Consider the following 56,607-nt stretch of genomic DNA (forward strand, 5'->3'; position numbering starts at 1 on the left):
GGCTCGGGCGTTGGGTGTCGGGCGTTGGCGTTGGCGTTGGCGTTGGCGTTGGCGTCGGCGTCGGCGTCGGCGTCGGCGTCGGCGTCAGGCGTCAGGCGTCAGCCATCAGGCATCAGGCGTCAGGCGTCGGTGTCGGTGTCAAGCGTCAGGTGTCGCGATCGGCCGCCCCGGCCGTCGCCGCGCGAATATGCATTTCACGATTCGATGTTTGTCGGCCGGAACCCGATTCCGTAACCTGCCCGGCAGCCGCGCCGCACGCGCGCGGATCACCGAGGATATGCCGCCGATGAACCCGTCTCCCGCCACGGCACGCCGCCGCGTGCTGCAGCGTCTTGCCGCCCTCGCCGCCGCGCCGCTCGCCGGCGGCATCGCACTGCCAGCCCGCGCGGCCGGCGCCGACCTGTCGGGCGTCACGCTCGTGCTCGGCGACCAGGCCGGCGGCCTGCGCGCGCTGGCCGAAGCCGCACACGTGCTCGACGGCACGCCGTACCGGTTCCGCTGGGCCAACTTCCAGGGCGCCGCGCCGCTGTTCGAGGCGCAGCGCGCGGGCGCGATCGATCTCGCGCCGGCCGGCGACCTGCCCGTGCTGACGGCCGCGCTCGGCGATCCGTCGCTGCGGATCGTCGCAACGCGCGTCGGCTCGCCGGCGTCGCTCGGCATCGTCGTGCAGCCCGACTCGCCGGTCCGCACCGTCGCGGACCTGAAAGGGCAAACCGTCGTCGTGTCGTCCGCGCGCGGCAGCATCTCGCAATACCAGTTGTACGGCGCGCTGCGCGAGCACGGCTTCGCGCAGCGCGACCTCGACGTGCGTTTCGTGCTGCCCGTCGATGCGTTCGCCGCGTTCGAGGCCAGGCGGATCGGCATCTGGGCGACCTTCGACCCGTACTACGGGCATGCGGTGCGACGCGGCGCGCGCATTGTCCGCGACGGCAGCGGCATCAATTCGGGGCTCGCGTTTCTCACCTCGCCGGTCGACACGCTCGACGATCGCGCGAAACGCGCGGCGCTCGCGGACGTGCTCGCACGGCTGACCCGCGCGGGCCAATGGGCGCTCGCGCACCCGGCCGACTATGCGAGCGTCTATGCGTCGCTGACGCGCCTGCCGCCCGACGCGGCCGCCGACATCGCGCGCCGCGCCGCGCTCGCGCAACGCAGCCTCAGCGACGCCGACATCGACGTGCTGCAACGCGTCGCCGATCGCGCGGCGGCGGATGCGATCCTGCCGCGGCGCGTCGACGTCGCGTCGATCGCGATCCGGAATCTGTCTGCCGGATAGAAGGCAGGAAGCGCCAGGCGCCGCAACGCGACGAACCATGCTCAGCGCGGTTTCGACATGTCGAGATCCGGCACGTCGTCGCCGAAGGTCGACGCGACGAGCGTGCGCACCGCGGCGACCAGCAGCGTCGGCCCCGACTGGTTGAACGTGCAGCGCTCGCCGGCGGCCGGCACCGCGCGGTGCAGCACGGCCCGCCACGCGCCGTGCCCGCCGTCGCGCTCGAACGCGGCGAACGGCAGCCGCTCGACGATCGGGCCGCCGTCCGTCCACGAAGACGACGGCGCGAACGACACGCTCGCGCCGCCCGTCTCGCGGATCGCCCGGCATGCGCCGCCGGCGACGCACGGCGCGCCGAGGCCTTCGGCCAGCGCCACCCAGTAGTCCAACGCCGCGCCGGTCAGGTCCTGAACTTGCATTGCGATCTCCTTCGACATCGAAAACCTCGTCTCGGCGCCCACGCGCCCGCCCGGCCGGCCCGCGGCCGTCGACAAACCGTGGCTCGACGGTGAAAACAGCCCGCTGCACAACCCACGCATCGGTATTACGAATCGTCGATTTCTGCCTACAATGATCGTAACGCCTGTCGTCCGGCCTGCGATGGACGACAACCGAATCCATACGGTGCAGCGCAGGCCGGATCTCTCGGGGGGACGCATGCCCACGCACGCCAGAAAGCCGCTGGTCTCGCTCGTCGTGCCGTTTCACGACGAAGACGAAACGATCGATGCGTTCTTTGCCGAAACGCTGCCCGTCCTCGAGTCGGTCGACACGGTCCGCTTCGAGATCGTCTGCATCAACGACGGCAGCCGCGATCGCACGCTCGACCGACTGCTCGAGGTCATGGCCGGCGACCCGCGCGTGCGCGTCGTCGATCTCACGCGCCGCTTCGGCAAGGAGGCCGCGCTCACCGCCGGCCTCGACGAAGCGGCCGGCGCCGCGGTGATCCTGATCGACGCCGACCTGCAGGACCCACCCGCGTTGATTCCCGCGATGATCGAACGCTGGCTCGCGGGCGCCGAGGTCGTCGCCGCGAAGCGCACCGACCGCATGTGCGATCCGTTGATGCAGCGCTTGGCCGCCGCGCTCTACTACCGCGTGCACAACCGGCTCTCAGAAGTCGAGATGCCGGAGAACGTCGGCGATTTCCGGCTGATGGACCGTCAGGTCGTCGACACGCTGCGCGCGCTGCCCGAGCGGCGGCGTTTCATGAAAGGCCTGTTCGCGTGGGTCGGCTTTCGCATCGAGATCATCGAATACACGCGCGCGCCGCGCAGCGGCGGCCGTTCGAAATTCTCCGGGTGGCGGCGCTGGAACTTCGCGCTCGAAGGCATCACGAGCTTCAGCACGGTGCCGCTGCGCGTGTGGACCTACATCGGCCTCGCGTTCGCGATGCTCGCGCTCGTCTACGGCGCGTTCATCGTCGTGCGCACGCTGCTGTTCGGCAACCCGGTGCACGGCTACGCGTCGCTGATTTCCGTGGTGCTGTTCATCGGCGGCATCCAGCTGGTCGGCATCGGCGTGATCGGCGAATACCTCGGCCGCGTCTATCACGAGTCGAAGCAGCGCCCGGTCTATCTGGTGCGGTGGCGCTACCGCGCCGAGCGGGATGCCGCCGCGCATCCGGCGTCGAAGCTGCTGCAGTTCCCGGTCAAGCGCGCGCACGCGGCCCGCCGCCGGCCGGCGACACCCGCGGCCGCCGGCCACGCCGCCAGGAAAATCTCCGTCAAGTAACCAACCGGCACGCGTCGCATGGACATTCCCCGGCAATCGATGCGCTCGGCGGAGCGCCCCGTCCGCGCGTGGCTGACGCCGCGGCGCGTCGTCGCGTACAGCGCGTTCGTGCTCGTGTTCCACGCGCTGTTCCTGGCGATCTGGGCGTACGTCATCCGCTACACGCCGGGCGCCACCATCGCGAGCCCGGGTGCGGACTACTCGGTGTTCTGGTCGGCGTCGTACGTGATGCTGCACGGCGTGCCATGGCAGGCGTACGATTTCCCGACCTTCTCGCGGCTGGCGGCCTCGATGTTTCCGTATTTCCGCAGCGAAGGCCTCGTCGCGTGGCTGTACCCGCCCACCTACCTGCTGCTCGTGACGCCGTTCGCGCTGCTGCCCTTTGCGATCGGTTATCCGCTGTTCGTCGCGTTCGGCATCGTCGTGTTCGGGGTCGCCGCGTGGCGCGTGTCGGACCTCGGTGCGACGCCCGGCGTGCGGCGCGTCGGCGCATGCGCGCTGGTCGGCGCCCCGTGCGTGTTCGTCACCGCGATGCTCGGGCAGAACGCGTTCCTGACCGCTTCGTGCGCGGCGCTGGCCGTCTACTGGGCCGACCGGCGGCCGATGTGGGCCGGCCTCTGCATCGGCCTGCTGTCGGTCAAGCCGCAGATGGCGCTGCTGTTCCCGTTCGTGCTGGTCGCCGCGCGCGCGTGGCGCACGATCGCATGGGCCGCGCTCGCCACCGCCGCGTTAGGCGCGTTGAGCGTGCTGGTATGCGGCGTCGAGTCGCTGCGCCTGTTCGTCGCCAACACGGGGCTCGCGCGGGCGCTCATTCTCGAGCATGGCGTGATGTTCTGGTTCGCGTCGCCGACGCCGTTCGCGGCGTTCCGCCTCGCCGGCCTGCCGCTCGGCGCCGCGTATGCCGCGCACGCGGGCGTCGCGGCGATCGCGATCGCTGCCGCGTGCATCGCATGGGTGCGCTCGCGCGACACCCGCGTGCGCGCGGCGGTGCTGGCGGTCGCGACGCTCGCGGCGAACCCGTACGTGTGGCATTACGAGCTCGCGTGGCTCGGCATCGCGGTCGCGTGCATGCTGGCGATCGGCTGGCGCGACGGCTGGCTGCGCGGCGAGCAGGCCACGATCGCGCTGATGTGGGCGCTGCCGCTCTACGAATACCTGAACCCGGGGCTGCTGCTCCCGCAGATCGGCCCGGCCGTGACGCTCGCCGCCGTCCTCATGCTGCTGCGCCGTGCGCGGTCCGGCGCTCACAGCGCGAGCCGCGGCGGCACGTACACGCCGTAGTACGGCCCGACGCCGGTCGCGACGCCGGTCATCTTCACGCCGGCGACGAAGTGGCCCTGGATGTACTTGTACGTGCCGCCGAGCGACACGTCGATGTGGAACGCCGCGAACGCGACGATCGGCACGTAGGTGCTGGTCGACGTCTGCGTGACGACCGGCAGCACCACCGTCGTGCCGACCGGCACCGACGTGTAGAGCGTCGCCTTCACGCCGGTCGCGAGGTAGATGCTGTCGCCGATATTGAGCGTCGTCGGGTTGCCGGTCACCATCAGCCCGCCCATCGTCGTCGTGTCGGTCGCCGTCGACAGGAACGACGTCCACTGCCCGCCCATGCACAGCGTGCCGTAGGTCTGGCCGTTCGTGATCGAGAACTCGTACGGCAAGCCCGTCAGCGGATTGATCAGCGGCTGGTTGGTCACCGCGTTCCAGTACTGGTTGTACACGCACTGGTCGATCGCGACCGGAAACAGCCCGCCGGCCGCCACCCCGCCCGGCGCGGCCAGCACCGCCACCGCGGTCGCGCTGCCGGACGCGCCGGGAATCCCCAGCAGCCCGCCGAGCAGCAGCGGAATCGAGCCGCCGTTCACGCCCGGCGCGCGCGACACGGTGACCTGCACGGCCGGCACGTCGTACGAGCCGGGCGTAATGGTCGTCGCCTGCATGGCTGCGGGGCTGCGCGTCACGTTCCAGTAGCCGGTGCTCACCGTGCCGGTCGACAGCGCGGCGCCGGCCGCCGAGTTCTGCGCGATCACGCCGTTTGCCGCCGGCGCGGCCTGCGACCAGTTCAGCGCGCCGCCGCTCGGCGACATCATCGCGTCGGCGCCCGCGAGCGCGGCCGCGTCGGCGGCGTTCTGCAACTGGTTGCGTACCGTGGCCACCCACGCGATGTCGATCGCCAGCGCGCCGAACGACAGCAGCGGAATCAGGAACAGCAGGAAGAACAGCGCGACCGAGCCGCGCTGCCGCGCGGGGCCGGGAGCTCGCGTGTCGCCCGCGTCATTCATAGAGCATCACCGAGGTGGCCGAGACCGTCACCGGGCCGGTCAGCGCGCTGAACGCGGAACCCAGCACCAGCCCCGAATACGTGTAGGTCACCGTCACAGTCAGCGCGGTGCCCGCCGTCGTGCCGTTCGCCTGGGTCACGGTCACGGTCGGCGTCGTCGCGGTGCCGCCGGTGATCAGGCTGTTTTGCATGTAGTTCTGCGCGACGCCGGCGACCTGCGTCGTGGTCAGCATCGGCACGCGCAGCACGACGCCGGCGCGCGCGGCCTCGCGGCTCGCGTTCGTGATGACGGCCTTGTCGCACAGGATCAGGCTCGTGTCGATGATGCCGATCAGCACCATCAGCAGGAACGGCAGCATCATCACGAACTCGAGGGACACGACGCCGCGTGCGCGGCGGGCGAGCGTCGCCCCGCGAGTCATTTTGCGGCCCCCGCTCCCGGCGGCGCGACACCCCGCTCCGGCCCGCCGCCGGCGGGCCCGCGCGACGCGAGCCGCGCGCGCACCGCCTGGTAGAAGCGCAGGTTGTCGGCCACCGCCGACGCGGGCAGATCCGCGGACAGCAGCTTCTTCGCCGAATCGGTGTTGCCGAGCACGCCATACGCGAACGCGAGGTTCTGGCGCGCCTGCCACGGCGCATCGGGCAGCCCCGCGACGTCGAGCAGCACGTTCACGCCCTCGCGCGGCCGGTTGCTCAGCACGAGCGACAGCCCGAGGTCGATGCGCAGCCCCTGCGCGTCCGGGTGCGCGCGCAGCGCGTCGCGATACACGGCCTGCGCCTCCGCATGGCGCCCCTGCAGGTCGAGCACGGTGCCGAGCCCTTCCGCCGCGAGCGGATGGTTCGGCTGCGCGGCCAGCAGGTCGCGATAGCGCTGCGCGGCCTCGTCGAGCCGGCGCTGCCGCAACGCGACGCGCGCGAGCCCGAGCCGCGGGCCGAGCTCCGCGGGCGACTGCCGCTGCGCTTCCTCGTAGAGGATCCGCGCGCGCTCCAGGTCGCCGGCGCGATAGTTGACGTCGCCGAGCCCCAGCCGCGCCGCGAGCGAATCGGGATGCTTCGCGAGCACCTTCTCGTACAGCGTCGACGCGAGATCGACGTTGCCGCCGGCGAGCGCGCTGTCCGCGATGCGCAGTTCGGCCTGCGGGTCGTCGCTCTTGTGCGACAGCACCGGCCGGGGCTGGACGCCCGGCGCGCCGCAGCCGCCGGCCAGCAGCGGCAGCACGGCCGCGAACGCAAACGTGCGTACGATGGATCGTGTCATTTGAATATCTCGAGCAGGCGGATCGCCGCCGGGCCCGCTGCGATCAGGCAGACCGTCGGCAGGATGAACAGCATCATCGGCAACGTGATCTTCGGTGCGAGCTTCGCTGCCTTTTCCTCGAGCGCGACGACCTGCTCGGTGCGCTCGGTGCGCGACAGGGTTCGCAGCGCCTGCGTGATCGGCGTGCCGAACCGCTGCGACTGCGTGAGCGTCGTCGCGAGCGAGCGCGCCGACGCGAAATCGACACGCGTCGCGAAATGCGTGAGCGTCGCGGACACGTTGCCGCTCAGCGTGAGCTCGTCCGCGCACACCGTCAGCTCGTCGGCGAGCGGCGGGCAGATGCGCGCCAGTTCGTGCGCGACGCGCCGGATGCCCGAAGCGAGGCTGTTGCCGGCCATCGTGCAGATCACGAGCAGGTCGAGCGCGTCCGGAAAGCACGCGGCGATGATCCGCCGCCGCCGCCGGATCATCGCGCCGAGCACGTACTCGGGCACGATCACGCCGATCACGAACGCGGCGACCATCGCCAGCGCACGGATCACGAAGTATTCGCCGAAGCGCGGAATGAACGGGCTGAACACGATCGCGACGCCCGCGAACAGCACGCCGCAGCTCAGCTTGATGCCGATCATCGACGACACCGCGCGGCGGTCGCGAAAGCCCGCGCGCGCCAGTTGCAGGCCGAGCTTCACGCGCTGCATCGGGTCGAGCACCGGCAGCCGCTCGCCGAGCTGCGCGAGCCGCCGCGTCAGGCCCTGGCGAACCTCGTCCGGCTGCAGCCGCCCCGCCGCGAGCGACGGCGCGCGCTGCCCGGCCGCCAGCTGCACGCGCACGGCGATGCGCCGGCGCGTGCCGCCGCCGGGCATGCCGAGCGCCACGCCGACGCAGGCGAGCAACAGCAGCAGTTCGAGGCCGCGGGCGGCCAGCATCGACATCGTCATCGCGCGGTATCCAGTCTCGAGATCTTGCGGATCGACAGCAGCCCGACCGTCAGCAGCCCGGCGGCGATCGTCAGCATCGTGTTGCCGGCGTGCGTCGTGAACAGCAGCATCACATATGGGCGATTCACGAGGAACAGCGCGCCGATCATCACGAACGGCACCGCCGAAATGATCTTCGTCGTGATCCGCCCTTCGGCGGTCAGCGCGCGGGTCTTCAGGCGGATGTCGCGGCGCGTGCGGATGATGCTCGACAGTTCGTCGAGCGTCTCGCCGAGGCTGCCGCCGGTTTCGCGCTGCAGCAGCAGGTAGACGGTGAAGAACGAGAAGTCCGCGATCATCAGCCGGTCCGCCGCCTGCGTGAGCACGTCCTTGAGATCCGCGCCGACCCGCAGGCTGTCGCCCATCGTGCGGAACGTGGAGCGCACCGGCTCGGCCGCGCCGTCGCCGACCGTGCTGATCGCCTGCGTGACCGGAATGCCCGCGCGCACGGCCCGCACGATCAGGTCGATCGCGTCCGGGAACGCTTCGAGAAAACGGATCCGGAAGCGCTCGATCAGCGAACGGTAGCTGGCGCGCATCATGAACAGCGGCAGCCCGATGTAGATCAGCGGACGCAGGAAGCCCGGCGGCCCGATCAGCTTCACCGCGACGATCGCCGCGATCGCGCCGGCGATCGTGCTGGCGATCACGATCCGCATGCCGGCTTCGCCGCCCACCGCGCGCACGCGTGTCACGTAGCGCTGCAGCCACGTGCGCACGCGGCTTTGCCGGCGTTCGAGGTTGAACAGCGCAACGCCGGCCCCGTCGGCCGCGCCCCCGTCGCGGCCCGCGAGCAACGGCGACAGGTGCAGCATCCGCTCGCGAATGCGCTGCGCCGGCGTACGGCGCGCGCGATCGAACAGCGACGACAGCGCGAGCCCGATCCCGAGGATCACGACGAACGCGCCCGCCGCGAACAGGTCGGCGGCCCTCATTGCCGGAACACCTCGGCGAGCGCGTCCTCGACGCCGTAATACGCGGCGCGCGCCGCGAACGACGGCCGCAGCGACGACGCCTCGAACACGCCCTTGACCGAGTCGCGCGTCGTGTCGCCTTCCTGGCGGAACGCGAACAGATCCTGCGTGATGACCACCTCGCCCTCCATCCCGACGATCTCGGTGATCCGCGTGACGCGCCGCACGCCGTCGCGCATCCGCTCGACCTGCACGAACAGGTGCACGGCGCTCGCGATCTGGCGCCGGATCGACAGCAGCTGCAGGTTCGCGTTCGCCATCATGACCATGCTCTCGAGCCGGCTGATCGCGTCGCGCGGCGAGTTCGCATGGATCGTCGTCATCGAGCCGTCGTGGCCGGTGTTCATCGCCTGCAGCACGTCGAACGCCTCCGGGCCGCGAATCTCGCCGAGGATGATGCGGTCGGGCCGCATCCGCAGTGCGTTGCGCACGAGGTCGCGCTGCGAGATTCCGCCGAGCCCCTCGGTATTCTCCGGCCGCGTCTCGAGGCTGACGACGTGCGGCTGCAGCAGTTGCAGCTCGGCCGCGTCCTCGATCGTCACGATCCGTTCGTGCTGCTCGATGTGCTGCGACAGCGCGTTGAGCAGCGTCGTCTTGCCCGAGCCGGTGCCGCCCGAGATCACGATGTTCAGCCGGCACGAACACGCCACCTTCAGCACCTGCAGCATCGGATGCGAAATGTTGCCCTGATGCGCCATCCGCGCGAGCGTGATGTCGCGCTTCGCGAACTTGCGGATCGAGATCGACGGGCCGCGCATCGCGATCGGCGGCAGCACGACGTTCACGCGGCTGCCGTCGGCGAGACGCGCATCGACCATCGGGCTGCTCTCGTCGACGCGCCGGCCCACCGCCGCCGCGATCCGCTGCGCGACGCTCGTCACGTGCGCGTCGTCGCGAAACTTCAGCGACGTGAGCTCGAGCCGGCCCGCGCGCTCGACGTAGACCTGGTCGGGCCCGTTGACGAGGATGTCGGTGACCGTTTCGTCGGCGAGCAGCGGCTCGATCGGCCCGACGCCGAACATGTCGTTCAGGATCGCGTCGACGATCAGCACCTGCTCGCCGGCCGTGATCTTCAAGCGCTCGCGCTCGACCGTGTGCGCCGCCACCTGCTCGATGCCCACGCGCACTTCGTCGCGCGTCTTCATCAGCGCCGCCGACATGTTCATCGACGCGAACACCGCGGTGCGGATCGCGTCGAACTTGCCGGAGCGGATCAGCGCCTCGTGGGTGTCGGCGGCCGCGGGCGCGCGGGCCGGCGGCGGCGCGGGCGCGACTGTCGGCGCCGGCGCGCGCGGCGCCGCGGGCGTGGCGGCCGGTGCGGGGTCCGGCGGCTGACGGTTGCGGTTACCGAACGTCACGATCCTTTCCTCCACTTGACGAAGCGCGCGTACCACGGTTCGGCGACGGCCATCGGTTCGCCGGTGATGCCGTTCGCGAGCTGCCGGATCCCGTCCAGGAAGCCGCGGCGCTTCGCGTCGCCGATCGGCTCGCCGAGGTTCTCGGCGAGCGCGAGCGTCTGCGGCTCGTGCGGCAGCTCGAGCAGCGACGCGCCGCCGAACGCCTCCGCGAAATCGGCCGGCTCGACGCGGGCCGCGACCGGCTCGAGCGGATTGTTCAGCACCATCGACAGCTGCCGCTCGCCCGGCAGCTCCTGCACGAAGCGTGCGAGCCGCGCGGATTCGTACGCGGCGTGCACCGAGCGGTCGGCGACGATGTAGACGAGATCGGACGCCTCGAGCGCATCCTCGAACAGCTTGCCGGCGCCGCTGCCCACGTCGAACAGCACGTAGTGGAAGCGGTCCTTCAGCATGTCGACCAGGCGTGCGACCACCCCGTCGCTCAGCGGCACGTCGGCGCCGTATGCGAGCTCGGCCGACAGCACGTGCAGGCGGTCGCCCTTGGTGACGAACATGCGGTCGAACAGCGCGTCGTCGGGGCGCTGCTCCATGTTCAGCAACTCGACCAGCCCGTTGTTGCTGGACAGCCCGAGCATCGAGTTCGCACCGCCGCCATGCAGGTTCAGGTCGATGTACGCGACGCGGCGGCGCTTCTCGCCCGCCAGGCAGCGCGCGAGGCTCACCGCGATGGTCGTCGCGCCGACGCCGCCGCGTGCGCCGACGAAGCTGACGATCTTGCCGGTGCGCACCTGCACGACCGATTCCGTCGCCGTCAGCGCGCGCCGCATCAGCTCGACGGTCAGCGGCTTGACGATGTAGTCCTGCACGCCGATGCCGAGCAGGTTGCGAAACAGCCCGACGTCGTTCTGCGTGCCGATCGCGACGACCCGCACCGACGGATCGCACACGTCGGCGAGCCGTATCAGGTCCGACACCGGCAGCACCGAATCCGACACGTCGATGACCAACTGGCGCGGCGAACGCTCGTGCTGCTGCAGCAACCGGATCGCGTCGTCGCAGGTGCCCGTCTGCAGGTGCGCACGCGTGATCGACAGATCCTGCGCGACGCGCCGGATCACGTCCTCGCTGCCCGGATCGGACACGACCGCGACGAGATCCGTCGCTCCGGCGGACGCGGCGCGCTTGGCGTTCTGGCGATCGAGGACGTTCATGGGCGGCATTGCGATGGCCTCGGGAATCGGTTCAATGGCCGGGCGAGCCGGTCGTCGTCAGCGTCTTGCCGGGCGTCGGCAGCTTCACGCGATCCTCGACGTAGCGGCGCACCGCGCCGGCCGCGACTTCCGCGTCGGCGCCGCCGTACGGCACGGGCGCGACGAGATCCTGCGGCCGCGCGAGCATGGCCGCGAGGTTCGTGTAGGTCGCGCAGCCGAACGGCACGCCCGGCCGCCCGAAGCCCGCGTCGACGAGATGCGACGGCTGCATCAGCTTCGCGCAGTCGGGCGGCACCGCCTGCACGCCGTCGAAGCCGATCGACCGCGCGTCGGGCAGGTTCAGCGGCGGCGGCGCCGACATGCAGCCCGCCAGCGCCAGCGGCAGCAGTGCCAGGACGGTGGTTCGAACTCGCATGAGCGCTCCTCCGGTTCAGTACACGAAGCCCGCGGCGCCGACGAGGCGCGGCGTGTCGCCCGACAGCAGGTCGAGCCCGAGGTTGCGCTGCACCGCGAACTCCAGATCGCTGCTCGGCCGCGCGACGGTGTCGATCGCCTGCTCGAGCTGGCCGGGCCCGGTCGGCTGCACGATGTACGGCGTGACGATCACGACCACCTCGGTCTTGTTGTCCTGGAAGTTCTTCGACGAAAACAGCCGGCCGATGATCGGCAGCCGGCCGAGCCCCGGAATCTGCGACACGGTGTCGGCCGTCTGGCTCTGCAGCAGCCCGCCGATCGCGAAGCTCTGCCCACTCGACAGCTCGACGGTGGTCTCGACGCGCCGCACGGTGAGCGCCGGCACCTTGATACCGCCCGTCGTCACGCTGTTGCTCGAATCGACCTCACTGACCTCCGGGCGCACCTTCAGGCTGATGCGGTTGTCGGAGAGCACGGTCGGCGTGAAGTCGAGCGATACGCCGAACGGCTTGTACTCGACCGTGATCGCCCCCGTGTTGCCACTCTGCGCAACGGGAATCGGAATCTCGCCGCCCGCGAGGAAGCTCGCGGTCTCGCCGGACATCGCGGTGAGGTTCGGCTCCGCGAGCATCGTGATCAGCCCTTCCTGGTCGAGCGCATCGAGCACGACGTCGATCGACCAGCGCCCCGCGCGGAAGCCGCCGAGCACCGAGAATGCGCCGGTCGGCGACAGGTTGAACAGGCCGTTGGTCGGGTCGAACAGCGTGCGCCCGTTGAACAGCCCGCCGACGAAGTTGCCGGCGCCGCCGAGCGCGCTCCAGTTGATGCCGAGCTGCTGCGTGACGTTGCGGCTCACCTCGGTCACCCGCACGCGCAGGTTCACCTGGATCGGGCGCGACAGCGTGAGCCGGTTGACGATCCTTTCCTTGTCGTGCAGGTACGGCCCGAGCGACTGCATCACGGCGTCCGCGTCGGCCGCGCCCGGCACCTTGCCCGACACCATCAGCGAGCCCGGCGCGCCGGACACCGACAGCTTCAGTTGCGGAAAGCGGCTGTCGAGCACCGCCTGCAGCGACGCCGTGTCGACCTGCACGATCACCGTCCTGCGCAGGATCGGCCGATGGTTCGCGCCGAGCGCGATCAGCGTGGTCGTGCCGGCCTTCTTGCCGAACACGAACACGGTGCGCGGCGACGGCACCTGGATGTCGGCGATGGTCGGATCGGCGACGAACATCGCGACCGCGGGCTCCGGCAGCGACAGCAGCTCACCCTTGCCGGTCGCGATCGACAGCGCCGCGCCGGCGTCCGGCGCGCGCGCGCCCTGCGCGAACGCAACGCCGGGCGCGACGAGGCCGGCCAGGCACCAGAGAGCGATCCAGCGAACGATGCGCACCATGCGTGTTCCCGTCATCCCGTCAAATGCCGGCCGCCGCGCGGCCGGGCCGCTCCGTCGATCCGTCATTGCGGCACCGCCGCCCTCGGCAATTGCGCCGCCGCATCCGCCGCGACATTGCCGCCGCCCTGCAGTGCCGGCATCGCCGGCATCCCCGGCGCCCCCGGCAGGCCGGACGGCAGCGGCGGCAGGCCCGGCGTGCCGGTGCCGCGCGACCCGTCGTCGATCGACGAACCGCGATAGATCACGACCGTGTTGCCCTGCCCCGTCGGCCGCGCGCCGCCGGCCTCCGCCCCGGCGGACGGCGCGCGCGAGGCCTCGCGGGCCGCACGCGACACGTCGCCCGCCCACACCGGCTGCGTATCCGGCTCCTGCTCGTCGCCGCCCGCCGGTTGCCGCCGGTCGCTGGTCGCGAAGCTGCGCAGCGCGAGCGACAGCGAGCCGAGGCGCGTCGCGACCAGCACGACCTGCGCGGTGCGCGGCGCGACCTCGAGCGTGACCGTGCGTGCGCGCGGCGTCGCGTCCGGCGCGCTCGCGGGCGCCTTCGCGCGCTGGAATTCCGAGCCGACCGCGAGCACGCGCGCGCGCCGCACGACCGTCTCCGCTTCGAAGGTGCCGGGCGACGTCGCCGAGCCGCCGATCTGCTGCGTGAGCACCACGTCGACGAAGTCGCCCGGCTGGATCAGCCCCGCGTTGCCCGACACGTCGTCGACCGGCACCGAGATCGCGCGCATGCCGGGCTGCAGCGCGGCCGCGAGAAAATCCGGCGCGTCGGCCGGAATCACGTTGTCCGTGCGGATCGGCGTGCCGGCGCCGACGCGGTTGCGCAGCAGTGCGCCCTTCAGATCGGCGCCCGGCTGCGACTCGACGAATGCGCCCGCCGGCACCTGCGCGCGCGGCATGCGCTTCCAGCCGAGATCGTTGTCGCGCAGCAGCAGCCCTTCCGGCAGATCGGCGGCCGCGACGCGCACGCGCGCCTGGTCCGCTTCGCCGGGTGCCGACGGCGTCGACGCGGCGACGTACAGTTCGCGCAGGATGAACGCGCCGATGCCGGCGGCGACGATCAGCATGGCCATTCTCAGAGGTTTGGGCATGGCGGCGTGCGTCCCCCGGCTAGGTAAGCGAAACCGCGTGCGGAAACGGCGCCCAGACGGCCAGCGCGCCGCCGAGCGCGAGCGCGACGCCGTACGGCACGCCGCGCGCGGCGACCGCGCGGGCGGGCGCGGCGCGCCGCTGCCGCGCGACGGCCGCGAGCGCGGCGAGGCCGCACAAGGCGCCGCCCGCGCCGACGATCGTCAACACGGGGAACGCCAGCGTCGGCCCGGCCCACAGGAATACCGCCGCCGCCAGCTTGACGTCGCCGCCGCCGATCCAGCCCGCGTGGCGCAAGCCGCCGAACAGCAGCAGCATCGCCGCGGCGGTCGCGACATGGCCGGCCAGCGGCGCGGGCCCTTCGCGCGCGAGCGCCGCCGCGACGAAATACAGCATCGCGAACGCCAGCACCGCGCGATTGGACAGGCGCCGGTCGCGCAGGTCCTGCGCCGCGAGCGACGCCAGCACGACCGTGGCCACCGACTGCACGAGAGTGAGCATGGGAGAGCCGTCCGTTGGCGGTTGGCGCCCCCCCGGCTGGATACGTTCTACCGCTGCGGATCCGTGAGTGCGTCGGCGGCGCGCAGATTCAGGGCATCAGATCAGGCTCGTCACCTTCGTGATCAGCGCCGAGAACACACTCGGCAAGCCGCCGCTAGTGCTGCTGAGGATCACGCCGACCGCCGCCAGCGCGACCACGACGATGCCGGCCAGCACCGCGTATTCGAGCGAACTGACGCCACGTTCATCACGCAGCAGAGACTTGACGTATTGCAGCATGGCAACCTCCGAGTGACGGGGTCGATGATCGACCGTTGAACGTAAAAACGCTGCATGGGTCCGGTGGCTGCATGTGGCATTCGCCCATTGCGACTCATGCGGACGGCCCTGGCATGAGACCGTTCGCATCCCCCGAAGTCCTCTCGATCGCTGCGACGCGCGGCATGCAACGACGACATCGATCGTTTCATTCGAATAATTGTCGTGCGGCCGCGCCGGCACGGCGCCGACAGCACTGATTCGTCTAGGGTATAGACAATTTTCTGGACGATTTCAAATTATTTGGCGTCGGAATGTATTTATGGATAGCACCCTGCAAGGATGAATTTCATACAGGTCGCCTGCCGCAATTCTTTCGCATGGCATTCCGCGTGATTCAAACGCCGAAGTAAGAATGTTAACTGTCGCGATGCGTCATTTTCCGTCGGGCGGATAACCCATTTCCGTGCGATTTTCCGGTATGCCGGATGGGGGCCGTGCGCACCGTTGCGCGCGATGCTTCACGTGTGCCGGCCGGTTATTCGTTCACGCTCCGCCCGGCCGAACCGGCAAATATGACAGGTTCGAATCGTTTTTTTTGAATCGACCGATGCCGATTTAATTGCCCGAATCCGCATGCCGATCAGCCGGCAAATCCGCGATTTCGCCATTTCAGGCATTTTCCAGCCGGTGTTTTCCTGATCGGCACGCGACGCCAACCGACATGATCGGAATCCTGAACGATTTACCGATACCTGCGACTCCGCTTTGCGTCCGCGGAAACCGCGCGCCCGGCCCGGCAACCCGCCCGGCGGCGATAAGCATAGTTCAAATCGTTGCTTGTCCCGCGCCGGCAGCGTCCACCAGAATGGCGCGACGCCTCCCGGCCCCACTTCATTTTCTCGCTACCCGACGCACCATGACCGATCGATTCCCGTTTCCCCTGCGCCTGCTGCGAGCGCTGCTGGCGGCCACGCTGATGACGCTGGCGGCCGCCGCGCGTGCCGACAAGCCCGCCACCGTCCGCATCGGCGTCGCCCAGCAAGGCGCCGGCGATCCGCCGACCTTCGGCGGCTCGAGCGCGGCGACCGTGCAACTCCAGCAATTGTTCGAAAAGGAATTCGCGGCCGACGGCATCAAGGTGCAGTGGCTGTTCTTCAAGGGCGCGGGGCCGGCCGTCAACGAGGCGATCGCCAACAAGGCGCTCGACTTCGCGTACCAGGGCGACCTGCCCGCCGTGCTCGCGCGTGCGAACGGGATCAAGACGCACCTGCTGCTTGCCGCGAGCGTGCGCTCGGGCGTGAAGATCGCGGTGCCGCCCGACTCCGGCATCCGTTCGATCACGGACCTGAAGGACCGCCGCGTGTCGATCTTCCGCGGCACGAACCTGCAGCTCGTGGCCGACAACGCGCTCGCGAAGAACGGCCTCGGCGAACGCGACCTGCGCGTGATCAACCTCGACGCCGCGAGCTCGCTCGCCGCGCTCGCGTCGAAAGGCATCGACGCATCGGTGGGCGACTACCAGCTCTACAAGCTGCGCGACGCGGGGCTCGCGAAGATCATCTACGAATCGCAGAACGACGGCCCGCAGTACACGCGCCAGACCCACCTGCTCGTGCTCGACGATTTCGAACGCGCGCATCCTGACATCGTGCAGCGCGTCGTCAACGCGTTCGTGAAGGGCGCGCAATGGTCGTCCGACGAGACGAACCGCGATGCGCTGTTCAAGCTGTGGGCCAAAAGCGGCGTTCCGTATTCGTCGTGGCAGGCCGACTATGCGAACCAGCGCCTGAAGGATCGCCTGTCGCCGCTGATCGATCCGTTCCTCGTCGCGCGCTACAAGGCCGTCGCGCAGGATGCGCTGAAGCTGAAGCTGATCCGCCAGCCGGTCGACGTCGACGGCTGGTTCGAGCCGAAGTATCTCGACAACGCGCTGCGCACGCTGAAGCTCGAAAACTACTGGCCGCGCTACGACGCGGCCGGCAAGCCCCTTTCCTGACCCGGACCGGCCCCGATGAGCGACACCGCGATCCCGATTCCGTCGTCCGAGCCGCATGCTCTCGCCGCGCAGCCGCGCCGCGCGGCGGGCGTGAAGCGGCTGACGTGGCAGCTCGCGCCGTGGGTACTGCCCGCGCTGCTGTTCGCGCTGTGGAGTGTCGGCAGCGCACGCGGCTGGATCGCGCCGCAGATCCTGCCGCCGCCCGAACGCGTGTACGACGCGCTCGCCGAGCTGGCGACGAGCGGCGATCTCGCGCGCCACACCCTGATCAGCCTGCAGCGCGTGCTGGTCGGCTTCGCGGCCGGCTCGCTGCTCGGTTTCGCGATCGGCGTCGCGCTCGGCCTGTCGCGCACGCTGGAAGCCTATGTGCTGCCGAGCTTCAACGCGCTCGTGCAGATCCCGGTGCTCGGCTGGCTGCCGTTCCTGCTGCTGCTCGTCGGCGTCGGCGAACCGCTCAAGTACCTGCTGATCGCGCATGCGGCACTCGTCCCCGTCACGCTGAGCACGTTGCAGGGGTTTCGTCAGACGCCGCCCGCGCTCGACGAAGTCGCGCGCGGGTTCGGCTACACGCGCCGGCAACGCATCGTCCACGTCGTGCTGCCGGCCGCGATCCCGACGCTCGCGACCGGCGTGCGGCTCGCGTTCACGAAGTCGTGGCTCGCGCTCGTCGTCGTCGAGCTCGTCGCGTCTTCCGAAGGGCTCGGCTACCTGATCGTGTACGGGCGGCAACTGTTCCAGCTCGATCTCGTGATGGCCGCCGTGGTCGTGGTCGGCGCGGTCGGCCTGCTGATCAACCGGCTGCTCGACGCACTCGAAGCGCGCCTGCGCCGCGGCGTGCCGTCCGCGTTTCGCGGCTGAACCGGCCCGCCCGCGCAATCGAAGGAGACTACCCGATGCCGCACTCCGTCACGTCGACGCTCGCGCCGGATGCCGCGCCATCACCCGCCGCAGCCGCCCGCCGCCTGCATGCGCCCGACTGGCGCGGCTTCGTGCTGCCGCTCGTCGCGTTCGCGCTCTGGTGGGCGATCGCTTCCGCACACGTCGTGAAAAGCGGGCTGCTCGTCGGCCCGGCCGACGTGCTGCACACCGCGTGGTCGCAGGCCACGAGCGGTGCGCTCGGCCGCGCACTGTCCGCGTCGCTCGCGCGCGAAGCCTGCGGTTTCGCGATCGGCGCAACGGGCGGGCTGCTGCTCGGCACCGCGCTCGGGCTGTCGCGCATCGCCGCGCGCATGGTCGGCCCGAGCTTCGACACGTTCAAGCAGATCTCGCTGTTCGCGTGGATTCCGCTGATCTCCGTATGGTTCGGCCTCGGCGACGTCGCCAAGGTCGTGTTCCTGTCGCTCGCCGCGCTGCTGCCCGTCGCCGCGCACACCTGCGACGGCATTCACGCGGTGCCGCGTGCGTATGTCGACGTCGCCCGCGCGCTGCGATATTCGCGGCTCCAGCTCGTCCGCTACGTGATCCTGCCGGCCGCACTGCCGTCGATCTTCACCGGGCTGTATCTCGGCCTGATCTATTCGTGGCTCGCGACGCTCGGCGCCGAATACCTGCTCGTCGCCGGCAGCGGGATCGGCAACACGCTGATCGACGGCAGCGAGCAATTCCGGATGGATCTCGTGCTGTTCGGGATCATCGTGGTCGGCGTGACCGGCTGGGCGCTGAACGCGGTCGCGCGTGCGATCAAACGCAAGGTGCTGGCCCGGCGCGGCGACCTGCCGCAGTAATCGCCCCTCCTTCCCTGTCGCACCCTCACTCGCTCCGCCATGACGACCCTCACCTCCGACTCGCTCGACATCCTCCACGTAAGCAAGCACTACGCACAACGCGGCGCGTCGCTCGCCGTGCTCGACGACGTGTCGCTGCATGTGCGCGCCGGCGAATTCGTCACGATCGTCGGCGCGAGCGGCTGCGGCAAGTCGACTTTGCTGCGGCTGATCGCCGGGCTCGATAGCGACTACGCGGGCGAGATCCGCGCCGGCGACGAACGCGTGCGCGACACGTCGCTGCAGCGCGGGATCGTGTTCCAGGACCACCGGCTGTTCCCGTGGCTCACCGTCGAGCAGAACATCGGCGCCGCGCTGCGCAACGCGCCGCTCGACGCGGCAGCGAAGCGGCGCGCGGTAGCCGACCACATCGCGCTCGTCGGGCTGAACGGCTTCGAGCACGCGTTTCCGAACCAGTTGTCGGGCGGGATGGCGCAACGCGTCGCGATCGCGCGCGGCCTCGTGAACCGGCCGCGCGTGCTGCTGCTCGACGAGCCGTTCGGCGCGCTCGATGCGCAGACGCGCGCACGGATGCAGAACGAACTGCTGCGCATCTGGGAACAGGAACGCATCACGATGATGCTCGTCACGCACGACGTCGACGAAGCCGTCTATCTCGGCGATCGCATCGTCACGATGGCGCCGCGCCCGGGCCGCATCGAACGCGTCGTCGATGTCGCGCTGCCGCGGCCGCGCCGGCGCGATTCGCCTGAATTCGCGCGGTTGCGCGACACGGTGCTCGCGGATTTCGACGATAGCGAACCGCCGCGCGACGATGGCGCGGGCGGCAAGCGCATCGACACGCAGCACACGCACCGGATCGGTGAATGGCGGCTCGCGTGGTAGGTGCAAGTCGCGGCTGCATTGCTCAGCATGACGACACATATCGATCATCGCAGCACGCACGCTAAGGTTGTGACGATTCATCGGTTCCGGTTCCGCGCGGACCCTGCTTGAATGGAGACTCGACCGACCCGACTCCAGGAGACTCCCGATGTCCGAAGTCCAGCACGCCGTCCACCCGTCTTCGCATGCTTCGCACGCCGCGCCGCGCACGGCCGCCGCCCCGCTCCAGCTGCGCCAGGTTGCCGGCCGGATCGGCGCCGAGATCGCCGGTGTCCGTCTGTCGGCCACGCTCGACGACGCGACGTTCGATGCGATCCAGGCCGCGCTGCTGCGCCACAAGGTGCTGTTCTTCCGTGGCCAGCACCATCTCGACGACACCGCGCAGGAAGCGTTCGCGCGCCGCTTCGGCGACACGGTCGCGCATCCGACCGTGCCGTCCGTCGACGGCAGCGCGCATCTGCTCGAACTCGATTCCGCGCACGGCGCCCGGGCGAATTCGTGGCACACCGACGTGACGTTCGTCGATGCGTACCCGAAGATCTCGATCCTGCGCGCGGTCGTGATTCCGCCGTTCGGCGGCGATACGGTATGGGCCAACACGGCCGCCGCGTACACGCATCTTCCCGACCCGCTGCGCGCACTCGCCGACACGCTGTGGGCGATCCATACGAACGCATACGACTACGCGTCGACGCACGTGCATGCCGACGACACGCAACTGAAGCGCTACCGCGAAGTGTTCACGTCGACCGTCTACGAAACCGAGCATCCGGTCGTGCGCGTGCATCCGGAAACCGGCGAACGCACGCTTGTGCTCGGGCACTTCGTGCAGCGGATCAAGGGGCTGTCCGCGCAGGATTCCGCACACCTGCTGCAGGTCTTCCACGAGCACGTGACGCGTCTCGAGAACACCGTGCGCTGGAACTGGCAGGAAGGCGACGTCGCGATCTGGGACAACCGCGCGACGCAGCACTACGCGATCAACGACTACGGCGCTGCGCGCCGCGTCGTGCGCCGCGCGACCGTTCACGGCGACGTGCCGGTCGGCATCGACGGCCGCCGGAGCGTCGTGCTGAAGGGGCCGGGCGCGACGCTGCACTAACGTCCGCGTACCGCGGCGGCGCCGTTTCGTGCGCGCCACCGCGTGTTCCCCGTCATTCGTCCACCTCGCCCCCAACCATGAACACCACGTCGTCCGGCCGACGCTTGCACGCGCAACGATGTCGGCCATCCGCCCCGTTCACTTCCGCCAGGAGCGTCGCATGAGCGCCCTACCCGAACCCGCCGCCCAACCGGTCGACGTGATCCCGCTGTCCGCCCATATCGGCGCGGAAATCCGCGGCGTCGACCTCACGCAACCGTTGACCACGCCGCAGATCGCGGCCATCCGCACCGCGCTGCTGAAATGGCGCGTCGTCTTCTTCCGCGAACAATTCCTCACGCACGACCAGCACGTCGCGTTCTCCGCGCAGTTCGGCGAGCCGACGGTCGGCCACCCGGTGTTCGGGCACGTCGACGGTCATCCGGCCGTCTATTCGGTCGCGAAGCATCGCAAGGCGACGCGCTTCGAAGGCGAACCGGTGCGCCGGCCGTGGACGGGCTGGCATACCGACGTGACGGCCGCCGTGAATCCGCCGTGGGCATCGATCCTGCGCGGCGTGACGATCCCGCCGTACGGCGGCGACACGCACTGGACCAACCTCGTGCGTGCGTATGAAACGCTGTCCGCGCCGCTGCGCGGTTTCGTCGACGGCTTGCGCGGCATCCACCGCTTCACGCCGCCGGCCGGTGCGCGCGCCACCGGCGCGTTCGACGACGCGGTCGAACGCCGCCCGCTCGTGACCGAGCATCCGCTCGTGCGCGTGCATCCGGAAACCGGCGAACGCGCGCTGTACGTGAGCCCGAGCTTCCTGAAATCGATCGTCGGGCTGACGCCGCGCGAGAGCCAGGCGCTGCTCGAACTGCTGTGGGAACACGTGACGCGGCCGGAATTCACGATCCGCTTCAAGTGGGAACCGCGCAGCATCGCGTTCTGGGACAACCGCGCGACCGCGCATCTCGCGCCCGTCGACATCTTCGATCTCGACTTCGACCGCCAGCTCTATCGCACGACGCTCACCGGCGACGTGCCGGTCGGCCCCGACGGCAGGCCATCGGTCGCGCTCGAAGGCTCGCCGGTCGAAACGGCGGCGGCCGTCGCGCTCAACTGACCGCAACCTGAACCGGACCCGGCGCGCGCGAGTGCGCCGGCCCTTCGTCCGTCGATCTCCGTCAATCCAGCCACACGCCGTCGAACCGGTGCCCGCCGAGCGGCGAGAACGTCAGCCCGTGTACACGCTTGGACACCGGCAGCGACACGATCGACGTCGCGATCGGCGTGAACGGCACCTGATCCTTGAACACCACCTGCGCCTGTTCGTACAGCGCCGTACGCTTCGCGACGTCCGCATTCGAGCGCGCCGCGCTCACCAGCTTTTCGAAATCCTGATTGCACCACTTCGCGAGGTTGCTGCCGTGCACCGCATCGCAGCCGAGCAGCGTGCCGAGCCAGTTGTCGGGGTCGCCGTTGTCGCCCGACCAGCCGTACAGGATCGCGTCGTGCTGCCCGTCGTGCTTCGCGCGGCGGTTGTATTCGCCCCATTCGTAGCTGACGATCTTCGCGCGCACGCCGATCTTCGCCCAGTCCTGCTGGATCAGTTGCGCCATCAACTGCGCATTCGGGTTGTACGGGCGCTGCACGGGCATCGCCCACAGCGTCAGGTCGAAGCCGTTCGGGAAGCCGGCCTGCGCGAGCAGCGCCTTCGCGGCGGCCGGATCGCGCGGCGCATCCTTCAGGCGAGGGTTGTACGACCATTGCGCGGGCGGCATCGGGTTCGTCGCGATCTTCGCGTCGCCATTGAAGACGGTCTTCACGATCGCCGTCTTGTCGATCGCGATGTCGAGCGCGCGCCGCACGTCGACGCGATCGAGCGGCGCATGCTGCGTGTTGTACGCGACGAAACCGACGTTGAAGCCCATCCCCGAGAACAGTTCCAGCTTCGGGTCGCGCCGCACCGTGTCGAGATCGGCCGGCCGCGGGAACGCCGATACCTGGCACTCGCCGGCCACCAGCTTCTGCAGGCGCGCGGCCGGATCGGGCGTGATCGCGAACACGAGCCGCGCGAGCTTCACGTCGTCCGGGTTCCAGTAGTCGGGGTTCGCTTCGTAGCGGATCAGCGCATCCTTCTGGTACGTACGCAGCAGGAACGGCCCGGTGCCGACCGGGAACTGGTTGATGTCGGCCTCGCGATGGCGTGCCGCGAGCTGCGACGCATATTCGGCCGACAGGACCGACGCAAACGCCATCGCGAGGTTGCGCACGAACACGACGTCGGGTGTCTTCAGCACGAAGCGCACCGTGTAGTCGTCGACCTTCTCGATGCGCTCGACGTTGCGGTCGAAGCCGAGATCGCTGAAATACGGGAAGCTGACCGGGTAGGCCTTGCGGAACGGATCGTCGGGGTCGAGCATCCGGCGGAACGTGAACACGACGTCGTCGGCCTGGAACGGCCGCGTCGGCTTGAACCACGCGGTCGTCTGGAATTTCACGCCACGCCGCAGGTGGAACGTGATCATGCGCTGGTCGGGCGACACGTCCCAGCTCGTCGCGAGCGACGGTTCGAGATCGAGCGTGCCGCGCCTGAACTGCACGAGCCCGTTGTAGATCGTGTACGTGCTCGCGTCGAAATCGGTGCTCGTCGTGTGCTGGCCCGGATCGAAGCCGGCCGGGCTGCCTTCGGTGCAGTACACGAGCGTCTTGCCGGCCGGCGCGGCGAGCGCCTGCGTGGCCGCGCCGGCAAGCAGCAGCGACGCGGCCACGCAACGAAGCGCGACAACGGCATGCGGTGCGCGACGCACACGAGGTGCGGCTGACGAAACGAAAGAATGCTTCATGGTGGCGGAAAGGAGGAATGAGTCACGCGAATGACGACCGCCGATCTTCGCGCGCCTCCCGCCGATCGCTTACCAATTAATTCGGCGTTGCTTATCGCCGCAGGTGCATCCCGCTGCCCGTGCATGAATATGTCCGCGCAAGCGCCGGGGCGTCGCCCGGCAGATCCTTCGCGCCACGCCAAAGCACGCGACCGCGCCACCGCCTTCCGGCCCCCTGCAAATTCTCCGGAATTGGCGCATCGTATCGGCTGGCAAACGCCGGCACGGGCGCGCCGGGATCCGCCCGACGCTGCCGCGCCGCCGATTCCTGGAGGACCCACGATGTCGATCAGCTCCGATACGCCCTCTCGTCCCGTGAAGTCGCCGGGCCCCGATCATCCGATCACGATCGAGCCGCATCCGTCGCGCGTGGTGGTCACGGTGGCCGGCAAGGTCGTCGCCGATACGCGCCGCGCGCTGGCGCTGCGCGAGGCCAGCTATCCGGCCGTGCTCTACATCCCGCGCGAAGACGCCGACATGTCGCTGCTGCGCCGTACCGACCACGCGACGTACTGCCCGTACAAGGGCGACTGCGCGTACTACTCGATCCCGGCCGGCGGCGAACGCGCGACCAACGCGGTGTGGACCTACGAGCATCCGTACCCGGCCGTCGAAGCGATTCGCGGACACCTCGCGTTCTATCGGGACCGCGTCGATTCGATCGACGAAAGCGCCGCCGACGCAGCCTGAGCGCCGCTGATTTGCATATGCGCATTCATTGGTTGGCCGCCGGCCCGCGCGGCCGTATCGTCCTGAATCCGGCGCGGGCCGGCCCGTTGCGAGCATCGCCCGCATCCGGCCCCGTCCCGCGCCGGCCGCGCCGCCTTTGCGCGCGCCCCGTGAACCCGCACGCAGGACACCCCGATGAGCGACACACCGCACGCAGACCTTGAAACGACCCCGGCGAACCCGCGCCGCCGCCAATGGCTGCACGGCGCGGCCGCCGGGCTTGCCGGGCTCGCGCTCGGGCCGCTCGCGACCCTGCCCGCGCAAGCCCAGGGCAACGGCACGCGGCTGCGCATCGGGTTCCAGAAATACGGCAACTTCGTCGTGCTGAAGGCACGCGGCACGCTCGAGAAGCGTCTCGCGAGCCAGGGCGTCGCGGTGCAATGGCTCGAATTCCCCGCCGGCCCGCAACTGCTCGAAGGGCTGAACGCCGGCGCGATCGACGTCGGCACGGTCGGCGAAACGCCGCCGATCTTCGCGCAGGCGGCCGGCGTCGATTTCGTCTATATCGGCAACGAGCCGCCCGCGCCGCAGGGCGAAGCGATCGTCGTGCTGCCCGATTCGCCGATCCGCAACGTCGCGCAATTGCGCGGCAAGAAGGTCGCGTTCAACAAGGGCTCCAACGTTCACTATCTGCTCGTGAAGGCGCTAGAACACGCGGGCCTCGCGTATGCGGACATCCAGCCGATCTACCTGACGCCCGCCGACGCGCGCGCCGCGTTCGTGCAGCGCAGCGTCGATGCGTGGGTGATCTGGGATCCTTATCTGGCGGCCGCCGAACGGCAGCTCGGCGCGCGCGTGATCGCGAACGGCGAAGGGCTCGTGCGCAACACGCAGTACTACCTCGCCGCGCGCAAGTACGCGGCGGCTCACCCGCAGGTGCCGCGCGCGCTGCTCGACGAAGTCGACGCGGTCGATCGCTGGGCGCGCGACCACACGCCCGACGTCGCCGCGCAACTGTCGCCGCTCGTCGGCCTCGACGCGCCGACGCTCGAAGTCGCGCTCAAGCGCGCCGGCTACGGCGTGCAGCCCGTCACCGACGCGACGGTCGCGTATCAGCAGAACATCGCCGACACGTTCAGCACGCTGAAGCTGATTCCCGGCAAGCTGACGGTCGCCAGCGCGCGCTGATGCGCCGCCGATGCATGACGCGACGCGTCACGGCGCGGGCGCCGCGCCGATGCGCCGCCATTCGTCGTAGTCGGTGACGAGGCCGGCTTCGTCGATCGCGATGTCGGCCGCATAGGTGCCGCTCTCGTAGCGATACACGTGTGGCGCCGTACGCGTATAACGCTGCTCGCCGCGCACGATGGCGAAATCCGGAAAGCGCAGCCATGCGGTATGGATCGTCGCAGCGTCGCCGACGGCCAGCGCCAGCCGCCGGATCGGCAGCGTGTTGGTCGACGGGCTGAAGCCGAGGTCGATGTCGGTCGCGCCCGCGAGCAGCGGCGCGTCGGCGCCGTCGATCGTCCAGCGCCCTTCCTCGCATGCGAGGTCAAGTTGTTGTGGTGGCAAAGTGCCGATCCAGCGTGTCACGCGCGCCGAGCGCGTGAGCCAGTCGGCGCCGCATGCGATCGCATAGTCGATACGAAACGGCGTGCCGTCGATCGCGCCCGACACCGAACCCGACAGATCGATTCCCGCTCGCGTCTCCACGAGCCGGCACCATTCGGCCGCCTGCCATGTCTGCACGATCTGCCACGCGACGCATCGCGTGCGCACCGCTTCATCCTGTTGCGTCATGTCGCCGTCTCCTGTCGTTCGCGCGAATGCCGATTTTCGCTCATCGCGTCGATGAACGCGCGCGGCTTCGGCGACACGATACGCCGGCGGCGGTCGTCCGCGGGACGTCAGGATTCTTCCGCGGAACGGGCGCCCAGGCTTCGCGCTCGACGCACCCGCGCATGCGCAGCGGCCGCTGCCGCCGCGCGTGCATGCGCTCGTCGATCTGCTGAAGAAGGCAATCCCGCCGCTGTCGACGCGGTGTATCGCGTCGGCAACGGCGGGCGCCGCCCTCACGCCTGCAGCGACTTCCCCGGCTCCTTCACGTGCGCGTCGACTTCCATCTGGTAGAAGCGCGCGCTGACGAAGCCGAACAGCGTCCAGCCCAGGAACACGCACAGGCCGCCGAGCATCAGCGCCTGCTCGCCCGAGCTGACGAGCGCATAGAAGCTGTACGCGGTGGCGACCATCGCGATCACGTTCGTCAGCAGCGCCTTGGCCGGCGGCACCTTCGCGACCTTCTGGATCGTGATCAGCGCGGCCATCGACATCACGTACGGCACGAGGTTCGTGACGACCGCGAGATCGACGATCTTCTGGAACTGGCTGCTCAGCTCCGGGCTGATCGTCATCAGCGCCAGCGCGACCTGCGCGACGAGCAGGATCACCATGCCGACGATCGGCGTGCCCGTGCGCGTCGCACGCGCGAACACCGGCAGGAAGTAGCCGACGTCCGCCGAGCTCTTGAACACCTGCGCGACCGTGAACTGCCAGCCGAGCAGCGAGCCGATGCACGCGATCACCATCAGCGCGGTGACGATCGTGCCGACCGTCGGCGTGAACATCGTCGCGAACGCGATGCCGAACGGGGCGTTCGATTTCGCGAGGATCGCGTTGGGCACGATCCCCGCGATCACGTTGGTCGACACGATGTAGAAGATCGCCGATGCGATCGTGCCGCCGAGCACGGCGATCGGCACGTTGCGCTCCGGGTTCTCCACCGCGTCCGAGTTCGCGCACGCCGATTCGAGCCCGAGGAACGCCCACAGCGTCACCGCGATCGAACTGCCGACGGCCGGCCCGAACGGCATGTCGTGCGGATTCCATGCGGCGCCCCAGGTCGCGCCGCTGAACCAGAACCAGCCGATCAGCGACACGATGACGACCGGAATGATCACGCCCCACACGGTCACCGCACCGATCCGGCCGGTGATGCGCGAGCCGCCGAAGTTCGCGACCGTCGTGAGCACGAGCAGGAAGATCGTCCACAGGCCCGTCTGCAGCGGCGACAGCGTCGCGCCGAACAGCACGGTGCCGTAGCCGACCGCCGTGACGCCGATCGCGACGTTGGCGATCACGAGCGACAGCCCGTACGTGTAGTTCGCCATGTAGTTGCCGGCCTTGCCGAACGCGTATTCCGCGTAGCCGCCCATCCCGCCCGGCTTGCGGCTCAGCATCCCGCAGCGCGCGAACGCATAGGCCAGCGCGAGCGAGCCGCCGGCCGTGACGATCCACGACAGCAGCGAGATCGTGCCGACCTGCGCGAGCTTCGCCGGCAACAGGATGATGCCGGAGCCCATCATGTTGACCGCCGTGAGGATGGTGAGCTGCCAGACATTCATCCGGTTCTTCGGCGCGGCCGCCGGGGCCGCGTCGGATATGCGCGCTGCGCTTTCCATGATGTCGATTCCTTCGATGTGATGCCGCCGCGCGGCCGGTCGCTCGTTCTTCTGGCCGCGCGCTCAGGCCGTCAGGCAGTACACGCGGTACGTGCCGTCCTCGACTTCCACGCCGTGCGTGTCGTGCGCGAAGCCCGGAAAACGACGGTCGTACGCTTCGAGCGCCTTCAGGTAGCCGAGCACCGGGCCGCCTGCCGGCCCCGCGTTCTCGCCCGGCATCAGCAGCGGAATGCCCGGCGGATACGGCACGACGCCGGTGGCGACCGTGCGCCCGGCCAGCTCGTCGAGCGTGACCTGCTCGACGCGGCCCTGCACGAGATGCTCGTACGCGCGCACCGGGCTCATCTCCGGCTTCGGCAGGATCGAGAACGCCTCCGACATCAGCCGCGTCGTGCCGAGTTGCTCCATCGCCGCGAACATCGTGTCGGCCAGGTCCTTCAGCCCCATGCCCGCATAACGCGCGCCGTGTTCCTTCGCGAGCGACGGAATCGCCATGTCGAGCGACAGGTTCGCGTCGTAGTCGCGCTTGAAGTCGCACAGCGCGCTGACGAGCGAGCCCCACTTGCCCTTCGTGATGCCGATCGAGAACAGGAACAGGATCGTGAAGTCGGTCGTCTTCTCGACGACGATCCCGCGCGCATCGAGATAGGCCGTGACGACGCTCGCCGGAATGCCGACCGGCATCAGGCCGCCGGCCGGCGCGACGCCCGGCGTGACGATCGACACCTTGATCGGATCGAGCATGCAGTAGCCGTCCTCGATATTGCCGAAGCCGTGCCATTGCGCGCCGGGGCGCAGCACCCAGCACGACGGATCGCTCGCGAGCAGCTCGGGCGGCGCATCGTGGAACGGCAGCGTGCGGCCCGTGCGTGCCTCGAGCACGGTGTCGGGTTGCCAGCATTCGAAGAACCAGTCGCCCTTCGCGTCGAACTCGTTGTTCATCCGCGCGATCATCTGCCGGAACGCGACGGCCTCCTCGATCGACTCGTGCGTCAGCGCCTCGCCGCCGGGGCCGTCCATCATCGCGGCCGCGACGTCGTTCGACGCGATGATCGCGTAGTTCGGCGACGTCGACGCGTGCATCATGAACGTTTCGTTAAACTGACCATGCGGAATCGGGCTGCGGCCGTCGCGCACGTGGATGTACGACGCTTGCGACAGCGCGGTCAGCAGCTTGTGCGTCGACTGCGTCGCGAACACCGTGGGCCGGTCCGCACGATGGTCGCGCGGGTCGCCGTGCATCGCATGGCGGTCGCGGTAGATCGGGTTGAAGCGCGCGTAGCCGTACCATGCTTCGTCGAAGTGCAGGCGGTCGACGCTCGCGCCGAGCAGTTCTTCGACGCGCGCGACGTTGTAGCAGAGGCCGTCGTAGGTCGAGTTCGTGACGATCGCGTGTTTCGGCTGGCGATCGGCAAGCCCGGCCGCGAGCGGGTTCGATGAGATGGCCTCGCGGATCGCCGCCTGCGTGAGGCGCTCGGACGCGATCGGCCCGATGATCCCGTAGCGGTTGCGCGTCGGCACCAGGTAAGTCGGGATCGCACCCGACATCGTTATCGCATGCTCGGCCGACTTGTGGCAGTTGCGGTCGCACAGCGCGATCTGGTCGCGGCTCACGCTCGCCATCAGGATGATGCGGTTCGACGTCGACGAGCCGTTCGTCACGTGATACGTGCGATGCGCGCCGAACACGCGCGCCGCGTAGCGCTCGCTTTCGCCGATCGGGCCCGAGTGGTCGAGCAGCGAGCCGAGTTCGCCGACCGAGATCGACAGGTCGGAGCGGAACAGCGCTTCGCCGAAGTATTCGAAGAACGCGCGGCCGACCGGCGACTTCAGGAAGCCCGTGCCGCCCGTGTGGCCGGGCGTATGCCACGAGTATTCGTAGACGCGCGAGAACTTCGCGAGCGCGCCGAACATCGGCGGCAGCACGGTCGCGCGATAGCGTTCGATCGCCGCGTGGATGCGCCCGCCTATGAAGTCGGCCGTGTCCTCGAGCAGCCACACGAAATCGTCGACGTGGCCCATGACCGTGGCCGGCACCGACGACGCGACGCTGCGGTCGGCCAGCAGGAAGATCGGCACGTTGGCATTGCGATGCCGGATCGCTTCGACCACGGCCTCGGACGGCCCATGGCCGTCCACGCCGAGATCCCAGTCGAGCAGCACGCACTGGATCGACGGATCGGAACGGATCAGCACGATCGCATCGTCGGCGGATGTCGCAGTAAGCACGTCGATGTCGCGTTGCGCGAGCTCCGCGCTCAGCGTGCGGACCGCGCGCCCGGCTGCCGTTTCCTGCGCGATTTCGTCGTCGACCAGCAGCGCGCGCATGCCGAGACGACGAACGCCTCCGGTGGATGTATTCATGATGTTGCCCTCGCTGTTCCGATGCTTCGTTGGTGTTGTTCGTCTCACGAGCACGCGGACAGCAGGCCACGGTCGCCGACATGAGACGCTCGCAATTCCGGTTTGATTCGCCATCCAATTCGGATGCCGACTATGCCATGGATGTGTTTCGGTGAAAAGCCGACGATTCGGCGAAACCGTCTGCCCCTTTCAAATCGGATTTCATAATTGGATCATTTTTATGTGCATTGCAGCATTCCGATTCCAGATTATTTGATCCTACTCATCCTTCAATGACATTGATGTTTCCGGTCGATTGAATTCGCCGGATTTTGTTGCTACGATCGGCTGCGTCGCGCACTGACCGTCGGCAGCCGAGCCTCGCTGCGCAGGCTGATTCGTGCGGTGCGCATTCGGCATTCTGCATTCGCGGGAGCGTTTCAATCGGCTGCGGTGCGTATCGGACTACGCGGATTGTGCGCCGGCGTGAATGCGGCTCCCGCTTCCGCACATTTACGGGAGAATTCGTGTGAGCCTGTTGAAAATCGCAGTCGAGCCGGCGCTGATTGGCGCCTTCCTCACCACGCACGAACAGGTCGACGTATTTCAGACCGATTTCACGAATATCGCGGCAATCGTGGTCGGAATCGATTCGGCGCAAAAAATCCTGAAAGCCGTCGAAAGAACCGGCTTCGCGATTCCGTTCTTCGTCGCGGTCGAGCCCGACCAGGAAGTGCCGCCGTCGGTCCTGCCGAGCGCGAGCGGCGTGATCCAGCTCGGGCATGGCAGCCGCCACTATTACGGCCGGCAGATTTCAGCCGCCGCCGATATCTACAGCGAGAACCTGCTGCCGCCGTTCTTCAAGGTCATGCGCGAATACGTGCAGCGCGGCTACGTCGAGTTCGACTGCCCCGGCCACCAGGGCGGCCAGTTCTTCTCGAATCATCCGCTCGGCCGGATGTTCGTCGACTTCTTCGGCGAGACGCTGTTTCGCGCCGACCTCTGCAACGCGGACGTCCGGCTCGGCGACCTGCTGATCCACGAAGGCCCCGCGCTGGAAGCGCAGCGCAATGCCGCGCGGATCTATAACGCCGACAAGACCTGGTTCGTGCTGAACGGCACGTCGACGTCGAACAAGGTCGTCACGAGCGCGCTGCTCGCGCCCGACGATCTCGTGCTGTTCGATCGCAACAACCACAAGTCGGTGCACCTCGGCGCGCTCGTGGTGTCCGGCGCGCGGCCCGTCTACCTCGAGACCGCGCGCAACGCATGGGGCCTCATCGGCGGCGTCGACAGCGCGGCGCTCGACGAAACGCGCATTCGCGACGCGATCCGCGACGTCGCACCCGAGCGCGCCGACCTGCCGCGTCCGTTCCGGCTCGCGGTGATCCAGCTCGGCACCTACGACGGCACGATCTACAACGCACGCGAGATCGTCGACCGGATCGGGCATCTGTGCGACTACATCCTGTTCGATTCGGCGTGGGTCGGCTACGAGCAGTTCATCCCGATGATGCAGGACTGCTCGCCGCTGATGCTGACGCTCGGCCCCGACGATCCCGGCATCTTCGTCACGCAGTCGGTGCACAAGCAGCAGGCCGGCTTCTCGCAGACGTCGCAGATCCACAAGAAGGACAGCCACATCGAAGGCCAGAAGCGCTTCTGCGATCACCGGCGCTTCAACAACGCGTACATGATCCATGCGTCGACGAGCCCGTTCTACCCGATGTTCGCGGCGCTCGACGTCAATGCGCAGATGCATGCGGGCCCGGCCGGCAAGCGCTTGTGGCGCGACTGCGTCGCGCACGGCGTCGAGGCGCGCAAGCTGCTGCTGAAGACCTGCCGCCAGATCCGCCCGTTCGTTCCGCAGCATGTCGACGGCCGCCCGTGGGCCGACTACCCGACCGAGCAGATCGTCGACGACCTGCGTTTCTTCCGCTTCCATCCGGCCGACGCGTGGCACGGCTTCGAAGGTTATGCCGACAACCAGTACTTCGTCGATCCGTGCAAGCTGCTGCTGACGACGCCCGGCATCGATCGCGATACGCACGAGTACGCGCCGTTCGGCGCGCCGGCGCCGATCCTCGCGCGCTACCTGCGCGAGCACGGCGTCGTGCCCGAGAAGGCCGACCTGTATACGATCCTGTTCCTGCTCACGCCGTCGGAAAGCTTCGGCAAGCTGCAGCATCTGGTCGCGCACCTTGCACAGTTCGAACGCCATCTCGACCAGGACACGCCGCTGCGCGAAGCAATCCCGTCGTTGTGCGAAGCGTATCCGGAGCTGTACGGCAACATGCGCCTGCGGCAGTTGTGCCAGCGGATGCACGACTTCTACCGCAGCCACGACATGAAGCATCTGCAGAAGCAGATGTTCCGGCGCGCGCAGTTCCCGAAGCAGGCGATGCTGCCGCACGCCGCGAATGCCGAGCTGATCCGCAACAACGTCGAGCTCGTCACGCTGGATCGTATCGAAGGCCGGATCGCGACCGAAGGCGCGCTGCCCTATCCGCCCGGCATCTTCTGCGTGGTGCCCGGCGAAGCGTGGGGCGGCCCGGCGCTCGACTACTTCCGCGCGCTCGAAGCCGGGATCAACGCGCTGCCGGGTTTCGAGCCGGAAATCCAGGGCGTTTACCTGCAGACGAAACCGGACGGCACGAAGCAGGCATCGGCGTACGTGGTGGCCGACCACCCGCGCGCGTCGGTGGCCTGAGCGCACTCGGTTCAGCGCTCGGCGGCGTGCTCGTCGAACACGATGCACCGCGTATCACGCCGTGGGCCGAATGCCTGCTCGTGGCCGTCGCGCTGGTATGCGCATGTTTGCGGCATGGCCCGCGCGGGAGGCCGCACGCGCGTCGTGACGGGCGGTGCGCTCGCCCGCCGCGTCACCACGCCTGCCGATAGATCGCCAGCGCGTCGGCCTCCGTCACCTCGCGCGGATTGTTCACGAGCAGGCGCGTCTGCAGCATCGCGTCCGACGCCATCCTCGGCAGGTCGCCCTCGCCGATGCCGACTTCGCGCAGCGTGCGCGGGATGCCCGTCGCGACGATCAGCCGGTCGATCTCCGCGATCAGCGCATGCGTCCTCGCTTCGTCGCTGCCCGTCGCCGACGGCGCGACGATCGCCGCGAGTTCCGCATACAGCGGCGCGGCGGCCGGCGCGTTGAAGCGCAGCACGTGCGGCAGCACGAGCGCATTCGACAGCCCGTGCGGCACGTGGAAGATCCCGCCGACCGGATAGGCCAGCGCATGCACGGCCGCGACCGGCGCATTCGCGAACGCCTGCCCGGCGAACATCGCGCCGACCAGCATCGCCTCGCGCGCGTGCCGGTTGCGGCCGTCGTCGCAGGCCGCGAGCAGGTTGCGCGACAGCAGCGTCAGCGCGTGCACGGCCAGCATGTCGGACACCGGATTCTTCAGCCGCGCGGACGTATAGGCTTCGATCGCATGCACCATCGCGTCGATGCCCGTCGCGGCGGTCGCCGCGCGCGGCAGGCCGAGCGTCAGCTCGGCGTCGAGGATCGCGACGTCCGCGAACAGGTGCGGCGACACGACGCCCATCTTGCGCGCCTCGCCGACCGTGACGATCGAAACGGCCGTCACCTCGGAGCCCGTGCCGGCCGTCGTCGGCATCTGCACGAGCGGCAGCCGCGCGCTCGCGACCTTGTCGACGCCGTACATGTCGGCCAGCGCCTGCTGCCCCGGCGCGAGCACGGCGATCAGCTTCGCAACGTCCATCGACGAACCGCCGCCCAGGCCGAGCACGATCTCGGCATCGGCCGCGACGGCCCGCGCGGTCGCTTCGAGCACCACGTGCTCGGGCGGATCGGCGATCACGTCGTCGATCACGTTGACCTGCCAGCCGTGCGCGGCGAGGCTCTCCAGCGCGGGCGCGAGCACGCCGCTGCGATGCAGGAACGCGTCGGTGACGACGCACAGCCGCACGAGCGCCGGAAAGCGTTCGCGCAACAGCGCGCCGAGCCGGCGCGCGGCGCCGAATTCGACGATCTGCGTCGGAACGGTACGGAATTGAAACGGGTTCATCGGGTGCCTCCCGGAAGCGTCGCCGTGCCGGTGTCCGGCTGCACCATGTAGCGCGACACGTCGCGGCGATCGAGCAGCGGAAAGATTGCCCCGATCCCGATCCGCTGGAAATGCGGCGTTTCCCGATGCACGTCGAGGCCGCCCGCGTCGCTGTAACGCTCGAGGATCACGATGTGGTCGGGATCGGCAGGCGAGCGGAAATACGCGTAGTCGAGATTCATCGGCTCGGCGCGCGTCGCGGGCGCGAGTTCCGCGAGCAGCTCGATCACGCGGTCGCCGTTGCCCGGCTTCGCGTAAAAATGTGCGATGACCTGCAGGTAAGGTTCGTTCATGCGGGGCTCCGTGTTCGACAAACACCCGTCACGACGACGGGTCGAAATTCCACCACGCGGTGTCGCTCGTCGACACCGCGACCGCGCCGTGCCGCCGCGCGCTGCGCACGTCGTCCGCGTTGCCGACGAAGCCCGACGCGACGATAGGCGGCAGCGCCTGGCGGTCGGCCTCGCTCAGGTGCGCGAGCATCGGCGCCGGCATCAACTGCACGAGGTTCGGATCGCTCTGCTCGATCGCCTTCATGCTGCGCGGCCATGTCGAGCGATCGGTCACGAACACCTTCTGCATCGTGATCAACCCCGCCCGGTTCGCGCGCTGGATCGTCGCGACACGCGTCGACACGAGGCTGGCGACGCCGATATCCGCCAGATATTCAACGCCGCCCTTGTCTTGCGACAGACCGTCGCAACTGTCGATGTTGACGATCACGAACTTGCCGGCCCGGGCGAGCGCCGCGACCACCGCCTGAAGCCTGCGCAGGTCGACGTTCGCGACAATGCCGACCTCGGCCGCGCTGTCGATGAAGCTGTCGGCCTGCTCGGCGCCATACAGCGTGGCGATGACGGGATGACGGGCGAGACGCGCGCCCAGCGACTTGTCCATGACGTTTACCGGTCGACGTGCGGGCCAGTCTCGTCGTCGAGACCGAGCTTGCCGGGGTTGAGGATGTGTTTCGGGTCGAGCGCGCGCTTCACCGTCTGCAGCACCGGGAACGCCGTGCCCAGCGATTCGCGCATGTACGGCGAACGCAGCAGCCCGACGCCGTGGTGATGACTCAACGCCGCATTGTATTGGATCAGCACCGCATTCGCCGCGTCCCACGCCGCGCGGTACCACGCGGCCCGTTCGGCCACCGCGACGTCACCGCGCAGCGAGAAATACAGGCACGCGCCGTCCGCATACGCATGCGACTGGTGCGCGGATCCGGCCAGCGTACCGGGCACGGCCTGCAGGGCGGCCACCACGTCGCGATAGATCGCCGCGAGGTCGCGCCAGCGGCCGCACATCTCCAGCGTATCGGCAACGAAACCCGGGCTGCGCTTGAAGCCCTCCGCGCTCTTGCCGGTCAGGTAGCGCGTGTCGAGCCACTTCTCGAAGATCGCGTCGCCGTCGAGTTTGCGACCGCTTTCCTCGCCTACGCGCACGCTGATCGCCACCACCGCATCGACGATCTCGCGCGTGCCTTCGTCGGCGATCAGCAGCACGTTCGTGTCGGGCAGGCCGAACTGCACGCCGCTTTCAAGTTCGTCGTAGAGCCGCAGCACCGCCGGATTCGCGCCGCGCTGCAGGATCTCGCGACACGCGTCGAGGCCGGCCGCAAACGTATCGAAGCCGTACGCGATCGCGCGGCCGTAGTCGGGCAGCCGATGCAGCTTCAGGCGCGCGCGCACGATGATGCCGAGCGTCCCTTCGCTGCCGATGAACAACTGCTGCAGATCAGGCCCGACCGCCGAGCGCGAATAACCGCCGAGCGTGGCCAGGCTGCCGTCCGCCAGCACGACGTCCATTCCGAACACCATGTCCTCGATCTTGCCGTAGCGCGTCGACAGTTGCCCCGCACCGCGGCAGGCGATCCAGCCGCCCACCGTGCTGATCCCGAACGACGACGGCCAGTGGCCCATCGTCAGCCCGTGCTCGCGCTGCAGCGTTTCCTCGAACACGTCACCGAACATCCCGGCTTCGACGTCGACGATCTGGCTCTCGGTGTCGACGTCGATCAGCCGGTTCAGCCCGCACACGTCGAGAACGATGCCGCCGCGCACCGGCAGCGCCGCGCCCGTCACGTTGCTGCGGCCGGCCGATGCCGTCACCGGAATCGTCGCCGCATGTGCGATACGCATCACGGCCTGCACCTGCTCGACCGTCGACACGCGCACGACGACCGCGTGCGGCGTCGCGGGCCGGCCGCCCGTTTCCGCGACCATCGACGCGGCCCACCAGTCGCGCGTCCACGCGACGACGTCGGCCGCCAGCGTTAGCACTTCGTCGGCCACCGCACGCAACGCATCGACCTGTTGCGGCGACACTGCGACCGGCGCGCGCTGCATGCCGGCCTCGACCGGCGCACTGCCTGCCGCCGGCAGGTTCAGCGAGTATGGCGGCGGCGTATGCGCACCGACGACGTAGTTGCCGCGGTTGTAGCCGCGCTTGATGGCTTCCTTGCTGATCATCCGTTTTCTCCCATGAGGATGGCTTTTTCGAGTGCGACGGCGGCGACGTAGTCGCGCACCTGGCTGGCGACGGTGGCATCGGACAGGCCGAGCTCCGCCTTGAGGATGGCGCCGACGCGCGGTGCGGCGCGCGCCGATGCATCGCGCGCCATCAGCCGCGCGCGGGTGCGGCGCGACAACACGTCGTCGACGCTGCGTGCGAATTCGTGACGCACCGCATAGAGCACTTCCGCTTCGCTGTACGGTAGTCCTTCGACGATCGGCGCAAGCAGCGACGGCGTCGCGTCGGCGAGATCGCCGACGAAGCGCGCCTCGGTGCCGTAGCGCTCGCCGAAATGCGCGGCGAGCCCGCCCGACGCGACGATCGCTTGCGGGTCGTAACCGGCCGCGCCGAGCAGGTACGCCGATTTCGTGCGGCAGCGCGTGCGGCGGCCGAGCAGCTTGCCGACCGTATCGATCGTCTGCTCGGCCATATGCCGCGACGTCGTCAGCTTGCCGCCGACGATCGTCACGAGCCCGTCGGGCGCGACATGGATCTCGTGATTGCGCTTCATCTCGATCGTCTTGCCGCCGGGCGGTCCGACGAGCGGCCGGCACCCGGCGATGCTGCCGACCACGTCGTCCGCGCTCAGGTCGACCTTCAGCGCGGAACGCGCGCCGTCGAGCAGGAAATCGAGTTCCTGCCGGGTGCAGTGCACGTCGTCGAGATCGCCGTCGTAGTCCTCGTCGGTCGTGCCGAGATACGACACGTTGCCCCAGCGCGTGATCGTCGCGCGGCGGTTGCGGCCCGGCACGGGGATCGTCACCGTGCAGTCGTTGCGGATCTTCAGCCACGGAATCGCCACGTGTACGCCCTTCGCGGGCCGCACCTGCAACGCGGGCGTATCGCCCTTGCGCGCGCCGGTCCAGTCGCGCAGCCACACGCCCGTCGCCATCACGACCACGCGCGCGTGCACGCGCCGCTCGCGACCGTCGGCATACACGATCGCGCCGTCGACCTTGCCGTGGCCGTCGCGCGTCAGCTCGACCACGCGTGCGTGGTTCGCCACCGCCGCGCCATGAAACGCAGCCGTGCGCACGAGGTTCAGCGTCAGGCGCGCATCGTCGACACGTGCGTCGAAGTACAGGAATCCGCCTGTCAGGTAGGTCTCGTTGAAGGTCGGGCAATGCGACAGCACCTCCGCCTTCGTCAGCTTCTGGTGCAGGATGCCCTCGCGCCAGCCTCCGGCGATGTCGTAGGTCCACAGCAGGCTTTCGAAGGCTTTCGCGAGACGCCGGTCGAACACGCCTTCGCGCTCCATCACCGGGAACAGGAACGGCAGCCGCTGCACGAGATGACGCGCGTTGCGCCGCAACCGTTGCCGCTCGAGCAGCGAATGGCGCACGAGCCCGAGATTGCCCTGCTCGATGTAACGGAGCCCGCCGTGGACCATCTTCGACGATTTCGACGACGTGCCCGACGCGAAATCGCTCTTCTCGACGAGCGCGACGCGCAGTCCGCGCAGGCTCGCATCGAACGCGGCGTACGCGCCCGTTACGCCTCCGCCGACGATCAGCACGTCGAACGTGTCGGTCTCGAGCCGTGCCAGATGCTCGTCGCGGTTCACGCGCAGCGGCTCGGTGCCCGTCATGCCGGCACGGTCCGTCTGCGGTTTTCTGGATGGCAAAAACATCATGCTGGTCGTTCTCCGTGCTTACGCGTAAGCAAAATCGGCCGCGTGCGCAAGCTCGGACGCGATCCGCGCATGCCAGGCCGCGCGCCGGCGCTGCCGGCTGGCCGCGTCGATCGAGGGTTCGAAGACGGCGTCGGTAACGAGTGTCGCGCGGGCCGCGTCGAGCGAGTCCCACAGCAGCCCCGACGCGCCCGCGAGAAACGCCGCGCCGCGCAGGCTTGCACGGTCGCCTTCGCGCATCCGGCGCACGGGCACGCCGCTCACGTCGGCCTGGATCTGCAGCAGCGTGTCGCTGCCCGCGAGGCCGCCGCCGACGATCAGCTCCGACACGTCGGCCCGCGCCACCGCCTGGTTGGCCTCCATGCACGACGCGACCGAATGCGCGATGCCTTCGAGCACCGCATATGCAACCTCGGCCTGCGTCGTCGCGATCGAGATACCCGACAGCAACGCGCGTGCGTTCGGCTCCATCCGCGGCACGCGCAAGCCGGTGAGCGCCGGTATGAACGTCACGCCGCGCGCCGACTGTACGGTGCCCGCCAGCGCACTGATCTGCGCCGGATCGTCGAACCAGCGCAGCTTTTCGCAGACCCAGCGCAGTGCCGAGCCCGTCGTCGCGACGAAGGTTTCGAGCGAGTAATGCGACACGCCGCCGTGCCGCCGCGCGGTCATCGCCAGCGTGCCGTCGTGCGCGTAACCGGGTTGTGCGTACGATCCGGCGTCAGGACGCACCGTCCCCGTCAGCAGGTCGACGAAGCTGCCGGTGCCGTGCACGCACATCGCCTGGCCGCGCTCGACGCAGCCGAGGCCGACCGCACCCGCGAACTGGTCGCCCGCGCACGCGAGGATCGGCACGTCGATGCCGAGCATGTCCTGACGCGTGCGGCCGAACGCGTCGGCGTCCTCGCGCAGCGCGGGCAGCAGTTCGTGCGGAAAGCCCAGCGCGTCGAGCCACGGCTCGAAATAGCAATGTTCGCCGAGCAGGTAAGCGCTCGCCGATGTTGCGTTGGTCGGCGTCGTCACGCATTCGCGTGCATCGGACAGATGCCACAGCAGCCACGTATCGATCGTGCCGAATGCGAGACATCCGGCGCGATGCGCATCGGCCACCGCCTGCGACGTCCGCATCTGGTGCACGGCCCACAGATACGGTGAGCGCACACCCGCCGGCCGGCCGACCTGCGGCACGAGCACACGGTCCCAGTCGAACGCGAAACGGTCGAGCTCGGCCGCATGGCGCGTGTCCTGCCAGACCATCGCGGGCACGAGCGCGCGACCGGTCCGCGTGTCCCACAGCACGGCTGTCGCACGCTGCGTCGCGAGCGCCAGCGCGACGATCTGCACACCCTGCTCATGCGCGTGCGCGAGCGTCGCGCGGCAGACCGCGAGCGTCTTGTCGAGGATCGCGTTCGCGTCCTGTTCGACGACACCGGGCCGCGGGCTCTCGACCGACAGCGGCAGGTATTCGAGGCACGACACGTGCCCGCTCGCGTCGACCAGCGCGGCACGCGTGCCGGATGTGCCTTCATCGATGGCGAGAATGGCGTTTCGGGAATCGGTCATCGCTGCGTTTTCTCGATGGCGGGTTTCAGGAAGGCCGACGTGGCGCGCGCGTCGTCACCGAAGTGCGGCGCGTCGGGTTCGTTGTCGGGATTGATCGTCGTGCGCGTCGGATCCCAGCGGATCGCGAAGCAAATCGCGCTCGCGACGCACGGCACGACCGCGAGGATCAGGAACGTGTGTTCGAGGCCGTAGCGTGCGCGAAACAGCGGAAAGACCAGCAGGCCGAGTGCCGCGCCGATCGAGCCGAGCGCGCCGACGATACCGTTCGCGCCGGCGCGCAGTTCGCCGCGAAACGACAGCGACGACAGGCTCTTGCCGTTCGCGCCGGGGCCGGCCGAGTGGAACAGGATGAACAGCGACGGCACGACCACGGACAGCCACAGCGGCATGTGCGCATGGAACAGCCCGAGCGCGACCAGCATCGCGCAAACCGCCGCGAAGCCGATCGCCGATGCGCGGCGCAGGCCGACGCGACGGCCGACCGTCGACGACGAGAAGCCGCCGACGATCCCGAACAGGTTGAACACGAGCGCACCGAGCGTCGCATAGACGAAGTCCTTGCCGAACAGCGCGGCACTGATCAGCGGCAGATACCAGCCGATCGCGAAGTATTCGATCGACTGGCCGATCTGCACGGTCGCGGCGAGGATCGTGCGCGGCAGGTAGACGCCGCGAAAGATCAGCAGCACGTTCGCGAGGCCGCGCGTGGCCGGATTGACGATGGGTGTGCGTTCGTGCGCAGGTGCGGCGACGAATGCCTGCCCGTAGATGCGCGTCATCGCGTGCGCCGCGTCGTCGAGGCGCTCCTTGCGCGCGAGCCAGATCGGGCTTTCGACGAGGAACGCGCATTGCAGCGCGAGGATCGCGACACCGAACACCGCGGTAGCCGCGACCGAGTAGCGCCAGATCGAATCGCCGACCTGCCACGCATGAAACAGCAGCGCGAGCAGCAGGTTCAGGCAGACCGCCGTGTACCACATGCCCTGCCACGTATTGAGCCGGCTCTTCAGGCGGCCCGGCGTGAACTCCGCGAGCATCGCCATCGCGATCGCGAAGTCGATCCCGTACGCCATCCCGACGAAGAAGCGGCCGGCCAGAATCGTATTGAAATCCGGTGCGAACACCACGAGCAGCGCACCGATGACCGACAGCAGCTTCGCGGCGATCAGCGGCCGTACGCGCCCCCACCGGTCGGCCATCCAGCCGCCGATCGGGTTGAACGCGATCGCGACCCACGACGCGAACGACGTCATCCATGCGACCTGCGCGGCCGACAGATGCAATTCGTGCGTCATCGGCCCGAGGCCGGCGCTCAATGCCGAGTTGGAAAATGCGTCGAGAAACAACCCGCCGAGCGACAGCCACCAGACGAGTCCCGCCCTGCCCGCGATACCGGGGCGCGCGTCGAGAAAGGAAATGACGTCTTCAATGCCATGAAGCTTGACCGCGATCGTTTGCACAATCGGCCTCCGTATATTTGTTCTGTAAGAGGCTCGACATTGCAGATGCGATCGACGCATGGAGAGACCATCCTACAGATAGTCTCTTATCTAGATCTGCCCGCGCAATTTACGGCGGGCAGCGCGACTGTGTCAAGCGCGGTCGGTTGTGCGATGCAGCGAGCGACATGTCGTCGCGCCGCGCAATCGTTGCGGATACAACGTCATGTGCAGGCGACCTGGCAAGGCAAGCAGCGACATCCGTTCACCACGGCACCGTCCGCCCCAGATAGTCGAGGTATTCGAGCCCGGGGCGCGCACGCTTCGCGATCAGCACGTCGACGAGGCTCGGCACGCTCTCGTCGATGGTCAGGCGTGCATCGGGCCCGCCCAGCTCCGTGCGGACCCAGCCGGGCGCCATCAGCGCCATCGCACGCGGCGTGTCGGCCTGCCGCGCCGCGAAGCTGCGCATGAACTGGTTCAGCGCGGCCTTGCTGCCGCGATAGACCTCGCGCATCCCGCTGACGTTGTTCGCGACGCTGCCCTGCCCCGACGACATCGCGCCAATCAATCCGTCGGCGGTCACGAAATCCTGGAGCGCGTCGATCACGCGCATCGGCGCAAGCGCGTTCGTGATCATCACGCGCACGAACTCGTCGGTCGTCACTTCGCCGATCGTTTCGTTCGGGTCGTTGGTCGTCCCCGCATTCACGAACAACATGTCGAAGCACCTGCCCGACAGGCGCTCGCGCAGCGCGGTCAGTTGCGCCGGCTCGCAGATGTCGAGCGTCTCGATCCCGAGCCGGCCGTCGAACCGGTCAGCGAGATCGTGCAGCTTCGTGCGCCCCGATCCTGCACGCACGGTGCCCGTTACGTTCCAGCCCCTGTTCAGGAATTGCTCCGCCATGGCCAACCCGAGGCCGCGCGAAGCGGCGACGAGCAGGATCGTGGGTGCGTTCGGGTTCGATACGGTCGATTGCATGGTTGCCGCCTTTGCCGGGTTTCACGATGCGCCCACTATAGGCGTGCACCAGACCATGCACCAGACGCACCGGATGCAACCAATAGTTGCATCGAACGCCATGCCAGACCGTGCAGTGGCGTATCCTGTCCGCATGGAAGACATCGACCTGAATCTCGTCACCGCACTCGACGCGCTGCTGTCGGAAGGCAGCGTGACGGGCGCGGCGCGCCGGCTTGGCCTGAGCACGTCCGCCATGAGCCGCACGCTCACGCGGCTGCGGCTCTCCACCGGCGACCCGTTGCTCGTGCGCGCCGGGCGCAAGCTCGTGCCGACGCCGCACGCGGCTGCATTGCGCGACCGCGTGCATGCGATCGCGAGCGACGCGCGCGCCGTGCTGCGGCCGGCGACGGCCGACGTCGACATGGCGACGCTCTCATCCACGTTCACCATTCGCGCGTCGGCGTCGTTCATGGAAATGCTGTCCGGCCCGGTGGTCGCCGCGATCGGCGAAGTCGCGCCGCACGTGCGCATCCGCTTCGTGCCCAAGCCCGACCGCGATCCGCAAGCGCTGCGCGACGGCACCGTCGATCTGGAAATCGGCAAGCGCGGCGACGACGCGCCCGAGCTGCACACCCGCATGCTCGGTCACGACTGGCACGTCGCGGTAGCGCGCGCCGGACACCCGCTGTTCGCGGCGGCCAGGATCACGCCCGCGCGCTATGCGGCCTGCCGTCACGTGATCGCATCGCAGCTCGGCGATTTCGGCGGACCGGCCGACGCTCCGACCGGCCCGTCCGGCCCGGGCCAGACCGTGCACGTCGTCGTCCCCGGCTACCCCGATGCGATGCGTGTCGCGGCCAGCACCGACCTGATCGCGCTGGTGCCGCGCTCGAGCCTCGGCAACGCGTTCTCGCCGGGGCTCGCGGAAGCCCTCGGGCTGCGCAGCTTCGAGATCCCGGTCCGCCTGCCCGCGATCCTCGTCTCCGCGCTATGGCATCCGCGCATGCACGCCGACCCCGTCCACCGCCGCCTGCGCGACGCGGTCATTGCGGTCTGCCAGCGCGCGTATCCCGATTCCCGCGCGCCACGCGCACCGGCGCGCAACACGAAAACACACACGGCCGGCTGACGCCGCGCAAGTACCCGAAGCCGGCCCGCACGACGCGCACGGCTCAGACCAGCCGGCCGCCGCCGTCGATGTGCAGGATTTCGGCATTCATGAAACCGTTGCCCAGCAGGAACGCGATCGCCTCCCCGACTTCGTCGGCACGACCGACGCGGCCGCCCGGCAGCGCCGATGCGGCTCCCGCGAGGATCGCATCGCGCGCTTCCGGGCCGAACGCGTCGTACAGCGGCGTCTCGACGAAACCGGGTGCGACGACGTTGACGCGAATCGGCTTCAGCTCCAGCGCGAGCGATTGCGCCAGCGCTTCGACGCCACGCACGGCGGCGGCAATCACGGACGTGCCTTGCGCCGACGGACGATCCGACAGTTGCCCGCCCGTCAGCACGATCGAGCCGGTCGCGGGCATCAGCGGCAACGCGGCCCGGATCGCGTAGACCGGCCCGGCGATGCGCTCCTGTACCGCGGCGAGCAGATGATCGGGATCGGTCTCGCTCAGCTTGCCGGCGATGAACCGGCCGGCCGTGACGACCAGGTGATCGACACGCGTCATCGTATCGAATACGGCCTGCACCGCGTGCCGATCCGCGATATCGGCCACCGCGAAACGCGCGCCGCCGATCGTGTGCGCGGCGGCCTCGAGCTTCGCGCGGGTCCGGCCGACCAGCGTGACGCTGGCGCCCCTCGCCTTCGCGGCCGCCGCGGCCGCGAGGCCGATTCCGGAGCTCGCGCCGAATATCACCACGTGCGCGCCGTCCAGTGTCGAAGATTGCAGTGCCTCGTTCATGTCGGTTCCTCATCAGGAAGTGAAGGTTTGCGAACGTTAGGTCATTCTCCATTACACAGGAACGTGGGACACTTGAATAGGGTTCATTCCATAAGGGAATAAGATGGATTCGCTGCGATCCATGCGCGTGTTCGTCCGCGCCATCGAGCTGGGCAATTTTTCGGCGGTCGCTCGCGAGGAAGGCACCGGCCAGCCGACGATCAGCAAGATCGTCGCCGCGTTCGAACAGGAACTGGGCGTTCGCCTGCTCGAACGCTCGACAACCAGCCTCGCGCCGACCGACGAAGGCCGGCGCTTCTACGATCGCTGCAAGCGCGTGCTCGACGAATACGAAAGCGCGGTGGCCGACGTGCGCGGGCAAACGCTGCGGCCGGTCGGCAAGCTGGTCGTCAACGCGCCGCTGGGGCTGGGCGAGTTGAGGCTGAACGCGCTCGTGCTCGAATTCCTCGCCGCGTGGCCGGAAATCGACGTCGAGCTTCATTTGACCGATCGCGTGATCGATCTGGTCGAGGAAGGCGTCGATGTCGCCATTCGCCTCGGCCACGTGCTGCCGCCGGATGTCGTCGCACGCAACATCGCGTCGTCGCCGCGCCTGCTGGTGGCCGCGCCGGCATACGTGTCGAGGGCGCCGAGGATCCGCCGGCCGGAAGACCTGGCGAAGCATGAGTATGTCGGATACGCGCGCGCGGACATCATCGGCAGCGCACTGGAATTCGCGCGAGGCGACGAGAAGGTCGCCGTTCCGGTACACGGCCGGTATCGCGTGAACAGCTCGATCGCGCTGCGGGAATGCTTCCTGGCCGGGAACGCGGTGGGCAGCGCGCCGGCGTGGCTCGTTCAGGACCTGATCGACACCGGGCGGCTCGTCCGGCTGCTGCCGAAGTGGGACATGGTTCCGCCGCATGCGCTGCACCTCGTGTATGCGTCGCGCCGGTATCTGCCGCTCAGGACCCGCACGTTCCTGCAATTCATGGAGCAGCGGATTCCGGAATTGCCCGGGTTCAGCGCGACGACGACAGCCGCAATCGCGTCGCGGCAAACCCGCTGACCGACGGCCGCCACGATCACGGCCGGCCGGGCGCCGATCCGTCGCCGCTTCCCCGCTCCGTCGAATCCCCGCTATCGCGGCGCACCGCGGCGCCGGCGGGCCCTTCGGCTAAAATGCCGCACTTTCCACCTTGTCCGGCCCGCTCGCCATGCAACCCGCTTCCCACGCCCAACCCGCCTCCCACGGCGCCGACGCCGCAGAATCGGCCCGCGACCTCGTCTACGGCCCGAACGACCGGCCGGCGCCGATGGTCGCCTTCGTCGCCGCGCTGCAGCACCTGCTGGCGATCATCGTGCCGATCGTCACGCCCGGCCTGCTGATCTGCCAGGCGCTCGGCGTGTCCAGCCGCGATACGACCCTGATCGTATCGATGTCGCTGGTGATTTCCGGTATCGCCACCTTCGTCCAGTGCAAGCGCTTCGGCCCGCTGGGCGCCGGCCTGCTGATCGTCCAGGGCACCAGCTTCAACTTCGTCGGCCCGCTGATCGCGGGCGGCAGCCTGATGGTCAAGCAGGGCACGCCGGTCGAGACCGTGATGGCCGCGATCTTCGGCGTCGTGATTGCCGGTTCGTTCGTCGAGATGAGCGTGTCGCGCCTCCTGCCGTTCGTGAAGCGCCTGATCACGCCGCTCGTCACCGGCATCGTCGTGCTGCTGATCGGCCTCACGCTGATCAAGGTCGGCCTCATCAGCATGGGCGGCGGCTATGGCGCGATGGCCAAGGGCACGTTCGCGAGCGCGGAGAACCTGACGCTGTCCGGCCTCGTGCTCGGCACGATCATCCTGCTGAACCGCGTGCCGATCGTCTGGGTGCGCAGCACCGCGCTCGTCATCGCGCTCGCGATCGGCTACCTCGCGGCCGCGTTCCTCGGCCGCCTCGACTTCACCGGCATGCAGCAGGCCGCGCTGTTCCAGGTTCCGACGCCGCTGCACTTCGGCATCGGCTTCTCGTGGTCGCTGTTCGTGCCGATGCTGATCATCTACCTCGTCACGTCGCTCGAAGCGATCGGCGACGTCACCGCCACCAGCAAGATCTCGAACGAGCCGGTCGAGGGGCCGGTGTGGATGCAACGAATCAAGGGCGGCGTGCTCGTCAACGGCGCGAACTCGCTGCTGGCCGGCGTGTTCAATACGTTTCCGAGCTCCGTGTTCGCGCAGAACAACGGCGTGATCCAGATCACCGGCGTCGCGAGCCGCCATGTCGGCATCTGGATCGCGGGGATGCTCGTGGTGCTCGGCCTGTTCCCGGTCGTCGCCGGCGTGCTGCAGGCCGTGCCGGAGCCCGTGCTGGGCGGCGCGGCGATGGTGATGTTCGGCGCGGTGGCCGCATCGGGCATCAACATTCTCGCGGGCGTGCAGCTCGACCGCCGCGCGCTGCTGATCATCGCGGTGTCGCTGGCGCTCGGCCTCGGCGTGTCGCAGGTGCCGGACATTCTGAACAGCCTGCCGCATGCGCTGAAGAACGTGCTGGAATCGGGTGTCGCAACGGGCGGCATCTGCGCGCTCGTGATGAACTGGTTCCTGCCGGAACAGAAGTAAGGACGGAATGCGCGGCAACCGCGCGGTGTTTCAGGCACCGCGTCGGCCAGCCCGCACGCCGGTTCAACCCGACCGCGCCAGACAGCCACAGCCTCGCACCGGAGGCATTCCGCGTCGCCCGAAATAAGATGGCCACCCGAAGGGCGACGCGCGTATGATGAACTCATCCGGGCATTCGCGAGCCGTTCGACTGCTCGCCCTCCGTCTCCCTTCTTGCTGCATCGCGCTCATGTTCGCACGCAGCATTACGCTTTACGCCCCACCCCGTCGCGCCACACTGGCGATACTGGCCGGACGAGTTCGTCCCGCGAGTCGTCGCGACCGAACGTTCAGAAGCTCGTCATGAGCGTGCGTCTTTATCGTGGATTCGAATGTCGCCCGCTCATGTGCCGTCATGTGCCGGCGCAGAACGACCGCCCGCGTGACGACGGCGCCGGCTTCGACGCAGCGGTCGGGATTTTGCCCGTGGGGCGCTGAGAACAACATCGCTCGAAATTTGCCCGCGCGGCGGCTGTCGAGTGAAATCAGACGCACTCGCCGTGCAGCAAGCCAAGAATCGAACCATAACCGAGAGTCGGCAAACATGAGCTGGTACTGCGATGTGGAGCGCGAACTGACTCACATTAGGGGAGCGATCGGACTGCTCGAGCAAACACACGACGCCTTCATCAACCGATCGCCAGTGAGCGATCCGGCGTATTGGCGATTCAAGCTCGACACACTCCGGACACGATTTGAGCGCAATAAGGTACTCGAACGCCAGATCAATGAACTGTTCGCTCGCCTCGATCGAATCCGGGATCCGAACTTCCGCAAATAAGAATCTGCCACGCGTGTCCGAGCATTCGATTGCGCTCGATTCGGGACCAGGTACATCTTGAATGCCGAATTGCAAGCTGCAGTATCGGCTCGGCGAACGCAGTATCAGCGGCGGCGGCCGTCGCGCGAGTCGCTTCAACCCGGCGTCACTCGCGAATCGGTCCGTCATCCTTATCGATTTTTCCGGCATGTATGCATCCCGGGGAAGCAGCCACACCGGGACCATGCCGGACTTCGGAGCAATATCATGACTGATGCCACCCCAAACAGCACCTTTCGGCACCTTCCACTGACACCCGAACAGGATGCGGAGATCCGCCACTACATCAAGAAAAAGGAACAACGCGGCGAACCGTGGGACACCCCGGAACTGGCGACGATGCTCAGAGACATGCTCGATCCTCCCCTCACCGACGATGAAGAGCCCGACGCCGACGTCGAGGAAACGAAGCTGGCCTGCGAGTATGCATTGGCCTCGATCGACGAGGCGATGGAACCTGTTTCCGCGAGTGAGGAACGAAACGCGGCAATGGAAGCCGAGGAGATGAAGCACCCCAGGGGGTAGCACCTCCAGGCCCGCAATTCGAGCCGAAGCTGCGCGCCGCCGCCCTGATCCCGATCGCCTTTGTATCGCCGTTCCGTATCGTTGCCGCTTGCGAAAGGTGGACCGAATGCCGTGCGCACGATCCTGACGCCGCAAGCTGCGTCGACATCGTGCCCACAGACGGGTGATGTCGCGCAAGACCCGGTTGACGAAAACGAACTCCGTGGAGACTCGCCCCAGGCAAGCTTTGCGTTCGACCTGAACCGGCCAGCCGTGCGCCCACTTAGTCGCGCATGCAGCCGCATCGTCACGCGCATCGAAGCCGGCCAGATCGCCGCCGACGTGCGCTTGTCCCGGACTTCAGCCGGAAGAATCAGGACGATCCCCGCACTGGTTGATCAACCCCGAACGCCTCGTTCGACAGGCGGATGCGATTGCTGATCGCTTCCGAACCGATCGCAGGCATTGCACCCGAGCAGAGTGCGTCTCGCCATCCCGGCCGAATCCCGTTTCGAGTAAACCGCGGCAGCGCAGGCCCTGTGCAGACGGTCGCTCGGAAGAAGTTCAGTGCGCCCATGGCTGGCCACGCCGCTCGATCGAGGCCACGACGATATTCAACACATGGCGGACGACGTCCTCATGTGTCATACCCGCATCGAGGTACTGGCGCACCTTCATGATCCGTGGCTGATGGGAACCGTCGTCATTGTCCATCACGAAAATACTGGCCGTTCCGGTATCGGTCATCAGCGCTACCTGAATGGTCTTGCCGCAAACGATCGTTTGCATGCTTAGGGTAGTCATCGCCGTGTCCGGTCTGGTTATTGGGGTCTCAAGTATGCGCCCCTATAGCCGGGCGAATCCTCCTGTAAACGCTCCCTTTCCAGCCGATTCGTCGGTAATTCGCACGCTGCGGGCAGCTTTGACTTCCAGGCCCGATTGCGGTGCCGATCGGGCGAGCTTGTTTTTCATCCACCCCCGACGGTTCCGGGTGCTCGCATAAGTCACCCTGCACATGACCCGTTTCCGCATGATCGAGCGGTTCCGGCCGATGCTGCCTTGGCACCGCGATCAACGGTGGCTAGAATCTCGCCAGTGCCTATGCCCTTGAGCCCATGAGTTCCCCACAATCGACCGCGGTACCCATCAAAGAACGGGCGACGATCGTCTGCTACCGCGACAGCCGGGTGTTGCTCGTCGCGCTGGGCCCTTCCGGGCGGCACGATCAAGCGCGGGGAAACGCCGCTCGACGCCGCGCATCGCGAGTTGTGCGAAGAAACCGGCATAACCGGCCAGAATCTCGTTTACTCGATGCATTTCACCGGGCTCGCGAAGGCACATCACGTGTTCTTCGCGGAAGTTGGCCCGGACCAGACGCCGCAAGCGAACAACGAGATCGAGAAATGCAGGTGGTTTCCGATCGACGGCGTCGACGAATTGCACGCGAGCATCCCGACGAAGCGAATCGTCGAACTCGTCTATAACCACGAAATCCGCAAGTCGTAGCCCGCACGAAACCCCGTGCGGCTCGTGCAGAGCGCACGCCCGAGCCGTCGCCGGCTCGAGTTGCTTTTCACCGGTCGGCGCCGCGCGACCGCTCAGTGCGCGCGCTTTCTTCGCAACTCGTGCGTGGAATAAACGACGAGGAAGATGCCCATCATCGCGGCACCGGACGCCATGAAGTCGTTTGCGGTTCCCGAGCTGTGCAGGGACGTCGGGAAGATGCCGAGACTCAGTCCTGCGGCGGCAAGAAGCAATCCTGCAGCCACACCCCAGATCGGTCCGGCGGTCTTTTCGATTTTATTTTTCATGCAGCACCCGTCTACAGTCATTACCTGGCCGGTATCGGCAAAAGGCGCCGCGCCTACCGCCAGTAATTTCACTATAGCCGGGAAATAATTCGCAAACTTTCAGTGCTTTTCCCGATCAAGTTTTCTCGTTTACGGCCGCTGTGCCGCGCCGGCGCCACGGCGCAAGTGCGCGCCGTCAAGCACGCCGATTCGCAAGAAAACGGGATGGCGGAAGGCAGCAGACTCTGATCATCGCTCGCACAGACCCGCCAGGTAAGACTCCCACTGTCGTAGATGGCTCCCTACCCACAATCCTACCCATTACGGTAGCGCCCCCATTCACCCAAGCTTTACGTCCGGCTGCACCGCAGCCGGACGGTCGACAGGTCGATCAACCTCAATTGCTAAAGATCAGACCGCGAGCGGCACCATTGACGTAAATCCTGCCATATCGGTTCCAGTCACCCACCATCACGCCGGAGTCGCCGAATTGGTGCGCGTCATCGTTGAAGCGCGCCCACGTTGCACCGCCGTCGTCGGAATGGTAAATGCCCCAGACGCCGTTCAATGTGCCTTCCACATAGACCGCGGCCGAGTACGGCGAACCAGTCGGCGCCCTGCCCAAGGCGATCACGGTGGCGCCCGGTGTGTCGCTGGTCGACGCGAAGACGCCGAGCTTCGTCCAGGTCGCCCCCGAGTCCACCGAGTGGTACACGGCCGTGCCGTCGGCCAGCCAGAGATCACCCTCGGCGTTCGGATTGACCGCCATCGACGTATCTCGCCACGAATTCCAGGCCAGGTTCGCGTTCACCGAGCCCTGGCTCAGCGTGAACGTGTGGCCGCCGTCGTTCGAGACGTAGATCTTGCCGCGCTGCCAGCTCCACGGTGCGCCGCCGGAGTCGTACGCATAGACCTTGTTCGGGTTCTTGCGGTCTGCGGCCAGGCGGTAGGCACGCGGGAAGCCGTTCCAGGTGGCACTAAACGCCGGCAGGTTGGTCGCCGTCCAGCTGGCGCCGTTGTTTGTCGTGTACGACGGGACCGAGTCCGGCGGTGCCCAGGTCACGTTGTTGCGGGCCGGGACGACCAGGTTGCCCACGTTGCTCTGGCTTGCCGCGGCGCCGTTGGGCAGCGACGCGAACGTCGCCCAACTATTGCCGCTGTCGCCCGACCAGAAGCCCCGGGTGGCATGGCCGTTGGCGTTGTCGACGCCCGCGGCGGCGATATACGTCGGATCGGACCACGACATATCGGCCGAATTGCCGCTGCTCCACGTGTTCAAGGGGCCTTTCGTCGGCCTCGTCGAGAGATCCGTATTGACCCACGTGCCGATGTCGCCGGCGCTGTTGATGAAGTTGTACGACGCACCGGGCGGCGCCGTGACGAGGGCCAGCGTCACGGTTTCCTCGAGGTTGTCGACCTTGGGGCTCCAGGTTGGCGTGGGCGACGAGGCGTTCATGGTTTCACAGATGCCGCCGCCGTGGACGTGCATGATGTGATCGCGATTGGCAGGGTCGATGGTGACGCCTTCCACCCAGCCGGCGCAGCCATCCGACGCTGTGCCGGTATGCGGCATGCCGGCCTCGATTTCGCGCCACGTGCTGCCGCCGTCGTCGGATAGCTGGATGGTCTTGCTGGTGTCGCTCCAGCCGGTCATGCCCAGTGCGATGCGGGCGGACGAGCCCAGACCGGAGACGGACAGGCCGCCAAAGCCGTTGCTGCTGGAGCTGTTGAGCAGCGTCCAGTTGCCGTTGTTACTGCCGCCGAACTTGTAGAGATAGCTCGGTCCGCCGATGCCCTGGCCGACGCCCGCGTTGAACACCACGTAAAAGTTGCCGTCGGAAGTGCGCACGACGTGCGGGATGTAGTAGCCGGACACCGTCGGCGGGACGGGCACCGGCGTCCACGAGAAGCCGCCGTTGGTGGACTTGTACAGGGTCGACGTCAGGCCCGCCGCGTTGGCGTAGTCCGGGGCGACGGTGGCCCACATGATCCAGGTCGGCTGGCCGCTGCCCTTGCCCGACGTGTCGAAGATGACCTGCTCGACGCCCAGCGGGGAGCCGCCGCCGCCGATCGTGGTGGAGGACAGACCCGTGACCTGCGCCCAGGTGCGACCCGAATCGGCACTCTTCCACAGGCCGGCCGTGCGCGATCCGTAGAACAGCGTCGACGGATGGTTGGGGTCGACCTGCAGGCGCTCGCCGGTGGCCCGGCCGTTGTCGTTGCCGCCCACCGGGAACGGCAGGTCGTAATGCGTCCAGGTGTTGCCACGGTCGCTCGAGATGTAGATGCGGCCGTTGTGACCCTGCGTCACGGTAATGCCGGTCATCATGTAGACGAGCTGGTCGTTGTTCGGGTCGAGCGCGAGGCTTTCGACGCCGTGGAAATCGCCCTCGCCTGAGCCGAAACCGATGCCGTCGGTGATGGGCGTCCACGTCGAGCTGGTTGCGTTCCAGCGGTACGCGCCGCCGACGTCGGTGCGTGCGTACAGCAGGCTCGCGTTGGCTGGATGGTAGATCAGGCCGGTGACATAGCCGCCACCGCCCCATTTCACGCTGGTCCAGCTGGTCCCCTGCTGGGTACTGGTGGACGTACTGTTGCTGGTGTTTCCACCGCGAACCGCGCCGGCCTGGCCATCACTGGTCGCGGATGTGGTACCACTGGCGGCGCCGCCTTGTGTCCCGGCGCCACTGCCTGCGGCTGCCGTGTTGCTTCCCTGCGTGCCATCCGATCCGCCACCGCAGCCCAATAGCGCACACGCCATCGCCGCAGCGGCAATCCATCGTTGAGAAAACACGGTCATCGGAAAAATCCTTGAAGGAAGAGGTCCATCGCAGGGCCCGCCATCGGGCCCTGCGCAATCAATTCGCCATGAGCGATGCGATCTGCGCAGCGCTGAGCGCACCGCGATAGATGCGAAAGTCGTCGATGAGGCCGTGGAACGTGGCGTCGGCACTGTATTGCGATCTCCCCAGCCGGTTCTGCGTGGTACTGCCCAAGCGGAACGGCGCCTGGAACATCGCCGTGTTGGTACTGACGGGCGTGCCGTCCACGTACATCGTGCCGGTCGAACCCGATAGCGTGACGGCCACATGCACCCATCGCTTGCTCGGCAGCTCGGTGGGGGCGTCGATGATCTGTTCCGGAGGGCCGTCACCGGGGCCGTTGGCCGTCATGGCGAAGCGCATGCCGGCCCAGCCGTTGCGCAACTGCCCGCGCGGCGTGAACATCATGTAGCGGTGGAAGCCCGTGCCGAAGTCGAACAGGCGTGCCCACGTTTGCGAGCCGTTCCAGAACACCCAGCTGGCGATGGTGAAGTCCGACACATCGACCAGCAGATCGTCGGGCAAGGCGATGTAGGCGCCCGAGCCGTTGAGCGAGACCGCGGTGCTGCTGTGCCCCGCCGCCCACGTTGCGCCGTTGAGCGTGCCGTGGCGCCCACTGCCCGCGCTATCCGCGGCCGTGGTGCCTCCGCCCTCGTCGAACGCGAAGTGCGCAAGCAACTGCAGTGCCGTAATCACCTTCACTTCGTTGGAGACCGCCGATTCGCCCGAAGGCGTTTGCGCGGTGACGACGTAGAAGTACGTCCCGGCAGCGGGTGGTGTATCGGTATAGGTCAGCAGATCGGTGACACCGGTCATGACGGTACTGTACGGCCCGCCAGCAATGGTCGCGCGCTTGACGTTGTAGCTCGTGGCATTGCTGCTGCCCCACCACGACAGCACTACCTTGCCCGCGCTCGCGTAACCCGTCAGACCGGTCGGCGTTACGGCGGGGCTGCCGGGGTCCAACGTGCAGGTGAGCGTGCCGTAGCCAAGCTGGTCGAAGCCGCCGCTGTTGGGGCCGTAGTTGCCGCCACCGCCCTCCGGTGCGACCAAGGCGGCAGCGCGCTTGGTGTAGGGCGCCGCCAGGCCTTTGCGGTTGATGTAATGGTTGGCCACCAGCGCCCAGCAGGGCCGCCCCAGGGCGCCGCCTCGCGCACCGGTGGACATCTGCGTCTGGATGACGCCGGCGCTGTTCTGGTACGTGACAAAGGGCACTGCGTAGAACGCGCCGTCCGCCTGCGTCAGGTTGGCCTTGGCCACGTATTCCGCGCCTGCGAGGAAGCGGTTGTTGTCATAGCCGTACAGGTCAATACCCTGATTCCAGGCCATCTCGCAAATGGCGCCGGTCAATGCAATGCCGAGCACACTATGGCCCTGATCGCGGCCGGCTTCTTGCCATTGTCCGAGGTTGCCGGGGTGCATGTAGTACACGGCTTGCCGGATGCAGCCGTTGCTGCCGCCGCTCTTGAAATGGGTGACAGCTTCGTTGACGAGCTCGGCATCGTCACACAGCACGCCGACGGCCAGGACACATGCGATATTGGCCAGGCCCCAGTTGGCCCAGTAGTGCGTGTCCAGCGCGGTGTCGATACGGGTCAGGAAAGCGTGGCTGACCGGGTAGAACACCTTGCGCATCATCGCCTGAAACGCGGCGAGGCCGGTCGGGCTCCAGCCGCTGTAGCCGCGCATGATTTCGGCGGCGTTGGCGAACTCGTAGCCGTAGATGCCGGCGGCGAGCGCCACGTCGCTGCCGCCAAGCGTCGTCAGCTTCGCGGCCCATTGGTCCAGATACTCCACGGCTTTGTCTGCGTAGCGTGTGTCGCCCGACCCCTTCCAGCGCAGCGCGTCGCCATAGGCCGCAGCAATGTCGTTGTAGAGGGCGCCGTAGTTCTGACCATGCGTGGGGTCATTGCCGCGATAGATGCCGACCTGCGGGTTCGGTTTGTTCGTCAGGCGTGTATGGCCGTTGGCGACGAGCACGTTCCAGCTATCGATCCAGGGCGAGGCCTTGGCCCCGACCTTGGCGCGCATACGCGCGAAATCCGCGTCGGTATGCAGCAGGCCCGGATGCGCAAATCTATGGGTTTCAGCTATGGCAGGCACCGTCTCGGCTGACGGCGTGGCGGGTATGGCACGAATTGGTGTCGTGTCGAACGATGTGGAAGAGGTCGGTTCCGGCGCGCCTTCAACACCATTGCTGGCCGGCATTGCACCGGTCGCGGCTGCATCGTCACTACCGCCCCCGCACCCGGCCAGCAGAGACGCACTCAACCCGATCATGAAATGCCGTCGCGAGATATCTGCGATACCGCCTAGCTCGCTCGCGATCTCTGCCAACGCGATCGACGTACCCTGCTTCGTTTTCATACAGTTCCCCATATTGCTGGTTACCAAAAAAGCGGCAAGGTCGATAACGACAGACGTACGCTATCCTTCCGATCTCGATGCCCAGCCTTGCGAAGGCCAAGCATCATTTCCTTTATCGGCGCATTCGCCCTGCACAGACCTACCGAAATGACGACAGGAAGACGCATGCAATCGCGACGATCAATGCGATCCACGATGCAGCAAAGAGTCCGAATTCCAGCATGACGATTGATAGAAGGTTGGATCGTTCTCGGATAGATCACGCTTCACCGCGGGGAACGTGCGGCACCACCCGATATTCGAACAGCGGCGCGTCACGCACCGGGCGAACCGTTGTCTCGTGGATTTGCTGACAGCTTGCACCACGTTGCTCGCAAGACATGACCTTGCTGACCGGCTTCAAAAACAGCGACAGCGCGGGCCATCGCTTTCCGGCAATTCCACACGCGCCAACCGGTAACCCGTCCAGCAGCCCAGTGCCTGAAGTGCCTCGCGATCGAGCCATTGCTTCTCGCGACGTCCTAAAAGTCAGGCGTCAGGTTACGCAGTCGCTCTCGAACCCTCCCCGGCTTGCTACGATGAGCAAAAAAAATCCAGCAGGCCACGAGGACAGCACTGCTGGATTGAAGTCGAGGGTCCTTGGCATCCCCGCCGGGCGGGAAATCGTGCCCTTGCCAATGGACAAAACCAATACTACTCAATCGGACGCCTTGACATTGTCATGACATGTCAGGCGCGCACGGCCTACAAGGCTAGCGCGCGAATCGTCAGGGAAATGGTCAAGATCGACGACCACTTAGCCAGGGTGTGTGATTGCGACATCACTAAAAATGTCGTCAGTCTGTTCCGTGCTTTGGTGACCTCGGACCGTACAACAAGCCGTTCGGCGGCCCAGCCGACAGGAGCCGGTTGCTCGTCAGTGCCGCGACAGCATGGCCTTCGTCCGACAACGAATGCGCGATCTGCTTGACTGCCGCCTGCACGAGCACGCCGACAATCCCGAAAGCACCAACGTTGACGTTGTTGCCGATTTCTTTGCCGGTTGCTCGCCCCTTGCCTTCCCACAGCACATCACCGGTCTTCAGATCAACGAGCTTTGCCGAAGCCGCAACCATGGTCGTACTGTCCACGATCTGGTAAACAGAGCCGTACTGCGTCACTTTCGAATACAGAGCGGCATCCGCACCGAATATCTCCCGCAGCTTCGCGGCCGATGTACTCTGGATTTCCGCTGCATTGGTCAACCCGTTCTGCTTGAAGGTTTCGTCCATCACGGCAACCGGCACAACGTAGTATCCGGCTTCGGCAAGCGGCTGCGTCATTTGCGACAGCATGCCGTAGGTCGCCGTGACGTCGTTGGTTTCGTTCAACGGCGGAAGGACGAGGATCGAACGCGGCTGGCTCCGCTTGAAAGCGGTGTAGTCGGTATGCTTCGCGGGCTGAGCGCACGCGCTCAATAGCGCGACGATCGACAGCACGGACAGCACTTTGAATGAAGTCGTTTTGAACATGGCGCACATCACTGTTGGGCGGTTTTCTGTTGGGCAGGTTTCTTCTTCATCAAGAAATCCATATAGGCCGAGGATTCCGGGAACAGCTGCTTCTCGGCCTGGAATTCCTGTCCGGCGCGTTGCCCGTCTCCGATACCCGCATACAGCATCCCGAGATGAGCATGAAAGCCCGGAGGCGGCGTGCCGCCCTTCGCGCGGATCTCCTGCAGCGCCTTCTCGAGCGCGTCGATCTGTTCTTGCGGCGACGTCTTGCCCTTGAAGTACTCGTATACCTGCGGTTGATAGCCGTTCCACTG

General features: G+C 67.7%; 49 protein-coding genes and 2 pseudogenes (1 of these 51 only partly in view). 18 read left to right on the forward strand and 33 right to left on the reverse strand.

Annotated features, from left to right (window positions below; translation table 11 throughout):
• Window positions 1-286 precede the first annotated feature (286 nt).
• Window positions 287-1,276, forward strand: coding sequence for an ABC transporter substrate-binding protein (locus tag GD429_RS22690; RefSeq protein WP_152860111.1), 990 nt, complete (start codon window positions 287-289; stop codon window positions 1,274-1,276).
• A gap of 41 nt (window positions 1,277-1,317) precedes the next feature.
• On the opposite strand, the gene GD429_RS22695 is transcribed toward GD429_RS22690, so the two are convergent.
• Window positions 1,318-1,692, reverse strand: coding sequence for a phage protein NinX family protein (locus GD429_RS22695; RefSeq protein ID WP_152860113.1), 375 nt, complete (start codon window positions 1,690-1,692; stop codon window positions 1,318-1,320).
• A gap of 238 nt (window positions 1,693-1,930) precedes the next feature.
• Here GD429_RS22695 and GD429_RS22700 point away from each other — a divergent pair, with 238 nt between their 5' ends.
• Together GD429_RS22700 and GD429_RS22705 are read left to right on the forward strand one after the other, a co-directional pair.
• A complete protein-coding gene (locus GD429_RS22700) occupies window positions 1,931-3,007 on the forward strand; it encodes a glycosyltransferase family 2 protein (RefSeq protein WP_152860115.1) in 1,077 nt (358 codons plus the stop codon).
• An 18-nt stretch (window positions 3,008-3,025) separates the two neighbouring features.
• Window positions 3,026-4,288, forward strand: coding sequence for a glycosyltransferase family 87 protein (locus GD429_RS22705; RefSeq protein WP_152860117.1), 1,263 nt, complete (start codon window positions 3,026-3,028; stop codon window positions 4,286-4,288).
• Here the strand turns inward: GD429_RS22705 and GD429_RS22710 are convergent.
• The 12 genes from GD429_RS22710 to GD429_RS22765 all read right to left on the reverse strand — a co-directional run bounded on the left by GD429_RS22710 (window position 4,252) and on the right by GD429_RS22765 (window position 14,751).
• Window positions 4,252-5,292: a TadG family pilus assembly protein gene (locus GD429_RS22710; RefSeq protein WP_152860119.1), complete on the reverse strand. Its 1,041-nt coding sequence runs from the start codon at window positions 5,290-5,292 to the stop codon at window positions 4,252-4,254. The two genes, GD429_RS22705 and GD429_RS22710, sit on opposite strands and share 37 nt — an antisense overlap.
• Window positions 5,285-5,713 (reverse strand): TadE/TadG family type IV pilus assembly protein, encoded by a 429-nt coding sequence (locus GD429_RS22715; protein WP_152860121.1) that lies wholly within the window; start codon window positions 5,711-5,713, stop codon window positions 5,285-5,287. The genes GD429_RS22710 and GD429_RS22715 overlap by 8 nt, the downstream gene beginning before the upstream one ends.
• The gene (locus tag GD429_RS22720) at window positions 5,710-6,549 is read right to left on the reverse strand and encodes a tetratricopeptide repeat protein (protein ID WP_152860123.1); all 840 of its coding nucleotides are present in this window, start codon (window positions 6,547-6,549) and stop codon (window positions 5,710-5,712) included. The genes GD429_RS22715 and GD429_RS22720 overlap by 4 nt, the downstream gene beginning before the upstream one ends.
• Window positions 6,546-7,490 (reverse strand): type II secretion system F family protein, encoded by a 945-nt coding sequence (locus GD429_RS22725; protein ID WP_152860125.1) that lies wholly within the window; start codon window positions 7,488-7,490, stop codon window positions 6,546-6,548. Before GD429_RS22725 ends, GD429_RS22720 begins: the two co-directional genes overlap by 4 nt.
• On the reverse strand, window positions 7,487-8,464 hold the full coding sequence (locus GD429_RS22730; protein WP_152860127.1) for a type II secretion system F family protein: 978 nt from the start codon (window positions 8,462-8,464) through the stop codon (window positions 7,487-7,489). Before GD429_RS22730 ends, GD429_RS22725 begins: the two co-directional genes overlap by 4 nt.
• Window positions 8,461-9,861 carry a CpaF family protein gene (locus GD429_RS22735; RefSeq protein ID WP_321574795.1) on the reverse strand — a complete coding sequence of 467 codons (1,401 nt, stop codon included), beginning with the start codon at window positions 9,859-9,861 and terminating at the stop codon, window positions 8,461-8,463. Before GD429_RS22735 ends, GD429_RS22730 begins: the two co-directional genes overlap by 4 nt.
• The gene (locus GD429_RS22740) at window positions 9,858-11,081 is read right to left on the reverse strand and encodes an AAA family ATPase (RefSeq protein ID WP_152860129.1); all 1,224 of its coding nucleotides are present in this window, start codon (window positions 11,079-11,081) and stop codon (window positions 9,858-9,860) included. Before GD429_RS22740 ends, GD429_RS22735 begins: the two co-directional genes overlap by 4 nt.
• Before the next feature lie 22 nt (window positions 11,082-11,103).
• Window positions 11,104-11,487: a CpaD family pilus assembly lipoprotein gene (locus GD429_RS22745; RefSeq protein ID WP_152860131.1), complete on the reverse strand. Its 384-nt coding sequence runs from the start codon at window positions 11,485-11,487 to the stop codon at window positions 11,104-11,106.
• A 15-nt stretch (window positions 11,488-11,502) separates the two neighbouring features.
• On the reverse strand, window positions 11,503-12,882 hold the full coding sequence (locus GD429_RS22750; protein ID WP_152860133.1) for a type II and III secretion system protein family protein: 1,380 nt from the start codon (window positions 12,880-12,882) through the stop codon (window positions 11,503-11,505).
• 62 nt (window positions 12,883-12,944) lie between these two features.
• Window positions 12,945-13,973, reverse strand: coding sequence for a Flp pilus assembly protein CpaB (cpaB, locus tag GD429_RS22755; RefSeq protein WP_152860135.1), 1,029 nt, complete (start codon window positions 13,971-13,973; stop codon window positions 12,945-12,947).
• A 19-nt stretch (window positions 13,974-13,992) separates the two neighbouring features.
• Entirely contained in the window at window positions 13,993-14,472 is a 480-nt protein-coding gene (locus GD429_RS22760) for a prepilin peptidase (RefSeq protein ID WP_152860137.1), read from the reverse strand.
• Window positions 14,473-14,568: 96 nt separating this feature from the next.
• On the reverse strand, window positions 14,569-14,751 hold the full coding sequence (locus GD429_RS22765) for a Flp family type IVb pilin (protein ID WP_152860139.1): 183 nt from the start codon (window positions 14,749-14,751) through the stop codon (window positions 14,569-14,571).
• 958 nt (window positions 14,752-15,709) lie between these two features.
• Between GD429_RS22765 and GD429_RS22770 the strand changes: the two genes are divergently transcribed.
• The 6 genes from GD429_RS22770 (at window position 15,710) to GD429_RS22795 (ending at window position 21,548) form a co-directional block, all read left to right on the forward strand.
• On the forward strand, window positions 15,710-16,729 hold the full coding sequence (locus GD429_RS22770) for an ABC transporter substrate-binding protein (protein ID WP_415748952.1): 1,020 nt from the start codon (window positions 15,710-15,712) through the stop codon (window positions 16,727-16,729).
• A 15-nt stretch (window positions 16,730-16,744) separates the two neighbouring features.
• A complete protein-coding gene (locus GD429_RS22775; protein ID WP_152860142.1) occupies window positions 16,745-17,587 on the forward strand; it encodes an ABC transporter permease in 843 nt (280 codons plus the stop codon).
• A gap of 35 nt (window positions 17,588-17,622) precedes the next feature.
• Window positions 17,623-18,453, forward strand: coding sequence for an ABC transporter permease (locus tag GD429_RS22780; RefSeq protein WP_152860144.1), 831 nt, complete (start codon window positions 17,623-17,625; stop codon window positions 18,451-18,453).
• Window positions 18,454-18,492: 39 nt separating this feature from the next.
• Complete coding sequence (locus GD429_RS22785; RefSeq protein WP_152860146.1) at window positions 18,493-19,338, forward strand: ABC transporter ATP-binding protein; 846 nt, start codon at window positions 18,493-18,495, stop codon at window positions 19,336-19,338.
• Window positions 19,339-19,486: 148 nt separating this feature from the next.
• Entirely contained in the window at window positions 19,487-20,440 is a 954-nt protein-coding gene (locus GD429_RS22790) for a TauD/TfdA dioxygenase family protein (protein ID WP_152860148.1), read from the forward strand.
• 160 nt (window positions 20,441-20,600) lie between these two features.
• Window positions 20,601-21,548 (forward strand): TauD/TfdA dioxygenase family protein, encoded by a 948-nt coding sequence (locus GD429_RS22795; protein ID WP_152860150.1) that lies wholly within the window; start codon window positions 20,601-20,603, stop codon window positions 21,546-21,548.
• Window positions 21,549-21,609: 61 nt separating this feature from the next.
• Here the strand turns inward: GD429_RS22795 and GD429_RS22800 are convergent, their stop codons facing one another.
• On the reverse strand, window positions 21,610-23,271 hold the full coding sequence (locus GD429_RS22800; protein WP_152860152.1) for an ABC transporter substrate-binding protein: 1,662 nt from the start codon (window positions 23,269-23,271) through the stop codon (window positions 21,610-21,612).
• 321 nt (window positions 23,272-23,592) lie between these two features.
• On the opposite strand from GD429_RS22800, the gene GD429_RS22805 reads away from it, so the two are divergent.
• Together GD429_RS22805 and GD429_RS22810 are read left to right on the forward strand one after the other, a co-directional pair.
• Window positions 23,593-24,000, forward strand: a complete 408-nt coding sequence (locus GD429_RS22805; RefSeq protein ID WP_152860154.1) for a DUF427 domain-containing protein — start codon at window positions 23,593-23,595, stop codon at window positions 23,998-24,000.
• 174 nt (window positions 24,001-24,174) lie between these two features.
• Window positions 24,175-25,167: a sulfonate ABC transporter substrate-binding protein gene (locus GD429_RS22810; RefSeq protein ID WP_152860156.1), complete on the forward strand. Its 993-nt coding sequence runs from the start codon at window positions 24,175-24,177 to the stop codon at window positions 25,165-25,167.
• Between the two features lie 27 nt (window positions 25,168-25,194).
• Here GD429_RS22810 and GD429_RS22815 read toward each other — a convergent pair whose 3' ends face one another.
• The 3 genes from GD429_RS22815 to GD429_RS22825 all read right to left on the reverse strand — a co-directional run bounded on the left by GD429_RS22815 (window position 25,195) and on the right by GD429_RS22825 (window position 29,801).
• Window positions 25,195-25,779, reverse strand: coding sequence for a putative glycolipid-binding domain-containing protein (locus GD429_RS22815; protein ID WP_152860158.1), 585 nt, complete (start codon window positions 25,777-25,779; stop codon window positions 25,195-25,197).
• Window positions 25,780-26,051: 272 nt separating this feature from the next.
• On the reverse strand, window positions 26,052-27,437 hold the full coding sequence (potE, locus tag GD429_RS22820; RefSeq protein ID WP_152860160.1) for a putrescine-ornithine antiporter: 1,386 nt from the start codon (window positions 27,435-27,437) through the stop codon (window positions 26,052-26,054).
• 63 nt (window positions 27,438-27,500) lie between these two features.
• A complete protein-coding gene (locus GD429_RS22825; RefSeq protein WP_152860162.1) occupies window positions 27,501-29,801 on the reverse strand; it encodes an Orn/Lys/Arg decarboxylase N-terminal domain-containing protein in 2,301 nt (766 codons plus the stop codon).
• Between the two features lie 508 nt (window positions 29,802-30,309).
• Between GD429_RS22825 and GD429_RS22830 the strand changes: the two genes are divergently transcribed.
• Window positions 30,310-32,490, forward strand: a complete 2,181-nt coding sequence (locus GD429_RS22830; RefSeq protein WP_321574799.1) for an ornithine decarboxylase — start codon at window positions 30,310-30,312, stop codon at window positions 32,488-32,490.
• A 172-nt stretch (window positions 32,491-32,662) separates the two neighbouring features.
• On the opposite strand, the gene GD429_RS22840 is transcribed toward GD429_RS22830, so the two are convergent.
• From GD429_RS22840 to GD429_RS22875, 8 genes are all read right to left on the reverse strand, one after another.
• Window positions 32,663-33,820: an iron-containing alcohol dehydrogenase gene (locus GD429_RS22840; protein ID WP_152860166.1), complete on the reverse strand. Its 1,158-nt coding sequence runs from the start codon at window positions 33,818-33,820 to the stop codon at window positions 32,663-32,665.
• Window positions 33,817-34,152, reverse strand: a complete 336-nt coding sequence (locus GD429_RS22845) for a putative quinol monooxygenase (RefSeq protein ID WP_152860168.1) — start codon at window positions 34,150-34,152, stop codon at window positions 33,817-33,819. Before GD429_RS22845 ends, GD429_RS22840 begins: the two co-directional genes overlap by 4 nt.
• 28 nt (window positions 34,153-34,180) lie before the next feature.
• Window positions 34,181-34,756, reverse strand: a complete 576-nt coding sequence (locus GD429_RS22850) for a glycerol-3-phosphate responsive antiterminator (RefSeq protein ID WP_152860171.1) — start codon at window positions 34,754-34,756, stop codon at window positions 34,181-34,183.
• A gap of 5 nt (window positions 34,757-34,761) precedes the next feature.
• Window positions 34,762-36,324, reverse strand: a complete 1,563-nt coding sequence (locus GD429_RS22855; RefSeq protein ID WP_152860173.1) for an FAD-binding oxidoreductase — start codon at window positions 36,322-36,324, stop codon at window positions 34,762-34,764.
• Window positions 36,321-38,000, reverse strand: coding sequence for a glycerol-3-phosphate dehydrogenase/oxidase (locus tag GD429_RS22860; protein ID WP_152860175.1), 1,680 nt, complete (start codon window positions 37,998-38,000; stop codon window positions 36,321-36,323). Before GD429_RS22860 ends, GD429_RS22855 begins: the two co-directional genes overlap by 4 nt.
• Window positions 38,001-38,018: 18 nt before the next feature.
• Window positions 38,019-39,560 (reverse strand): FGGY family carbohydrate kinase, encoded by a 1,542-nt coding sequence (locus tag GD429_RS22865; RefSeq protein ID WP_152860177.1) that lies wholly within the window; start codon window positions 39,558-39,560, stop codon window positions 38,019-38,021.
• Window positions 39,557-41,020, reverse strand: a complete 1,464-nt coding sequence (locus GD429_RS22870) for an MFS transporter (protein WP_321574801.1) — start codon at window positions 41,018-41,020, stop codon at window positions 39,557-39,559. Before GD429_RS22870 ends, GD429_RS22865 begins: the two co-directional genes overlap by 4 nt.
• A gap of 244 nt (window positions 41,021-41,264) precedes the next feature.
• Entirely contained in the window at window positions 41,265-41,981 is a 717-nt protein-coding gene (locus GD429_RS22875) for an SDR family oxidoreductase (RefSeq protein ID WP_152860181.1), read from the reverse strand.
• A 133-nt stretch (window positions 41,982-42,114) separates the two neighbouring features.
• Here GD429_RS22875 and GD429_RS22880 point away from each other — a divergent pair, with 133 nt between their 5' ends.
• Window positions 42,115-43,092: a LysR family transcriptional regulator gene (locus GD429_RS22880; RefSeq protein WP_152860249.1), complete on the forward strand. Its 978-nt coding sequence runs from the start codon at window positions 42,115-42,117 to the stop codon at window positions 43,090-43,092.
• A gap of 43 nt (window positions 43,093-43,135) precedes the next feature.
• On the opposite strand, the gene GD429_RS22885 is transcribed toward GD429_RS22880, so the two are convergent.
• Window positions 43,136-43,873, reverse strand: coding sequence for an SDR family oxidoreductase (locus GD429_RS22885; protein WP_152860183.1), 738 nt, complete (start codon window positions 43,871-43,873; stop codon window positions 43,136-43,138).
• A 103-nt stretch (window positions 43,874-43,976) separates the two neighbouring features.
• Here GD429_RS22885 and GD429_RS22890 point away from each other — a divergent pair, with 103 nt between their 5' ends.
• From GD429_RS22890 to GD429_RS22910, 4 genes are all read left to right on the forward strand, one after another.
• Entirely contained in the window at window positions 43,977-44,921 is a 945-nt protein-coding gene (locus GD429_RS22890; protein ID WP_152860185.1) for a LysR family transcriptional regulator, read from the forward strand.
• Window positions 44,922-45,069: 148 nt separating this feature from the next.
• Window positions 45,070-46,458 carry a nucleobase:cation symporter-2 family protein gene (locus tag GD429_RS22900; RefSeq protein ID WP_152860187.1) on the forward strand — a complete coding sequence of 463 codons (1,389 nt, stop codon included), beginning with the start codon at window positions 45,070-45,072 and terminating at the stop codon, window positions 46,456-46,458.
• 583 nt (window positions 46,459-47,041) lie between these two features.
• Window positions 47,042-47,278 carry a hypothetical protein gene (locus tag GD429_RS22905; RefSeq protein WP_152860189.1) on the forward strand — a complete coding sequence of 79 codons (237 nt, stop codon included), beginning with the start codon at window positions 47,042-47,044 and terminating at the stop codon, window positions 47,276-47,278.
• 246 nt (window positions 47,279-47,524) lie between these two features.
• Window positions 47,525-47,842 (forward strand): hypothetical protein, encoded by a 318-nt coding sequence (locus GD429_RS22910; RefSeq protein WP_152860191.1) that lies wholly within the window; start codon window positions 47,525-47,527, stop codon window positions 47,840-47,842.
• A 543-nt stretch (window positions 47,843-48,385) separates the two neighbouring features.
• Here GD429_RS22910 and GD429_RS22915 read toward each other — a convergent pair.
• Window positions 48,386-48,625 carry a hypothetical protein gene (locus GD429_RS22915; RefSeq protein ID WP_152860193.1) on the reverse strand — a complete coding sequence of 80 codons (240 nt, stop codon included), beginning with the start codon at window positions 48,623-48,625 and terminating at the stop codon, window positions 48,386-48,388.
• A 311-nt stretch (window positions 48,626-48,936) separates the two neighbouring features.
• Here GD429_RS22915 and GD429_RS22920 point away from each other — a divergent pair.
• A pseudogene (locus GD429_RS22920) lies at window positions 48,937-49,327 on the forward strand (NUDIX hydrolase).
• 92 nt (window positions 49,328-49,419) lie between these two features.
• Here the strand turns inward: GD429_RS22920 and GD429_RS22925 are convergent.
• The 6 genes and pseudogenes from GD429_RS22925 to GD429_RS22955 form a co-directional block, all read right to left on the reverse strand.
• The gene (locus tag GD429_RS22925; protein ID WP_152860195.1) at window positions 49,420-49,632 is read right to left on the reverse strand and encodes a hypothetical protein; all 213 of its coding nucleotides are present in this window, start codon (window positions 49,630-49,632) and stop codon (window positions 49,420-49,422) included.
• A 376-nt stretch (window positions 49,633-50,008) separates the two neighbouring features.
• On the reverse strand, window positions 50,009-52,411 hold the full coding sequence (locus GD429_RS22930) for a dockerin (protein ID WP_152860197.1): 2,403 nt from the start codon (window positions 52,409-52,411) through the stop codon (window positions 50,009-50,011).
• Window positions 52,412-52,469: 58 nt separating this feature from the next.
• On the reverse strand, window positions 52,470-54,800 hold the full coding sequence (locus tag GD429_RS22935) for a LamG-like jellyroll fold domain-containing protein (RefSeq protein ID WP_193727170.1): 2,331 nt from the start codon (window positions 54,798-54,800) through the stop codon (window positions 52,470-52,472).
• A gap of 271 nt (window positions 54,801-55,071) precedes the next feature.
• A pseudogene (locus tag GD429_RS22940) lies at window positions 55,072-55,277 on the reverse strand (ISL3 family transposase); the annotation flags it as partial.
• 359 nt (window positions 55,278-55,636) lie between these two features.
• Window positions 55,637-56,311, reverse strand: a complete 675-nt coding sequence (locus GD429_RS22950) for a DUF799 domain-containing protein (RefSeq protein WP_152860201.1) — start codon at window positions 56,309-56,311, stop codon at window positions 55,637-55,639.
• 8 nt (window positions 56,312-56,319) lie between these two features.
• A protein-coding gene (locus tag GD429_RS22955) for a DUF4810 domain-containing protein (RefSeq protein ID WP_152860203.1) crosses the window boundary here: on the reverse strand, window positions 56,320-56,607 show its 3' portion. It continues 84 nt past the right edge of the window; only the last 288 of its 372 coding nucleotides appear in the window; its start codon lies beyond the right edge, outside the window — the gene reads right to left on this strand; its stop codon occupies window positions 56,320-56,322.

Source organism: Burkholderia sp. BE17 (genome assembly GCF_009362305.1).
GTDB classification, from domain to species: domain Bacteria; phylum Pseudomonadota; class Gammaproteobacteria; order Burkholderiales; family Burkholderiaceae; genus Burkholderia; species Burkholderia pyrrocinia_C.

What these genes read in the sequence shown, in the direction of transcription:
- GD429_RS22690 (WP_152860111.1), top strand. Translation starts at nt 287, where the DNA reads ATGAACCCGTCTCCCGCCACGGCACGCCGCCGCGTGCTGCAGCGTCTT.
- GD429_RS22695 (WP_152860113.1), bottom strand. Translation starts at nt 1,692, where the DNA reads ATGCAAGTTCAGGACCTGACCGGCGCGGCGTTGGACTACTGGGTGGCG.
- GD429_RS22700 (WP_152860115.1), top strand. Translation starts at nt 1,931, where the DNA reads ATGCCCACGCACGCCAGAAAGCCGCTGGTCTCGCTCGTCGTGCCGTTT.
- GD429_RS22705 (WP_152860117.1), top strand. Translation starts at nt 3,026, where the DNA reads ATGGACATTCCCCGGCAATCGATGCGCTCGGCGGAGCGCCCCGTCCGC.
- GD429_RS22710 (WP_152860119.1), bottom strand. Translation starts at nt 5,292, where the DNA reads ATGAATGACGCGGGCGACACGCGAGCTCCCGGCCCCGCGCGGCAGCGC.
- GD429_RS22715 (WP_152860121.1), bottom strand. Translation starts at nt 5,713, where the DNA reads ATGACTCGCGGGGCGACGCTCGCCCGCCGCGCACGCGGCGTCGTGTCC.
- GD429_RS22720 (WP_152860123.1), bottom strand. Translation starts at nt 6,549, where the DNA reads ATGACACGATCCATCGTACGCACGTTTGCGTTCGCGGCCGTGCTGCCG.
- GD429_RS22725 (WP_152860125.1), bottom strand. Translation starts at nt 7,490, where the DNA reads ATGACGATGTCGATGCTGGCCGCCCGCGGCCTCGAACTGCTGCTGTTG.
- GD429_RS22730 (WP_152860127.1), bottom strand. Translation starts at nt 8,464, where the DNA reads ATGAGGGCCGCCGACCTGTTCGCGGCGGGCGCGTTCGTCGTGATCCTC.
- GD429_RS22740 (WP_152860129.1), bottom strand. Translation starts at nt 11,081, where the DNA reads ATGCCGCCCATGAACGTCCTCGATCGCCAGAACGCCAAGCGCGCCGCG.
- GD429_RS22745 (WP_152860131.1), bottom strand. Translation starts at nt 11,487, where the DNA reads ATGCGAGTTCGAACCACCGTCCTGGCACTGCTGCCGCTGGCGCTGGCG.
- GD429_RS22750 (WP_152860133.1), bottom strand. Translation starts at nt 12,882, where the DNA reads ATGGTGCGCATCGTTCGCTGGATCGCTCTCTGGTGCCTGGCCGGCCTC.
- cpaB (WP_152860135.1), bottom strand. Translation starts at nt 13,973, where the DNA reads ATGCCCAAACCTCTGAGAATGGCCATGCTGATCGTCGCCGCCGGCATC.
- GD429_RS22760 (WP_152860137.1), bottom strand. Translation starts at nt 14,472, where the DNA reads ATGCTCACTCTCGTGCAGTCGGTGGCCACGGTCGTGCTGGCGTCGCTC.
- GD429_RS22765 (WP_152860139.1), bottom strand. Translation starts at nt 14,751, where the DNA reads ATGCTGCAATACGTCAAGTCTCTGCTGCGTGATGAACGTGGCGTCAGT.
- GD429_RS22770 (WP_415748952.1), top strand. Translation starts at nt 15,710, where the DNA reads ATGACGCTGGCGGCCGCCGCGCGTGCCGACAAGCCCGCCACCGTCCGC.
- GD429_RS22775 (WP_152860142.1), top strand. Translation starts at nt 16,745, where the DNA reads ATGAGCGACACCGCGATCCCGATTCCGTCGTCCGAGCCGCATGCTCTC.
- GD429_RS22780 (WP_152860144.1), top strand. Translation starts at nt 17,623, where the DNA reads ATGCCGCACTCCGTCACGTCGACGCTCGCGCCGGATGCCGCGCCATCA.
- GD429_RS22785 (WP_152860146.1), top strand. Translation starts at nt 18,493, where the DNA reads ATGACGACCCTCACCTCCGACTCGCTCGACATCCTCCACGTAAGCAAG.
- GD429_RS22790 (WP_152860148.1), top strand. Translation starts at nt 19,487, where the DNA reads ATGTCCGAAGTCCAGCACGCCGTCCACCCGTCTTCGCATGCTTCGCAC.
- GD429_RS22795 (WP_152860150.1), top strand. Translation starts at nt 20,601, where the DNA reads ATGAGCGCCCTACCCGAACCCGCCGCCCAACCGGTCGACGTGATCCCG.
- GD429_RS22800 (WP_152860152.1), bottom strand. Translation starts at nt 23,271, where the DNA reads ATGAAGCATTCTTTCGTTTCGTCAGCCGCACCTCGTGTGCGTCGCGCA.
- GD429_RS22805 (WP_152860154.1), top strand. Translation starts at nt 23,593, where the DNA reads ATGTCGATCAGCTCCGATACGCCCTCTCGTCCCGTGAAGTCGCCGGGC.
- GD429_RS22810 (WP_152860156.1), top strand. Translation starts at nt 24,175, where the DNA reads ATGAGCGACACACCGCACGCAGACCTTGAAACGACCCCGGCGAACCCG.
- GD429_RS22815 (WP_152860158.1), bottom strand. Translation starts at nt 25,779, where the DNA reads ATGACGCAACAGGATGAAGCGGTGCGCACGCGATGCGTCGCGTGGCAG.
- potE (WP_152860160.1), bottom strand. Translation starts at nt 27,437, where the DNA reads ATGGAAAGCGCAGCGCGCATATCCGACGCGGCCCCGGCGGCCGCGCCG.
- GD429_RS22825 (WP_152860162.1), bottom strand. Translation starts at nt 29,801, where the DNA reads ATGAATACATCCACCGGAGGCGTTCGTCGTCTCGGCATGCGCGCGCTG.
- GD429_RS22840 (WP_152860166.1), bottom strand. Translation starts at nt 33,820, where the DNA reads ATGAACCCGTTTCAATTCCGTACCGTTCCGACGCAGATCGTCGAATTC.
- GD429_RS22845 (WP_152860168.1), bottom strand. Translation starts at nt 34,152, where the DNA reads ATGAACGAACCTTACCTGCAGGTCATCGCACATTTTTACGCGAAGCCG.
- GD429_RS22850 (WP_152860171.1), bottom strand. Translation starts at nt 34,756, where the DNA reads ATGGACAAGTCGCTGGGCGCGCGTCTCGCCCGTCATCCCGTCATCGCC.
- GD429_RS22855 (WP_152860173.1), bottom strand. Translation starts at nt 36,324, where the DNA reads ATGATCAGCAAGGAAGCCATCAAGCGCGGCTACAACCGCGGCAACTAC.
- GD429_RS22860 (WP_152860175.1), bottom strand. Translation starts at nt 38,000, where the DNA reads ATGATGTTTTTGCCATCCAGAAAACCGCAGACGGACCGTGCCGGCATG.
- GD429_RS22865 (WP_152860177.1), bottom strand. Translation starts at nt 39,560, where the DNA reads ATGACCGATTCCCGAAACGCCATTCTCGCCATCGATGAAGGCACATCC.
- GD429_RS22875 (WP_152860181.1), bottom strand. Translation starts at nt 41,981, where the DNA reads ATGCAATCGACCGTATCGAACCCGAACGCACCCACGATCCTGCTCGTC.
- GD429_RS22880 (WP_152860249.1), top strand. Translation starts at nt 42,115, where the DNA reads ATGGAAGACATCGACCTGAATCTCGTCACCGCACTCGACGCGCTGCTG.
- GD429_RS22885 (WP_152860183.1), bottom strand. Translation starts at nt 43,873, where the DNA reads ATGAACGAGGCACTGCAATCTTCGACACTGGACGGCGCGCACGTGGTG.
- GD429_RS22890 (WP_152860185.1), top strand. Translation starts at nt 43,977, where the DNA reads ATGGATTCGCTGCGATCCATGCGCGTGTTCGTCCGCGCCATCGAGCTG.
- GD429_RS22900 (WP_152860187.1), top strand. Translation starts at nt 45,070, where the DNA reads ATGCAACCCGCTTCCCACGCCCAACCCGCCTCCCACGGCGCCGACGCC.
- GD429_RS22905 (WP_152860189.1), top strand. Translation starts at nt 47,042, where the DNA reads ATGAGCTGGTACTGCGATGTGGAGCGCGAACTGACTCACATTAGGGGA.
- GD429_RS22910 (WP_152860191.1), top strand. Translation starts at nt 47,525, where the DNA reads ATGACTGATGCCACCCCAAACAGCACCTTTCGGCACCTTCCACTGACA.
- GD429_RS22915 (WP_152860193.1), bottom strand. Translation starts at nt 48,625, where the DNA reads ATGACTACCCTAAGCATGCAAACGATCGTTTGCGGCAAGACCATTCAG.
- GD429_RS22925 (WP_152860195.1), bottom strand. Translation starts at nt 49,632, where the DNA reads ATGAAAAATAAAATCGAAAAGACCGCCGGACCGATCTGGGGTGTGGCT.
- GD429_RS22930 (WP_152860197.1), bottom strand. Translation starts at nt 52,411, where the DNA reads ATGACCGTGTTTTCTCAACGATGGATTGCCGCTGCGGCGATGGCGTGT.
- GD429_RS22935 (WP_193727170.1), bottom strand. Translation starts at nt 54,800, where the DNA reads ATGAAAACGAAGCAGGGTACGTCGATCGCGTTGGCAGAGATCGCGAGC.
- GD429_RS22950 (WP_152860201.1), bottom strand. Translation starts at nt 56,311, where the DNA reads ATGTTCAAAACGACTTCATTCAAAGTGCTGTCCGTGCTGTCGATCGTC.